General features: G+C 49.8%; 43 protein-coding genes, 3 tRNA genes and 1 pseudogene. 29 read left to right on the top strand and 18 right to left on the bottom strand.

The window, feature by feature from the left end; genetic code table 11:
• Positions 1-182 precede the first annotated feature (182 nt).
• Entirely contained in the window at positions 183-2,438 is a 2,256-nt protein-coding gene (locus ACY2VT_RS07840) for a DNA gyrase/topoisomerase IV subunit A (RefSeq protein WP_461879484.1), read from the top strand.
• 126 nt (positions 2,439-2,564) lie between these two features.
• Here ACY2VT_RS07840 and ACY2VT_RS07835 read toward each other — a convergent pair whose 3' ends face one another.
• Positions 2,565-3,965: a citrate/2-methylcitrate synthase gene (locus ACY2VT_RS07835; RefSeq protein ID WP_461879483.1), complete on the bottom strand. Its 1,401-nt coding sequence runs from the start codon at positions 3,963-3,965 to the stop codon at positions 2,565-2,567.
• Between the two features lie 311 nt (positions 3,966-4,276).
• Here ACY2VT_RS07835 and ACY2VT_RS07830 point away from each other — a divergent pair.
• Positions 4,277-4,349: transfer RNA gene (locus tag ACY2VT_RS07830), tRNA-Thr, on the top strand.
• A 191-nt stretch (positions 4,350-4,540) separates the two neighbouring features.
• Here the strand turns inward: ACY2VT_RS07830 and ACY2VT_RS07825 are convergent.
• On the bottom strand, positions 4,541-5,188 hold the full coding sequence (locus ACY2VT_RS07825; protein WP_117802455.1) for an epoxyqueuosine reductase QueH: 648 nt from the start codon (positions 5,186-5,188) through the stop codon (positions 4,541-4,543).
• 110 nt (positions 5,189-5,298) lie between these two features.
• Between ACY2VT_RS07825 and ACY2VT_RS07820 the strand changes: the two genes are divergently transcribed.
• The 7 genes from ACY2VT_RS07820 to asd all read left to right on the top strand — a co-directional run bounded on the left by ACY2VT_RS07820 (position 5,299) and on the right by asd (position 11,863).
• Entirely contained in the window at positions 5,299-6,069 is a 771-nt protein-coding gene (locus ACY2VT_RS07820; protein ID WP_022463010.1) for an ABC transporter ATP-binding protein, read from the top strand.
• A complete protein-coding gene (locus ACY2VT_RS07815) occupies positions 6,062-6,805 on the top strand; it encodes an ABC transporter permease (RefSeq protein WP_461878371.1) in 744 nt (247 codons plus the stop codon). Before ACY2VT_RS07820 ends, ACY2VT_RS07815 begins: the two co-directional genes overlap by 8 nt.
• Positions 6,802-7,218 carry a ribonuclease Z gene (locus ACY2VT_RS07810; RefSeq protein WP_461879482.1) on the top strand — a complete coding sequence of 139 codons (417 nt, stop codon included), beginning with the start codon at positions 6,802-6,804 and terminating at the stop codon, positions 7,216-7,218. Before ACY2VT_RS07815 ends, ACY2VT_RS07810 begins: the two co-directional genes overlap by 4 nt.
• Positions 7,215-8,153 carry a DNA/RNA non-specific endonuclease gene (locus ACY2VT_RS07805; protein ID WP_461878374.1) on the top strand — a complete coding sequence of 313 codons (939 nt, stop codon included), beginning with the start codon at positions 7,215-7,217 and terminating at the stop codon, positions 8,151-8,153. The genes ACY2VT_RS07810 and ACY2VT_RS07805 overlap by 4 nt, the downstream gene beginning before the upstream one ends.
• An 82-nt stretch (positions 8,154-8,235) precedes the next feature.
• Positions 8,236-9,117, top strand: coding sequence for a recombinase family protein (locus ACY2VT_RS07800; protein WP_461879481.1), 882 nt, complete (start codon positions 8,236-8,238; stop codon positions 9,115-9,117).
• A gap of 193 nt (positions 9,118-9,310) precedes the next feature.
• A complete protein-coding gene (gene argH / locus ACY2VT_RS07795; RefSeq protein ID WP_461879480.1) occupies positions 9,311-10,690 on the top strand; it encodes an argininosuccinate lyase in 1,380 nt (459 codons plus the stop codon).
• A gap of 87 nt (positions 10,691-10,777) precedes the next feature.
• Positions 10,778-11,863 carry an aspartate-semialdehyde dehydrogenase gene (gene asd / locus ACY2VT_RS07790; RefSeq protein ID WP_461874252.1) on the top strand — a complete coding sequence of 362 codons (1,086 nt, stop codon included), beginning with the start codon at positions 10,778-10,780 and terminating at the stop codon, positions 11,861-11,863.
• 244 nt (positions 11,864-12,107) lie between these two features.
• Here the strand turns inward: asd and ACY2VT_RS07785 are convergent, their stop codons facing one another.
• The 5 genes from ACY2VT_RS07785 to ACY2VT_RS07765 form a co-directional block, all read right to left on the bottom strand.
• Complete coding sequence (locus tag ACY2VT_RS07785; protein ID WP_055217706.1) at positions 12,108-13,118, bottom strand: GGGtGRT protein; 1,011 nt, start codon at positions 13,116-13,118, stop codon at positions 12,108-12,110.
• Positions 13,119-13,143: 25 nt separating this feature from the next.
• Entirely contained in the window at positions 13,144-13,836 is a 693-nt protein-coding gene (locus tag ACY2VT_RS07780) for an iron-sulfur cluster assembly scaffold protein (RefSeq protein ID WP_461879479.1), read from the bottom strand.
• Between the two features lie 224 nt (positions 13,837-14,060).
• Entirely contained in the window at positions 14,061-14,726 is a 666-nt protein-coding gene (locus ACY2VT_RS07775) for an acyltransferase (RefSeq protein WP_461879478.1), read from the bottom strand.
• Positions 14,727-14,774: 48 nt separating this feature from the next.
• Positions 14,775-16,874, bottom strand: coding sequence for a DNA topoisomerase (locus ACY2VT_RS07770; protein ID WP_461879477.1), 2,100 nt, complete (start codon positions 16,872-16,874; stop codon positions 14,775-14,777).
• Positions 16,871-17,629: a formate/nitrite transporter family protein gene (locus tag ACY2VT_RS07765; RefSeq protein ID WP_461879475.1), complete on the bottom strand. Its 759-nt coding sequence runs from the start codon at positions 17,627-17,629 to the stop codon at positions 16,871-16,873. Before ACY2VT_RS07765 ends, ACY2VT_RS07770 begins: the two co-directional genes overlap by 4 nt.
• A 191-nt stretch (positions 17,630-17,820) precedes the next feature.
• Here ACY2VT_RS07765 and ACY2VT_RS07760 point away from each other — a divergent pair, with 191 nt between their 5' ends.
• The 10 genes from ACY2VT_RS07760 to ACY2VT_RS07715 all read left to right on the top strand — a co-directional run bounded on the left by ACY2VT_RS07760 (position 17,821) and on the right by ACY2VT_RS07715 (position 27,807).
• Positions 17,821-18,219, top strand: coding sequence for a hypothetical protein (locus ACY2VT_RS07760; RefSeq protein ID WP_461879474.1), 399 nt, complete (start codon positions 17,821-17,823; stop codon positions 18,217-18,219).
• Positions 18,220-18,332: 113 nt separating this feature from the next.
• Positions 18,333-18,405: transfer RNA gene (locus ACY2VT_RS07755), tRNA-Val, on the top strand.
• 21 nt (positions 18,406-18,426) lie between these two features.
• Positions 18,427-18,500, top strand: a tRNA-Met gene (locus ACY2VT_RS07750).
• Between the two features lie 131 nt (positions 18,501-18,631).
• Complete coding sequence (locus ACY2VT_RS07745; RefSeq protein ID WP_461879473.1) at positions 18,632-19,765, top strand: exonuclease SbcCD subunit D; 1,134 nt, start codon at positions 18,632-18,634, stop codon at positions 19,763-19,765.
• Complete coding sequence (locus tag ACY2VT_RS07740) at positions 19,762-23,133, top strand: AAA family ATPase (protein WP_461879472.1); 3,372 nt, start codon at positions 19,762-19,764, stop codon at positions 23,131-23,133. The genes ACY2VT_RS07745 and ACY2VT_RS07740 overlap by 4 nt, the downstream gene beginning before the upstream one ends.
• A 167-nt stretch (positions 23,134-23,300) precedes the next feature.
• Positions 23,301-24,326 carry a tRNA preQ1(34) S-adenosylmethionine ribosyltransferase-isomerase QueA gene (gene queA / locus ACY2VT_RS07735; RefSeq protein ID WP_461877849.1) on the top strand — a complete coding sequence of 342 codons (1,026 nt, stop codon included), beginning with the start codon at positions 23,301-23,303 and terminating at the stop codon, positions 24,324-24,326.
• Positions 24,327-24,554: 228 nt separating this feature from the next.
• Positions 24,555-25,229, top strand: coding sequence for a phosphatase PAP2 family protein (locus ACY2VT_RS07730; RefSeq protein ID WP_461879471.1), 675 nt, complete (start codon positions 24,555-24,557; stop codon positions 25,227-25,229).
• Entirely contained in the window at positions 25,219-26,280 is a 1,062-nt protein-coding gene (locus tag ACY2VT_RS07725) for a lysylphosphatidylglycerol synthase transmembrane domain-containing protein (protein WP_461877847.1), read from the top strand. The genes ACY2VT_RS07730 and ACY2VT_RS07725 overlap by 11 nt, the downstream gene beginning before the upstream one ends.
• Positions 26,264-26,899, top strand: a complete 636-nt coding sequence (locus ACY2VT_RS07720; protein ID WP_461879470.1) for a CDP-alcohol phosphatidyltransferase family protein — start codon at positions 26,264-26,266, stop codon at positions 26,897-26,899. The genes ACY2VT_RS07725 and ACY2VT_RS07720 overlap by 17 nt, the downstream gene beginning before the upstream one ends.
• Entirely contained in the window at positions 26,896-27,807 is a 912-nt protein-coding gene (locus tag ACY2VT_RS07715) for a phosphatidylserine decarboxylase (RefSeq protein WP_461877845.1), read from the top strand. The genes ACY2VT_RS07720 and ACY2VT_RS07715 overlap by 4 nt, the downstream gene beginning before the upstream one ends.
• A 61-nt stretch (positions 27,808-27,868) precedes the next feature.
• Here the strand turns inward: ACY2VT_RS07715 and aroA are convergent, their stop codons facing one another.
• Together aroA and ACY2VT_RS07705 are read right to left on the bottom strand one after the other, a co-directional pair.
• Complete coding sequence (aroA, locus tag ACY2VT_RS07710) at positions 27,869-29,152, bottom strand: 3-phosphoshikimate 1-carboxyvinyltransferase (protein WP_461879469.1); 1,284 nt, start codon at positions 29,150-29,152, stop codon at positions 27,869-27,871.
• A gap of 34 nt (positions 29,153-29,186) precedes the next feature.
• Positions 29,187-30,299, bottom strand: coding sequence for a prephenate dehydrogenase/arogenate dehydrogenase family protein (locus ACY2VT_RS07705; protein ID WP_461874241.1), 1,113 nt, complete (start codon positions 30,297-30,299; stop codon positions 29,187-29,189).
• 398 nt (positions 30,300-30,697) lie between these two features.
• On the opposite strand from ACY2VT_RS07705, the gene ACY2VT_RS07700 reads away from it, so the two are divergent.
• From ACY2VT_RS07700 to ACY2VT_RS07690, 3 genes are all read left to right on the top strand, one after another.
• Entirely contained in the window at positions 30,698-32,788 is a 2,091-nt protein-coding gene (locus ACY2VT_RS07700; RefSeq protein ID WP_461879468.1) for an elongation factor G, read from the top strand.
• Positions 32,789-33,021: 233 nt separating this feature from the next.
• On the top strand, positions 33,022-35,427 hold the full coding sequence (gene leuS / locus ACY2VT_RS07695) for a leucine--tRNA ligase (protein WP_461877843.1): 2,406 nt from the start codon (positions 33,022-33,024) through the stop codon (positions 35,425-35,427).
• 94 nt (positions 35,428-35,521) lie between these two features.
• A complete protein-coding gene (locus ACY2VT_RS07690; protein ID WP_022461419.1) occupies positions 35,522-36,085 on the top strand; it encodes a TIGR01440 family protein in 564 nt (187 codons plus the stop codon).
• 90 nt (positions 36,086-36,175) lie between these two features.
• Here the strand turns inward: ACY2VT_RS07690 and ACY2VT_RS07685 are convergent, their stop codons facing one another.
• Both ACY2VT_RS07685 and ACY2VT_RS07680 read right to left on the bottom strand, forming a co-directional pair.
• The gene (locus ACY2VT_RS07685) at positions 36,176-38,644 is read right to left on the bottom strand and encodes a cation-translocating P-type ATPase (protein WP_461877842.1); all 2,469 of its coding nucleotides are present in this window, start codon (positions 38,642-38,644) and stop codon (positions 36,176-36,178) included.
• A gap of 215 nt (positions 38,645-38,859) precedes the next feature.
• Positions 38,860-40,602, bottom strand: coding sequence for an Rqc2 family fibronectin-binding protein (locus ACY2VT_RS07680; RefSeq protein WP_461877841.1), 1,743 nt, complete (start codon positions 40,600-40,602; stop codon positions 38,860-38,862).
• 150 nt (positions 40,603-40,752) lie between these two features.
• Between ACY2VT_RS07680 and ACY2VT_RS07675 the strand changes: the two genes are divergently transcribed.
• The 5 genes from ACY2VT_RS07675 to pgsA are packed head-to-tail and all read left to right on the top strand — an operon-like array spanning position 40,753 to position 43,792.
• A complete protein-coding gene (locus ACY2VT_RS07675; protein ID WP_055218332.1) occupies positions 40,753-41,031 on the top strand; it encodes a DUF370 domain-containing protein in 279 nt (92 codons plus the stop codon).
• Entirely contained in the window at positions 41,024-41,638 is a 615-nt protein-coding gene (gene gmk, locus ACY2VT_RS07670; protein WP_022461423.1) for a guanylate kinase, read from the top strand. Before ACY2VT_RS07675 ends, gmk begins: the two co-directional genes overlap by 8 nt.
• A 15-nt stretch (positions 41,639-41,653) precedes the next feature.
• Entirely contained in the window at positions 41,654-41,932 is a 279-nt protein-coding gene (gene rpoZ, locus ACY2VT_RS07665) for a DNA-directed RNA polymerase subunit omega (protein ID WP_022461424.1), read from the top strand.
• Position 41,933: 1 nt separating this feature from the next.
• Positions 41,934-43,259, top strand: a complete 1,326-nt coding sequence (rimO, locus tag ACY2VT_RS07660) for a 30S ribosomal protein S12 methylthiotransferase RimO (RefSeq protein WP_461879485.1) — start codon at positions 41,934-41,936, stop codon at positions 43,257-43,259.
• Entirely contained in the window at positions 43,256-43,792 is a 537-nt protein-coding gene (gene pgsA, locus ACY2VT_RS07655) for a CDP-diacylglycerol--glycerol-3-phosphate 3-phosphatidyltransferase (protein ID WP_055228244.1), read from the top strand. The genes rimO and pgsA overlap by 4 nt, the downstream gene beginning before the upstream one ends.
• A gap of 68 nt (positions 43,793-43,860) precedes the next feature.
• Here the strand turns inward: pgsA and ACY2VT_RS07650 are convergent, their stop codons facing one another.
• The 7 genes from ACY2VT_RS07650 to purF form a co-directional block, all read right to left on the bottom strand.
• Complete coding sequence (locus tag ACY2VT_RS07650) at positions 43,861-44,160, bottom strand: hypothetical protein (RefSeq protein WP_022461427.1); 300 nt, start codon at positions 44,158-44,160, stop codon at positions 43,861-43,863.
• On the bottom strand, positions 44,157-44,519 hold the full coding sequence (locus ACY2VT_RS07645; RefSeq protein ID WP_173816484.1) for a hypothetical protein: 363 nt from the start codon (positions 44,517-44,519) through the stop codon (positions 44,157-44,159). Before ACY2VT_RS07645 ends, ACY2VT_RS07650 begins: the two co-directional genes overlap by 4 nt.
• A 54-nt stretch (positions 44,520-44,573) precedes the next feature.
• Positions 44,574-44,936: a hypothetical protein gene (locus ACY2VT_RS07640; RefSeq protein WP_461879467.1), complete on the bottom strand. Its 363-nt coding sequence runs from the start codon at positions 44,934-44,936 to the stop codon at positions 44,574-44,576.
• Positions 44,896-45,180, bottom strand: a complete 285-nt coding sequence (locus tag ACY2VT_RS07635) for a hypothetical protein (protein WP_055228247.1) — start codon at positions 45,178-45,180, stop codon at positions 44,896-44,898. Before ACY2VT_RS07635 ends, ACY2VT_RS07640 begins: the two co-directional genes overlap by 41 nt.
• 90 nt (positions 45,181-45,270) lie before the next feature.
• Positions 45,271-45,513, bottom strand: coding sequence for a helix-turn-helix transcriptional regulator (locus tag ACY2VT_RS07630; RefSeq protein WP_022462361.1), 243 nt, complete (start codon positions 45,511-45,513; stop codon positions 45,271-45,273).
• A gap of 146 nt (positions 45,514-45,659) precedes the next feature.
• Positions 45,660-47,360, bottom strand: coding sequence for a S8 family peptidase (locus ACY2VT_RS07625; RefSeq protein ID WP_461879466.1), 1,701 nt, complete (start codon positions 47,358-47,360; stop codon positions 45,660-45,662).
• Between the two features lie 119 nt (positions 47,361-47,479).
• The gene (purF, locus tag ACY2VT_RS07620; RefSeq protein WP_022462359.1) at positions 47,480-48,916 is read right to left on the bottom strand and encodes an amidophosphoribosyltransferase; all 1,437 of its coding nucleotides are present in this window, start codon (positions 48,914-48,916) and stop codon (positions 47,480-47,482) included.
• A 464-nt stretch (positions 48,917-49,380) separates the two neighbouring features.
• Here purF and ACY2VT_RS07615 point away from each other — a divergent pair, with 464 nt between their 5' ends.
• The gene (locus tag ACY2VT_RS07615; RefSeq protein WP_461879465.1) at positions 49,381-50,991 is read left to right on the top strand and encodes a CTP synthase; all 1,611 of its coding nucleotides are present in this window, start codon (positions 49,381-49,383) and stop codon (positions 50,989-50,991) included.
• A 229-nt stretch (positions 50,992-51,220) separates the two neighbouring features.
• Positions 51,221-52,271 (top strand): annotated as a pseudogene (locus ACY2VT_RS07610) (glutamate synthase subunit alpha); the annotation flags it as partial.

The following is a 52,271-nucleotide window of genomic DNA, read 5'->3' as shown; positions in this document are numbered from 1 at the left end:
GAAGTCCCCCGCTTCTAAAGCGGTGGGATGAATTGTTAAAAGAAACATAACGGCAGTGGCGGGCGGAGAGAAATCGGTATCCTCCACTGGCATGAGGCAAGTCACAGTCGAACTATTTTCGACATGTCAGACTCCGTGAAAATACCGACTGTGAGTTGAAACAACAGGAAGGATAAAGGAAGATGAGAGAAAAATCAGAAGATCAGATTATACGGACCGAATATTCTGAGGTCATGCAGAAATCTTACATTGATTATGCGATGAGCGTCATCATTTCCAGAGCGCTTCCTGACGTCAGAGACGGATTAAAGCCGGTACAGCGCCGTACGCTGTATGATATGTATGAACTCGGCATCCAGTACGACAAGCCGTTCCGAAAATGCGCCCGTATCGTCGGCGATACGATGGGTAAATACCATCCGCACGGCGACAGTTCCATTTACGACGCGCTTGTCGTAATGGCACAGGATTTCAAGAAAGGCCAGCCGCTCGTGGAAGGCCACGGAAACTTCGGGTCGATTGAGGGTGACGGTGCCGCTGCAATGCGATACACCGAGGCGAGACTGCAGAAAATTACACAGGAGGTCTATTTAAAGGATCTCGACAAAGACGTTGTCGATTTCGTACCGAACTTCGATGAGACGGAAAAAGAACCGTCCGTTCTGCCGGTGCGTGTGCCGAACCTTCTGCTGAATGGCGCAGACGGTATTGCTGTCGGTATGGCAACAAGCATTCCGCCGCACAACCTGTGTGAGATCGTGGATGCGGTCAAGGCTTACATGAAAAACAACGACATCACCGTCAAAGGCCTGATGAAATACATCAAAGGACCGGATTTCCCGACCGGCGGTATTGTCGTCAACCAGGATGACCTGCTGTCGATCTATGAAAAAGGTGTCGGAAAGATTAAAATCCGCGGAAAAGTGGAAGTGGAGAAAGGCAAAAACGGAAAGCAGTATCTTGTGATCACCGAAATTCCGTACCCGATGATCGGTGCGAACATCGGAAAGTTCCTGAACGATGTGGCGGGGCTTGTGGAGAGCAAGAAAGCGCCGGAAATCGTCGACATTTCCAACCAGTCCTCGAAAGAAGGAACACGCATCGTGCTCGAACTGAAAAAAGGCGCGGATGTGGAGCGGATCACGAATCTGCTGTACAAGAAAACACGTCTGGAAGATACGTTCGGTGTCAACATGCTCGCCGTGGCAGATGGAAGACCGGAGACGTTAAGCCTTAAACAGGTGATCGAGCATCACGTTGATTTCCAGTTTGAAGTGGCAACCCGCAAATACCAGAACCTTCTCCGCAAAGAGATGGAGCGCCGCGAGGTGCAGGAAGGTCTGATCAAGGCATGCGATGTGATCGATCTGATCATTGAGATCCTGCGCGGAAGCAAGACACAGAAGCAGGTCAAAGAGTGTCTGATTATGGGTGTGACCGATGGTATCCGCTTCAAATCAAAAGCCAGTGAGCGTATGGCGGCACAGCTCTGCTTTACGGAACGCCAGGCGACGGCGATTCTGGAGATGCGTCTGCAGAAGCTGATCGGACTGGAAGTGGAAGCACTCTTAAAAGATCATGAGGCGACGGTAGCGAAGATCACAAAGTATGAGGATATCTTAAATAACTACGACTCGATGTCGGAAGTTATTATGGAAGATCTGACGCAGATTAAAAAAGAGTACGGCCACAAGCGGAAAACGGCGATTGAGAATGCTGAGGCGATTGTTCTTGAGGAGCCGAAGGTCGAGGAGATGGATGTTGTCTTCCTGATGGACCGCTTCGGTTATGCGAAGACGATCGATACGTCTGCTTACGAGCGGAACAAAGAGGCTGTGCACAACGAGAACAAATATGTGTTCCAGTGCAAAAACACCGATAAGATCTGCGTCTTTACGGATCTTGGCATGATGCACAGCATCAAAGTAATGGACATCCCGTATGGAAGATTCCGTGACAAGGGAACGCCGATCGACAACCTTGGAAATTACAGCAGCCAGAAGGAGCAGATGATTTACGTTGATGCACTGGAAAATATCAAGAACAATAAGCTGCTGTTCGTCAGCGCGGCCGGTATGGTAAAACTTGTCGATGGATCCGAGTTTGATGTCGTAAAACGAACGATCGCGGCGACGAAGCTTTCATCCGAGGAGGACCGTCTGATTCTTGCCGAGGTCTGCCAGGAGCAGGAGTATGTGGTTCTGCAGACGAAAAACGGTGTCTTCCTGCGCTTCCTTACGAGTGAAGTGCCGGAGAAGAAAAAAGCTGCCATCGGTGTGCGCGGTATCCGCATGGCAGAGGACGACGCGGTAGAGCATGCGTATCTGCTGGCAAGCCGGATGGATTACACGATCACGTATCACGACAAAGAGATTTCTCTGACAGCGAAGATTAAGCTGGCAAAACGAGACACCAAGGGAACAAAGATCCGGGTATAACGCAGAGTTTTGTTTATAACCATGAGAAGCACGCTCCGCGGGTTTTTCGAGAGATCACTTGGCAATAAAAGGACACCTGCCCGATACCAGAACGGTACGGGGCAGGTGTCCTTTTCGCATAATTTTTTAGTTATTTGAAAAACTGTGGGAAGTCTTTCTTGGGGTTCTTCTTTCAATGGCAACGTACGGACGATGATGACCGACATATTTATAAGCCGGACGGATGATCTTTCCTTCGTTGACAAGCTCTTCGATCCGGTGTGCGGACCAGCCGGAGATACGGGAGATAGCAAAGATCGGGGTGTAGAGCTCTTTTGGAAGGCCAAGCATTGTGTAAACGAAACCGCTGTAGAAATCGACATTTGCACAGACTGGTTTGAGCAGACGGCGCTTTTTGGCGATACACTCGCCGCCAATGCGTTCTACAGACTCGTAGAGAGCAAATTCTTTCTCGCGGTGCTTCTCAGCGGAAAGCTTCTTTGCATATTCTTTCAGAATCACACAACGTGGGTCGGACAGGGTATAAACAGCATGGCCCATACCATAGATAAGGCCAGTTCCATCGAATGCTTCACGATCAAGCATTTTGGTCAGGTAGGTGCGCAGTTCGTTTTCGTCTTCCCAGTTTGTAACATTCTCTTTAATATTTTCAAACATCTCCATAACCTTCAGGTTGGCACCGCCGTGGCGCGGTCCTTTTAAGGAACTTAAAGAAGCCGCAACAGCAGAGTAGGTGTCGGTTCCGGAGGAGGAGACAACGTGTGTCGTAAATGTTGAGTTATTTCCGCCGCCGTGGTCTGCGTGAAGAATCAGCGCAACATCGAGAACCTTGGCCTCCAGTTCGGTGTATTCTCCGTCCGGGTGAAGCATCTGCAGAATGTTTTCAGCCATCGACAGCTCCGGTTTCGGATTTCGGATGATCAGGTTCTGGTTTTCGTGATAGTGGCGGTATGCATGGTAGCCGTAAACGGCGATCAGCGGCATTTTTGCGATCAGACTCAAAGCCTGACGGAGGACGTTCGGAATGGAAATGTCATCCGGCTTTTCGTCGTAGGAATACAGGGTCAGCACACAGCGCTGCAGAGTATTCATCATGTTTTTGCTGGTTGCCTTCATGACAACGTCGCGGACAAAAGTGTCCGGCAGTTCGCGGTAGATACTTAAAATTTCATTGAAATCATTTAACTGCGGTTCTGTCGGAAGAGAACCGAACAGAAGAAGATAGGTAATCTCTTCAAAACCGAAGCGTCGTCCTTCCATACCTTTGATCAGATCTGCGACGTTATAGCCCTGAAAATAGAGACGGCCATCGGTCGGAACTTTTTCGCCGGTCCGTTCATCAACATCAAAACCGATAACATCGGAGATTTCAGTCAGACCGGTGAGGACACCTTTACCGGTGGAATCACGCAGTCCACGTTTTACATCGTATTCAGTATATAAAGCTAAATCAATTTTTCCGGAATCCTTTGTATATTCTACAAGCTGATTGAGCTTGTCTTCCAGATTGTCGTATTGCATGGTCATGACAACAGCCCCTTTCTTCCTTTAGTTAAAAACTATACTTACTTTTTTGGCGGTTGTCAATGCTTTTCTTTCAAAATACATTAATTTTTATAAGGAAAATGGAGAGTTTTCCTTAATTTTTGAAAGTAAGGACAAGGTTTATGCATAAAATTTGCGTTGGAATGGGGAAAACAGGATGGATGAAAACGGTGGAAAATCAGGTGTTCGGAAGAAATTTTAGAAAAAGATTCATAAATTTCAAAAAAATGCTTGCAATTTCAAAAAAATACGGTATAATAATGATTGTGTCATTCAGGAAATGAATTTCACAGGCCGAAATAGCTCAGCCGGTAGAGCACTTCACTCGTAATGAAGGGGTCGTCAGTTCGAATCTGATTTTCGGCTTATTCTTTAGAAACCCGCAGGACGTAAGGTTCTGCGGGTTTTCTGTATCATGAGAAATATGACAGAAATACGAACGCCCTTTGCAGGAAAAAGATCTGCTGCAAAGGGCGTTTGCTGTTACAAGTTTCAGGAAGATCAGTTCGTACAGCATATCCTGACGGAGCTTTTGGCCAGGCACTTCAAAGAGCACATCAGCTGTTGCCATTTTCCTGTGCTGCCACCCGTGCGTCGCGTTCCCGGCGGGAAAAGACGCAGCCGCAGTAGTCCTGACGGTAGAGGCCGTATTCGTGGGAAAGTTCGATGGAACGCTGGTAGCCGCCCCGTTTCTTGAAATCTGAATTGAGATATGGGATCCCGTATTCGGCGGCAAGCCGTTCTCCGATTTCATTCAGCTTTTCCGCATTTTTCAGCGGGCTGATGGAGAGGGTTGTTGTAAAATAGTCGAGTTTGAGCTGCTTTGCCATTTCGGCCGCTTCGCGGAGCCGCATTTCATAGCAGACAAAACAGCGCTCGCCGCCCTCCGGCACATTTTCCATCCCGCGTGTCAGCTCATAGAACCGGTCAGAATCGTACGGGCCGGGGCAGAAGGAAATCGGATGCACGGCGGGAAGAGAGCGGATCAGCCGCTGCTGTTCCTCCACGCGGTGCTCGTACTCCGTCGGCGGATAGATGTTGGGATTATAGTAAAAGAGCGTAATGGAAAAATACTGCGACAGATATTCCAGCACGTAACTGCTGCACGGCGCACAGCAGCTGTGCAGCAGCAAGGTCGGAACTTCACCGTGAAGTCCTGCAATCTTCGCATCCAGCTCCTTCTGGTAATTTCTTTTATTTGCCATAATGTATCTTCAAACCTCCTGGTATCTTTCAATCCTTTCTATTATAGCCTCAGCGCGGCTGGGATGCAAGCTGCATATGATATCTTATAGATAGAGGAGGATGCAAAAAAATGGATGATCAAATCCTGTCATTAGAGCATATATCACTGTCCTATCACACCATGGAAGGAGAAACACCGGCGCTGTGCGATCTGACCTTTTCGGTAAAACCGGGGGAATTTGTTGCTCTTGTCGGACCGAGCGGCTGCGGAAAGAGCACGATCCTGAACTTGATTTCCGGTCTTTTAAAGCCTGAGGCGGGAACTCTGCTGAGCCGTGGAAGGCCGATCACGGAGGCGGATCTCCATATCGGCTACATGCTGCAGAGAGACCACCTGTTTGAATGGCGGACCATCTACAGCAACGTTCTGCTGGGCCTTGAGATTTCGCGCACGCTGACACCCGAGCGGAAAGAAAAAGTCGGGGAGATGATGGAGACATACGGCCTGAAATCCTTTTCCAATGCCCGCCCGTCCGAGCTTTCCGGCGGTATGAGGCAGAGAGCGGCACTGATCCGTACACTGGCGATGGAGCCGGATCTTCTGCTGCTTGACGAGCCGTTCTCCGCTCTCGACTACCAGACGAGGCTGAACGTCTGTGATGATATCGGAAAGATCATCAAAAAAGAGGGAAAGACAGCAATTCTTGTGACACACGATATTTCGGAGGCCATCAGCATGGCGGACCGTGTGATTGTTCTGGCGGCACGGCCGACGTATGTGAAAAAAGAGATTCCGATCCAGTTTGCGATGGAGGAGCGCACGCCGATGAAAGCGCGCAGTGCGCCGGAATTTAAAACGTATTTCAATGCCATCTGGAAGGAGCTGAATGAAAATGCGTGAGCAGGCAAAAACGCCGGAGAGCAGCTTTCAGAGGGCGTATCTCCGGCAGAAAAAAAGAGAACGGGAGCAGGTGCGGGTGTTTCGGGCTTTGCTTCTCGTCAGTTTTCTGGTATTATGGGAGGTGGCGGCGGATCTGAGATGGATCGATCCGTTTATCTTTTCCAGCCCTGTGCGGGTGGGAAAAACGTTCGTGACCCTGTTGACGGAGCAGAACCTTCTGCGCCATATCGGGATCACGGTGTATGAGACGGGAATCAGCTTTCTGCTCGTCTCGGCAATTGGCATGGCGTTCGCTGTGCTTTTGTGGCTTTTTCCGCGCTTTTCTGCGGTGATGGAGCCGTACCTGGTAGTCCTGAACAGCCTGCCGAAATCGGCGCTCGCCCCGCTTCTCATTGTGTGGATGGGGGCAAACGTGAAAACGATCATCACGGCCGGCATTTCCGTTGCGATATTCGGCTCGGTGATCAGCATTTACAGCAGCTTTCAGAGTGTGGAGCCGGATATGCTCCGCCTGATTGCAACACTCGGCGGAACGAAAAAGGATATGCTGTTCCGCGTCGTGCTGCCGTGGTCGTTTCCGGGGCTGCTCGCCGTGTGGAAGGTTAACATCGGGCTGTGTCTCGTCGGTGTTGTCATTGGAGAATTTATCGGGGCAAGGGAAGGGCTTGGCTATCTGATCATCTACGGCAGTCAGGTGTTCAGATATGCACACGTAAGAAGGGAGGATACCAGATGATAGCAATTGTATGTCTGGAAGAACGAAAAGGAATGCAGTTCGGCGGAAGACGCGTTTCGCGGGACCGCGTGGTGACGGAGAAAATCTGTGAGTTGTGTGAGGGAAAAACGCTCTGGATGGATCCTGCATCGGAAAAGCTGTTTGCGGAGCAGGAGGAGCGCGGAAACGTAACGATTCAGGCGGCAGAAGATTTTCTGAAGCAGGCAGGCGAAGGAGAGTACTGCTTTGTGGAAAATACAGGTCTGCAGGCGGTGGAAGAAAAGATGGAACAAATCGTTGTGTTCTGGTGGAACCGGCATTATCCGTCGGACCGGAAACTGGATCTGGAGCTCTCCAAATGGAACAAGGTGTCTGAGGAGGAGTTTGCAGGCTATTCCCATGAGAAAATAACAAAAGAGGTATATGAGAAATGAAAAAGATAAAAAAACAGCTTCTATTGCTGGCGGTGCTTCTTGTTCTGGCGCTGACCGGCTGTGAGGCGCAGGATCTGCTCTCGACAGAGAGCGCGGATTCCGGTTCGGAGGCCGCAGCTGCCTATACGATGACGGAATCCCAGATTGCCGGGCAGGCGCCGACAGCCGTTTCGGTTCTTGACATCCCGGAGTTTTCCGGAGAACCGTACGTTGTCATCAACAACAATCAGCCGGATTTTACGAATGAGGAGAAGACGACTGAATCATACGAGAATTACAGTGATCTGGACAGCCTGGGACGGTGCGGTGTGGCAGAAGCGAATATCGGACAGGATCTGATGCCGACGGAAAAACGCGGAGCCATCGGTCAGGTAAAACCGACGGGCTGGCATACGGTCAAATATGACCAGGTGGAAGGAAAGTATCTGTACAACCGCTGCCACCTGATCGGATATCAGCTGACCGGCGAGAACGCAAATGAGAAGAATCTGATCACTGGAACACGTTATCTGAATGTCGAGGGCATGCTGCCGTTTGAAAACATGGTTGCCGACTACGTCAAAGAGACCGGAAACCATGTGCTGTACCGCGTTACACCAATTTTTACCGGGGACAACCTTGTAGCGGATGGTGTGGAGATGGAGGCGCTCTCCATGGAAGATGACGGCGAGGGCATTTCGTTCCATATCTTCGCATACAACGATCAGCCGGGCATCTCGATTAATTATGCAACGGGGGACAGTACCTTAAGCGAGAGCAGCGGAACGATGACGGATCAGCAGGAATATGTCATGAACACATCGAGCATGAAATTCCATCTGCCGTCGTGCTCGAGTGTCAGCTCGATTAAGGATGAAAACAAGGCAACGTATCAGGGACCGAGAGAGGATCTGATCGCAGAAGGCTATGAGCCGTGCGGACGGTGCAATCCATAACAGAAATTACAGAAAAAGGATCGGAACTTTCCGGTCCTTTTTTCTATATAGTAAAGAAAAGTATCGGAAAAGTGAGACAGGGATGGAAGAAGAGAGGCTGCGCGCGGTTTATTATGCAAGATGCAGCACGGAGGAGGAAAATCAGAAGGATGCGCTGATAAGGCAGGCGGCAGAAGCGGAGGAGACCATTCGGGCTAAGGGCTGGCTGCTCGTCGATGCATACGTGGAGAGCCGCTCCGGTACGAGCCGGAAAGGCAGACGGGAGTACAACCGCCTGTATGAGGATCTCGACCGGAACCGGTTTGACGTTGTTGTGATCAAGTCGCAGGACCGCCTGATGCGGAACACGCGGGACTGGTATCTGTTCGCAGACCGGTTAAACCGTGCCGGAAAGCGGCTGTATTTTTATCTGGAGAACACATTCTATTCGCCGGAAGACGCGCTTCTGACCGGCATTAAGGCGATTCTGGCGGAGGAGTACAGCCGGGAGCTGAGCAAGAAGATGAATCTGGCGCACCAGAAACGGCAGCAGAATAATGGAAAGCCGGTGCTGACCTCAAAAAGTTATGGTTACCGGCGGACGGCAGACGGAGTGATCGAGCTCATCCCGGAGGAGGCCGCAGTGAAGCGCCGTATGTACGAACTCTGTGCAGACGGTCTCGGCGGACGGAAAATTGCGGCGGTTCTGGCAGCGGAGGGCGTCCGCAGCCGCGCCGGAAAACCATTCTCTGGAACAGATATTATCCGCATGGTGCGGAATCCCATGAATAAAGGCACCGTAGTCATGAACAGGAAGCATTACGATTTTAACACCGGAAAAACGCTCCCTACGCCGCCGGGCGGGCAGTACGTCTATGCGGGGAAAATTCCTGCTATCGTCTCTGAAGAGCTCTGGATAGCGGCAAATCGGGCGGCTGACGAGCGTCTCTGCCGCAAAAAGGTGGGCAAATCTGTTCAGACTTGACTGGGTAATCCTGTCCATCCTGATCCTCTGCCTCGTTGCGGCAGGATTGTACGGCATCTTGGGCTGGCTGGAAAAAAACTACACAAAACGCCGAAATTCGGGAAAGTAGGTGATTTGACTTGCAAAGGAAGGTTGGATGCTTGTATAATAATGCATGATGATTTAAAAAACTTACAGGAAAAGAGGAATGAAAATGGCACAGTTATGGGGCGGACGGTTCACAAAAGAGACCGACAAGTTAGTGTATAATTTTAATGCATCCATCAGCTTTGATCAGAAATTCTATAAACAGGACATCAAAGGCAGCATGGCACATGTAAAGATGCTGGCAAAACAGGGCATCCTGACAGAAGAGGAGAGAGACCAGATTCTTGCAGGACTGGAGGGGATTCTTGCCGATGTAGAGAGCGGAAAACTGGAAATCACCAGCGAATATGAGGATATCCACAGCTTCGTGGAGGCAAACCTGATCGATCGCATCGGAGACGCCGGAAAGAAGCTGCACACCGGAAGAAGCCGCAATGACCAGGTAGCTCTCGATATGAAACTTTATGTCCGCGATGAGATCACCGAGATTGATGCACTCGTCAAAGAGGTGCTGGTAACACTCGAAAAAATCATGGAAGAGAACATTCACACCTATATGCCGGGATTCACCCATCTGCAGAAAGCACAGCCGATCACACTGGCACATCACATGGGCGCATATTTTGAAATGTTCCGCCGCGACAGAGGCCGCCTTGCAGATATCTACAAGAGAATGAATTACTGTCCGCTCGGTTCCGGTGCGCTGGCTGGAACGACGTATCCGCTGGACCGCGCTTACACCGCAGAGCTGCTTGACTTTGACGGCCCGACCTTAAACAGCATGGATTCCGTATCCGACCGTGACTATGTCATTGAGCTCCTCAGTGCTCTTTCTACGATTATGATGCATCTTTCCCGTTTCTCCGAGGAGATCATTATCTGGAATACCAATGAGTACCAGTTTGTGGACATCGACGACGCATACAGCACCGGAAGCAGTATCATGCCGCAGAAAAAGAATCCGGATATCGCAGAGCTTGTCAGAGGAAAAACAGGCCGCGTTTACGCAGCACTGATGTCGATGCTCACCACCATGAAGGGAATCCCGCTGGCGTACAACAAAGATATGCAGGAGGATAAAGAGCTGACCTTCGATGCCATCGACACCGTAAAAGGATGCCTGGCTCTGTTCAATGGCATGCTTTCTACCATGCACTTCAAAAAAGACCGCATGGAGAACAGTGCAAAGAACGGTTTCACGAATGCAACGGACGCAGCCGATTACCTTGTTGGAAAAGGCGTTCCGTTCCGCGATGCACACGGCATTGTCGGCCGTCTCGTTCTGTACTGCATTGACAAAGGAATCTCCCTTGATGATATGAAACTCGAAGAGTACAAAGCGATCAGCCCGGTCTTCGAGGATGATATTTATGATGCCATCAGCATGAAGAACTGCGTAGAACGACGCAACACGATCGGTGCGCCGGGAGCAGATGCGATGCTGGCTGTCATCGAGCAGAATAAAAAATATTTACAGGAAAATTGAAAAAACAGTTGCAATTTTGAAAAAATTGGTATAGTATGACATGAGACGCACAAATGTACGCCACAGAAGAACAAGGAGATGAAACCAATGGAGCAGAAATTGAGAGTAGGAATTTTAGGAGCAACCGGTATGGTAGGTCAGAGATTTATTTCTCTGCTGGAGAACCATCCGTGGTTTGAAGTTGTGACCCTGGCAGCAAGTCCGAGAAGTGCCGGAAAAACATACGAGGAAGCAGTCGGCGGACGCTGGAAAATGGATACTCCAATGCCGGAAGCAGTGAAAAAGCTCGTTGTGATGAATGTAAATGATGTAGAGCATGTGGCATCTACTGTAGATTTTGTATTTTCCGCAGTTGATATGTCGAAAGATGAGATCAAAGCGATTGAAGAAGCATATGCAAAGACCGAGACACCGGTTGTTTCCAACAACAGCGCACACCGCTGGACACCGGATGTGCCGATGGTAGTGCCGGAAATCAACCCGGAACATTTCGATGTCATCGAGTTCCAGAAAAAACGTCTGGGCACCAAGAGAGGATTTATTGCGGTAAAACCGAACTGCTCCATCCAGAGTTATGCGCCGGTTTTAACTGCATGGAAAGAGTTTGAGCCGTATGAGGTTGTTGCAACCACATATCAGGCAATTTCCGGAGCAGGAAAAACCTTCAAAGACTGGCCGGAGATGGAAGGCAACATCATCCCGTTCATCGGCGGCGAGGAAGAGAAGAGCGAGCAGGAGCCGCTTCGTATCTGGGGTAAAATTGAAAACGGCGTGATCGTAAAAGCAACCGAGCCGAAGATCACCTGCCAGTGCATCCGTGTACCGGTATTAAACGGACACACCGCAGCCGTTTTCGTGAAATTCCGCAAGAAACCGACGAAAGAGCAGCTCATCGAGAAACTGGAGAACTTCAAAGGCCTTCCGCAGGAACTGAACCTCCCAAGCGCACCGAAACAGTTCATCCGCTACATGACCGAGGATAACCGCCCGCAGGTAACCCTGGATGTCAACTACGAGAACGGAATGGGAATCAACGTAGGCCGCTTAAGAGAAGACACCATCTACGACTGGAAATTCGTAGGCCTCTCCCACAACACCGTCCGCGGCGCAGCCGGCGGAGCTGTACTGTGTGCGGAGACACTCGTTGCTAAGAAATATATCGCTGCAAAATAATTTTTCCTGAGCAATCTTAAAAATAAAGACCTTATAGCTCTAATAATGCGGCTATAAGGTCTTTATTTTTGCGTCAAATTCTAAAATTTAAAAGTGATCGTTTTTCTTTTTAATACGGCTGTATTCTTGAAATTTTGCTATAAATACATTTTCAGAAATATACGGAAAAGAAGCGCCATACGGAAAATCCCGCGGCGCTTCTTTTCTGCTCAAATAATTCTATTTACGCAAGTATTGGCTAATCTTAGAATTTGCCAGCTTTTGCTGCCTCTTCAACAGCAACAGCGACAGCAACAGTCATACCAACCATCGGGTTGTTTCCTGCGCCGATCAGACCCATCATTTCTACGTGAGCCGGTACAGAAGAAGAACCTGCAAACTGAGCGTCAGAATGCATACGTCCCATTGTATCGGTCATACCGTAGGAAGCAGGACCTGCTGCCATGTTGTCCGGATGAAGAGTACGTCCTGTACCACCGCCGGAAGCAACGGAGAAGTATTTCTTGCCAGCTTCGATACGCTCTTTTTTGTAGGTACCTGCAACTGGATGCTGGAAACGAGTCGGGTTGGTGGAGTTTCCGGTGATGGAAACGTCAACGTTCTCTTTCCACATGATAGCAACACCTTCGCGAACATCGTTAGCGCCGTAGCAGTTAACTTTCGCACGCGGGCCGTTGGAATATGCTTTTCTGTATACTTCTTTCAGCTCGCCGGTGTAGTAGTCATACTCGGTCTCTACATAAGTAAAGCCGTTGATACGTGCGATGATCTGAGCAGCGTCTTTTCCAAGACCGTTCAGGATAACACGCAGAGGTTTCTGACGTACTTTGTTTGCTTTCTCAGCGATACCGATAGCACCCTCAGCAGCTGCGAAGGACTCATGTCCAGCCAGGAATGCGAAGCACTCGGTGTCCTCTTCCAGAAGCATTTTGCCAAGGTTACCATGGCCAAGACCAACTTTACGCTGATCTGCTACAGAACCCGGGATACAGAAGGACTGAAGTCCCTCACCGATAGCTGCTGCAGCTTCAGAAGCTTTACGACATCCTTTTTTGATTGCGATAGCTGCGCCTACCGTGTAAGCCCATTTTGCATTCTCGAAGCAGATTGGCTGAATGCCTTCGATCATTTTGTATACATCGAGGCCAGCGGCTTTTGTAACTTCTGCTGCTTCTTCGATCGAGTTGATTCCGTACTCAGCGAGCTTAGCCAGAATCTGTTTCTCTCTTCTTTCATATGATTCAAATAAAGCCATTTTCCTATCCTCCTAAATTATCTGATTACTCTTTTCTCGGGTCAACGATCTTAACAGCATCAGCAACACGTCCGTACTGTCCGCTTGCTTTCTCGAATGCTGTGTTTGCATCATCGCCGGCTTTGATGAAGTCCATCATCTTTCCGAAGTTGATGAATTTGTAACCGATAATCTCGTCATCCTCATCCAGTGCGATACCTGTTACATAACCGTCGGTCATTTCAAGGTAACGAGGTCCTTTTGCAAGGGTTCCGTACATAGTACCAACCTGGGAACGAAGTCCTTTACCAAGGTCTTCCAGTCCGGCACCTACAACCAGTCCGTCCTCGGAGAATGCACTCTGGCTTCTTTCGTAAACGATCTGAAGGAAGAGTTCTCTCATTGCAGTATTGATAGCATCACACACAAGGTCAGTATTCAGAGCCTCAAGGATGGTAAGTCCCGGAAGAATCTCAGATGCCATAGCTGCAGAATGAGTCATTCCTGAACATCCGATAGTCTCAACGAGAGCTTCCTGGATAACGCCCTCTTTTACGTTCAGAGTCAGTTTGCAGGTACCCTGCTGCGGTGCGCACCAGCCAATACCGTGAGTGAATCCGGAAATGTCTTTGATCTCTTTTGCTTTTACCCATTTTGCTTCCTCCGGAATCGGAGCTGCACCGTGATGCACGCCCTGGGTAACCGGACACATCATTTCTACTTCGTGTGAATAAGTCATTGTTAAACTCCTTTCAAATATGTACTTATTTGAGCTTTTGTCTTTCGAACGGACCGTTTCCAGCCTGTTCACAGACCTATGGTTATTGTCTCACAAAATTGGCCATTCGTCCAGCCTATTTTGATAAAAAATTGCAAAGACCGCCGAAAAACGATAAAATTTCCGGCGGTCTTTGCAAACGATCTGTTTGATTTTCTTGCGATAAAACAAGATATTTTTAATTATCAGATTTTTTTGACAATTTCCTTCGCGTTTTTAAAGATATGACCCGACGGGATCACACCACGGACGCAGGAGAGCGGGTAAATGTTGGAATTTCTTCCGACAACGGTTCCCGGATTCAGCACGCTGTTGCAGCCGACCTCAACCTCATCGCCGAGCATCGCACCGAATTTTTTCAGTCCGGTTTCGATCTGTTCGTCGGCGCCTTTGACAACGACAAGCTTCTTGTCGGATTTTACATTGGAAGTAATGGAACCGGCACCCATGTGCGCTTTGTGGCCAAGAACAGAGTCACCGACGTAATTGTAGTGCGGAACCTGTACTTTATTAAAGAGAATAACATTTTTCAGCTCGGTGGAGTTTCCAACGACAGCGCCTTCGCCGACGATGGCGTTTCCGCGGATAAAAGCACACTGGCGGATCTCCGCGCCTTTTCCGATAATGCATGGGCCGTTGATGGAAGCGGTCGGTGCGATACTGGCATCTTTTGCGATCCAGATATTTTTGCCGCGTTTTTCGTATTCTGCCGGATCAAGCGTCTCGCCGAGTTCAAGAATAAAGTCCTTGATGAGCGGAAGCACTTCCCATGGATACGTTTTGCCTTCAAAGATTTTTGCGGCAATGGTCTGGGTTAAATCATAAAGTTCAGAAATGGTTGCATCTTTCATGAGTGATTCATCCTTTCTTTTTTCTGTTCCTGTTTATCTTACCACATTTCAGGTGTTCTGTGCGGTCTTTTTTCTGTTCGAAGAAGACTTTGCAGAAGAGCTTCTTGAAGACGTGCTTTTTCCGGCACCGGAACGTGTGGAAGAGGCTTTTTTATAGTACGGCGCGGACGCATCAAAACTGCTCTTTAACTGGAACTGGTTCCGCATCTGCTTTACATTCACGGTGTGGCGTGTTACAAAGTTTTCCAGTTTTCCCATATATTCCTCAGAGGTAATGGATCCCTCCGCCACATAGGTGAGTCCCTTTTCCCAGCTTGCTGTCAGCTCCGGGTTCAGAAGCGGACGGATGGACTGGTGGACAACATCGTAGATCATTTCGCCGAGCTGCGTCGGTGTGATGACCTGCGTCTTTTTGTTCAACGCGAGGTACTTGATAAAGACAAGCTTTTTTAAGATCTCCGCACGCGTCGCACTCGTTCCGATGCCGCTTCCTCTGATCTGCTCACGGAGCTCCTCATCCTCGATGAGCTGTCCGGCATTCTCCATCGCAAGGATCATGGAACCGGAAGTATAGCGCTTCGGCGGGGAGGTTTCGCCCTCTTTGATCGAGAGACCGAGCAGGTTCAGTTCACTGCCTTTTTTTAACTGGGACAGTGCGGCAAGGAATGCGGGATCGCACGTTGTTTCCTCATCTTTTTTACGGTCGTCGTCCTCATCCTTTTTACGGAAGAAGGAGTAGTGCATCGCTTTTAAGTAGCCCTCCTCCACGAGAACACGGAAGTTGGAAAAGAACTGTTCGCCGCCGATTTCCGTCACAAGCGCAACCTTCTGATAGACGGCCGGCGGATAGAAGATACCGAGAAAACGGCGGACAATCGTTTCGTATACTTTGGCGGAAAGCTCCGAAAGATTCCGCAGATTGCCAAGGCCCTGTCCGGTCGGAATGATTGCGTAGTGGTCAGTGATCTGTTTATCATTCGTATAACGGGTGGAACCGATCTTTTTCCAGCTCTCGCCCTGTAAAATTTCATCCGCAAGACCGCGGCAGATGTTGTACTGCTGCAGGCCGCGCAGGTTCTTGCTGATTTCCTTTGCAACGGCAGAAGAAAGCACACGGGCGTCGGTACGCGGATAGGTAACCAGCTTTTTCTCGTAAAGCTCCTGGACGACTTTCAGTGTTTCATCCGGGCTGATTTTGAAGAAGCGGGCACAGTCGTTCTGCAGCTCCGCGAGGTTGTAGAGCAGCGGCGCATTTTTATTCTCTTTTTTCCGCTCCATTTTCAGAACGCGCGGGATCAGAGGATTCTGTGCTTTTAATTCGTCAATCAGCTTCTGTGCGTCTTCTTTTTTCTGGAATCCATTCTCCTTATAGAGAAGCGGTGAGTTAAAATAGCGGCTTCCTTTAACGGCACGCCATTCGCCTTCGAAATTCCGCCCGTTAAAAGAAAGACCGGCGATGACACGGTAGAACGGTGTTTTTACGAAACTGCGGATTTCGCGTTCGCGGCGCACGACCATGCCGAGCACGCACGTCATGACACGGCCGACGGAGATGGACTGGTATTTGGTGCCGAGATACGATGCGACGGCGTTTCCGTATTTTAACGAGAGAAGACGGGAAAAGTTAATGCCCATCAGGTAATCTTCTTTGGCACGGAGATAAGCGGAAGCTGAGAGATTGTTGTATTCGCTTTCATCCTTCGCTTCGCGGATGCCGCGCAGGATTTCTTCTTCTGTCTGTGAATCAATCCAGACACGTTTCTGCTTCTTGTCTTTGATACCGGCCATCTGTGCGACGAGGCGGTAGATATATTCTCCCTCGCGCCCGGAGTCGGTACAGACATAAATGGTCTCGATATCTTCCCGGTGGAGCAGGCCGCTCACGATGTTGAACTGCTTTTTTACTTCCGGGATTACTTCATATTTAAAATTTTCAGGCAAAAAAGGCAGGGTCTCAAGACTCCACCTTTTTAACGCAGGATCGTATTTTTCCGGGTAGCTCATCGTAACCAGGTGGCCGACGCACCAGGTTACGACGGAAGTTTCCGACTCCAGATACCCGTCCCTGCGCTGCATATTCTGTTTTAATGCTTTTGCGAATTCCTGAGCGACGCTCGGTTTCTCCGCAATGTATAAGGATTTTGTCATTTATCTGCACTCATCATTCGAAGCGGCCAGGCAAGGAGCAGTCCGCCTCCGATCATATTTCCGATAGTTACAATTACCATACTTTTCAGCGCGGCGGTAAGAGAGATACCGCCCGGAACGAGAAGTGCGGCGGTAACGAAGGTTGCCATATTGGCAATGCAGTGTTCGAAACCGGCAACAACGAATCCGGAGATACAAAGTATGATCATGAAAAATTTCGCAACTTCATTTTTGCATTTCATGCCGCAGGCAACGGCAAGGCAGACGAAGAAGTTGCAGAGAATGGCGCGGAAGAACATTTCTCCTACAGGAATGGAAAGTTTGTTCCCAATAAAGCCCGCATAGTAATCAGCGGTGCCGGAAGCGCCTGCCAGTACGAAAATCACGGAGAGGATCAGACATCCGACGAAATTTCCGATGTAGCTGACGAGCCATACTTTTCCAACCTGCGTCCACGATACTTTTTTATCGAAGGCACCAAGCGCCATGACAAGATTGTTTCCGGTAAAAAGCTCTGCGCCGATGAACACGATCAGAAGAACCGCGATAGCAAACACGATACCGCCAAGCAGTTTGCCCCACGCAGGATCGGAACCCTGGAAGACATTGCCGACTACGTTGGAGAAAATCATGGCAACGACGATAAAAAAGCCTGCCATGACCGAGCGGAGAAAGTATTTTCCAGGCTGTTCTTTCAGCAGCTTCGCCTTGTTTACCGCTGCCTCTGAAAATTTTTGTACGTCATCATAAGGCATATGTTACTCCTTTCTTATGTCCCGCATGCAGCAGGGGACATATCCCCGTTTTTTGTGTCCTGGGGATGGCCATTATTCCCGGGACACTTTGTGGAACGGTCACCGGGTTCGCTCTTTCGACTTTGGCTATTATATCATCCCCGGGGAAAATTCGCAATGAAGGAACGCGAAAAAACTGCATTTCCGCAGAAATGTCAGAAAATGGAAGAGAAAGTAACACATTGTATGAGAATGAGAATGGAAGATGGAAAGGCGCGCAGGATGTCGTAAAACGAAGCTATGCACCGCAGGGCGCTTATGTGGAAGCGGACGAGTGGGGAAAAGCAGAGCTCTATGTTTACAGTGAAGCGCTGAAGCCGGAAAAACTGACGTACCGTCTTGCATTGAGGGAACGGGAAGTACGGCGATTATGGGGAGGAAGGAATGTGCATCGGTATGTGTGTGGGATGTGCGCGTGGCAGTGCCCTGAATGGAAATGCCGGACTTGGACTGTCGATTGGAATGCTGATCGGGCTGGTGATTGGAATGTGTATTCCAAAAAGAAAATAGCAGAAAATGCAGGAAGTGGAATGAAATCGACGCTATTGTAGGAATAAAAGAAAAAATTTGAAAAATTTTAAAAATTACCGTTGACAAATCGAGAGAACAGTGCTAGAATCTATAAATGTCAGCGGGACATAAACGTTGATAAAAAACAAGAGATGGGATCTTAGCTCAGCTGGGAGAGCATCTGCCTTACAAGCAGAGGGTCATAGGTTCGAGCCCTATAGGTCCCATATTTATCAAAAATTACATATGGCGAGATAGCTCAGTTGGCTAGAGCACGCGGTTCATACCCGCGGTGTCGAGGGTTCGAATCCCCCTCTCGCTACGTCAGAAACTCCTGTGTGAACGGGAGTTTTTTTGCGTCCTGAAATACTTACAAAAATCGAACAGATGATTTCTTTTTAAGGGTGGATATTGTATAATGAGAAAAGAATATAAGTACAGAGGAGGTTTTTCGTGAAACTATTTCATTTATCCGATCTTCACATTGGAAAGCGTGTGAATGAGTTTTCCATGATCGAGGATCAGAAATATATTTTAACGCAGATTCTGTATGCAGCAGATCAGGAAAAGCCGGATGGGATTCTGATTTCCGGGGATGTGTATGACCGGACGATTCCGACGGCAGAGGCGGTGCAGGTGTTTGATGCGTTTCTGACCCGGCTTTCGGAGCAGAAAATTCCGGTTTTTATCATCAGCGGTAATCACGACTCGGCGGAGCGTCTGGCGTTTGGATCGAGTCTGATGGGGAAAAGCGGCATTTATTTTTCAAAGGTATATGATGGAACCGTAGAAAAGATTCCGATGCAGGATGCACATGGAACGGTCTGGATTTACCTTCTTCCATTTTTACGGCCGTCGACGATACGTCATGCTCTTCCGGAGCGTGCGGAGGAGGTGCAGTCTGCGGCGGACGCTGTGCGGATTGCGCTGGAGCAGACCAAGATCGATGAGAAGGAGCGGAATGTGCTTCTTGCGCACCAGTTTGTGACAGGGGCGAAGCGGTGCGATGCCGAAGAACTGCAGGTCGGTGATGTGGATCAGATACCGGCAGAACTCTTTGCTTCGTTTGACTATGTGGCGCTCGGCCATATCCATAGTCCGCAGAAAGTCGGCCGCGAGACGGTGCGCTACTGCGGTGCACCACTTAAATATTCGTTTTCCGAGGCGGGTCAGGAGAAGTCGATTACCGTCGTGGAATTAAAAGAAAAAGGCTGCGTGGACCTTCGTACGATTCCGCTGAAGCCGCTCCATGATCTCCGGAAAATCCGCGGAACGTATCTGGAAGTGACGGCGAAATCATTTTATGAGAACAGAGACTGCGAAGATTACCTGCAGGTGACCCTGACGGATGAAGAGGATGTGCCGGACGGCATGGCAAAGCTTCGGACCATTTATCCCAATCTGATGCGTCTCGAATATGATAATAAACGAACGCGGTCGAATGCAGAAGTCCGTGCGGCTGAACGTGTGGAGGAGAAGTCAGAGCTGGAGCTGTTTCAGGAGTTTTATGAGCTGCAGAATAACCAGCCGATGACAGAGGTGCAGGAGCAGTTTGTAGAAGAACTATTGCGGGGGATGAAGGAATGAAGCCAAAGAAATTGACCATCAGCGCATTCGGCCCGTACGCGGACCGGATGGATCTGGATTTTACACAGCTGGGCGGCGGTGGATTATATCTGATCACAGGAGATACCGGCGCGGGAAAAACGACAATTTTTGATGCGATCACGTTTGCACTCTACGGCGAGGCGAGCGGTGAAATCCGGAAAGGGGAGATGTTCCGCAGCAAATATGCGAAACCGGAAGTACGCACCTTTGTAGAACTCACCTTCACATACCGCGGAAAAGATTACACCGTAAAACGGAATCCGGAGTATCTGCGCCCGAAAGACCGCGGCCAGGGGATGACAACAGAGAAGGCGAATGCAGAGCTGATTTTCCCGGACGAGCGGCAGCCGGTCACAAAAAGTACGGAAGTGACCAAGGCGGTAACGCAGCTTCTTGGATTGGATCAGCGTCAGTTCCGGCAGATTGCCATGATTGCGCAGGGCGATTTTCAGAAACTTCTCCTCGCGGGGACGGCAGACAGGAGCGAAATTTTCCGAAAAATGTTCCATACGGAAATTTATCAGGAACTGCAGAATCGGCTGCGGGATGCGGCGAAAGTGCGGTGGAAAACGTATGATGAGAAAAAACGGAGCATCAGCCAGTATCTTACGGGGATTGTCTGCCCGGAGGATGCGGTGTTTCAGAAAGAACTTGCAAAGCTGAAAAAAGAAAAATTTGACGGAGAGGTAATGCGCGGCATGGAGCTGCTGGCGCTCTGCATCGAGATGGATCAGGAGCGCCTTTCCAGGCTGGAAGAGGAGCGCAGTGCACTGGGAACGCAGATGGAACAGCAGAACCGGCTGCTTGGAAAGGTAAAAGAGAGCCGGAAGCGGCAGGAGGAAAAAGCCCAGAAAGAAAAAGAACTGGAGGAGCTGATCCCGGAAGAGGCGGAGAAACGGCAGAAGAGCGAACAGGCAGACCGGGAGGCCTCTGTCTGCAAAGAACTGGAAATACAGATCCGCACAGGGCAGGAAAGCCTGGAACTGCTGCGGAAGATGAAACAGGAAAAAGAGGAACTTCTGGAACGGCGAAAGGAACTGCAGACGGCAGCGGAAGAAAAAGAAGGGCTGCGAATGGAGCAGGAACAGGCAAAAGCGCAGATTACAGAACAAAAAGAACAGGAAGAAGCACTTTCCGGAACGGAGACGCTTCTGGCGCGGGCGGAGCAGAAAGAGACACAGGTACGGGAACGGCTTGAAACGATGACATCCTACCATGAGGCGGTTCTTGCGGCGAATCAAAAGGCCGCAGTTCTGACCGAAGAGTTAAAGCATCTGCAGGAGCAGGAAAATGCGCTTTCGGTTCAGATGGAAACGACGGCGGTGCGGCTGGCAGAAAGACAGGATGCTGCCTTGCAGGAGGAAAAATGGCGGCAGGCAGGAAAAGAATTTTCACAGCTGCTGAGAAACTGGACGGCAGCGGAGAGAGAGTGGAAGGAGAAGCAGGAGGCGTATCGAAAAAGTCTGGAAATCAGAAATGATGTGCGGGAAACATATCAGGAGATGGAAAGGCTGTTTCTGGATGCGCAGGCGGGGATTCTGGCAGAAAATCTGACAGAGGGAACCCCGTGCCCGGTCTGTGGATCTGTGCATCATCCGGCACTGGCAAAAAAGGCGGAGCATGCACCGGATAAGGAAGCGCTGGATCAGAAAAAAGAAGAACTGCAGAAGCAGAACGAAGTGACCGCGGCATTAAGCGAAGCGGCGGGAAACTTCGGAAGACAGACGAAAGCGGCAAGGGAAGAACTGGCACGGCGGATTGCCTGGCGAGCTGCTGTTCCGGCAAGGACAGAAGAAGTACCAGCGGATCAGAAATGCCAAAAAGAACAGGAACGTCTGGCACAGCTATCAGAAGAGCAGTTTGCACAGGCTGCCAAGGAAACAGAAAAACAGCTTGCATCAGAAGAAAAGCGTCAGAAAACGCGCCGGGAAGAATATGCGGCATATGAAAAACAGCAGCAGCAGGAACAGAAGCAGCGGGAAAAACGGAAACAGGTAATGGCAGAAAAACAGGCAGAACTTGGCCGGCTGGAAGGAGAAAAACAGACGTTTTCTGTACAGCTGGAACGGAGAATCGAAGAGATCTTAAAAACTGCGGCGGAAGATCAGAAGGCCGCTGCAGGACAGCTGCAGACAGCTAAAAACAGATGGGATACTTTTCAACAGGAACCGGAAAAAGAAGAGAGGCTTCAGCAGCTGCTGCTGGCGGCATTGGAATGTGAAAAAGCTCTGGAGCAGGAGAAAAATCAGGTTTCGATACGTAAAAAAGAGCTTCTTGCGAAACAAAAAGAATGGAAAGCTCTGAAACGGATCATTCAGACAGGGACAGAGCAGATGGAACAGCGGGAAAAAGCGATTCACGAAAAAGAACTGTTGGAAACAAAAGTAAGGGAAATGGAAAAAACGCTGCTGGAAAAGATCGGGGAAAAAGAAGCACAGCTTGCTGGAAAAGATGAAGCACAGCTGCGGACCAACATTTCCGAATGGGGCGCGAAAAAAGCGCAGCTGGAGCTGGCACAGCAAGAGGCCCGAAAAGCGTTCGATGAAGTAAAGAACCGTCTGACCGAAGTGCGTGCAGCCATTGCAGCAATCCGTTCCCTCGAAGAAACTGCAGAAACAGAAGATACCCTTCCTTCCGAAACAGAACTGCAGGAAAAAATTGCAGAACTGACAGAGCAGAAACAAAAAGCTGATCAGAAGCACAGCGAACAGTACCATGCGGCGAATACGAACCGGTCCACATATCAGGCCGTGCAGAATCAGCAGAGCCAGATGCAGGCAGTGGAAGAGGAGTACAAATGGGTACGCGCACTCGCTGATACGGCAGGCGGCACTCTTGGCGGAAAGCGGAAAATCGAACTCGAGACGTACGTTCAGATGGCCTATTTTGACCGGATTCTGCGAAAAGCCAATCTCCGTTTCCTGACCATGAGCGGCGGGCAGTATGAACTGAAACGACAGGAGGACGGTGCAAATAAAAAAGAAAAAGCCGGTCTGGATCTGAATGTCATCGATCACTATAACGGAACAGAGCGCAGTGTCCGCACACTCTCCGGCGGTGAGTCTTTCCAGGCATCGCTTTCACTGGCACTTGGCCTTTCCGATGAAATCCAGTCGTACGCGGGAGGAATCCAGCTCGATGCGATGTTTGTGGATGAGGGCTTTGGTTCGCTCGACGAGGAGTCTCTGAATCAGGCAGTCAAGGCACTGGAGGGACTTGCCGGCGGAAACTGTATGGTCGGCATTATCTCCCATGTGCCGGAATTAAAAGAACGGATCGAGAAAAAGATCGTTGTGACGAAAAACAGAAGCCGTGAAGGTGTGGGAAGCACAGCGGTGATTGAATAAAAGAAAAATCGCAGAAATGGTTTCCTAAATTTCTTGTCAGATGGCAGATGCAATGGTATAATAAGGGGCGTTGGACTTAAAAAGAAAGCGTGCAGCGAGTTACAGAACTCAATATTTTGTAGACCACCGGCCTTATGCGCCGGCTTGCAATAGAATGGAGGAAACCAATGAAAACTTCAGATTTTTACTATGATCTGCCAAAAGAACTGATTGCGCAGGATCCGCTCGAAGACCGCAGCGCCTCCCGCCTGATGCATCTGAATAAAGAAACCGGTGAATATGAGCATGGCCATTTCCGTGATATTCTGAAATACTTAAAACCGGGCGACTGCCTTGTGATCAACGATACCAAAGTAATTCCGGCGCGTCTCTACGGTTCGAAAGTCGGCACCGATGCAGCAATCGAAATCCTTCTGTTAAAAAGAAGAGAAAATGATATCTGGGAGACCCTCGTAAAACCGGGCAAAAAATGTAAGGTCGGCACGGTGATCTCCTTCGGCGACGGCATTCTGACCGGAGAGGTTGTGGATATTGTCGATGAGGGAAACCGTCTGATCCAGTTCCATTACGACGGCATTTTCGAGGAGATCCTCGACCAGCTTGGCGAGATGCCGCTGCCGCCGTATATCACACACAAACTGCAGGATAAGAACCGCTACCAGACGGTATACGCGAAACATGAGGGAAGCGCAGCCGCTCCGACCGCAGGACTGCACTTTACAAAAGAGCTTCTGCAGCAGGTGCGGGATGCCGGCGTAAAGATTGCACATGTAACCCTGCATGTCGGCCTTGGCACCTTCCGTCCGGTGAAAGTGGAGGATGTCACCCAGCATCACATGCATTCTGAGTTCTATGTGGTAGAAGAAGATCAGGCAAAACTGATCAACGATACGAAAGCAGCAGGCGGCCGTGTCATCGCAGTCGGAACAACGAGCTGCCGTACCCTGGAATCGGCAACCGGCGAGGACGGCATTTTAAAAGCCGGAAGCGGCTGGACCGAGATCTTTATCTATCCGGGCTACAGATTCAAGATGATCGACGGGCTGATCACCAATTTCCATCTGCCGGAGTCCACACTTGTGATGCTGGTATCGGCACTGGCTGGAAAAGAGCATATTATGGCAGCTTATGAAGAGGCTGTAAGAGAAAAATACCGCTTTTTCTCCTTCGGCGATGCCATGATGATTGAATAAAAAATTCGTTTATGACAAAAATACGATGCTGAAAGAAAACGACCATATAGGAACACCCGCGAAGCCCTATATGGTCGTTTTTTGTCCAGCGAATCTTCTAAATCTTTCTTTTTCCCTGCCGAAAAACAGAAGATTTTATTAAGGTTTCTGAAAACGAGCGGAACTGGGTTGTGTCAGGGAATGTTTTTGCGTATACTGATACGTGTTTGAGACAAGGGAGGACGGATTTTGAAGAGAGACGAGAGAAGAAAGTTTTCATACTATGGTATCCTGCCGCTGGTTCTGACTCTGACAGCGAATTTTATCGCTTATTTCGGAACGCGGCCGTTTACCAGTTCGTGGAAACATTACAATATAGAAACGGTGCTGGACCAGCAGATCCCGGTGATCCCGTGGACGATCGTGATTTATTTTGGCTGTTATCTGGTCTGGATTGTAAATTATCTGATTGCCGCAAGCAGAGAGAAAGAATTTGTCTGGCGGTTCTTTGCAGCAGATGTTCTGGCGCGGCTTGTCTGTATGGCATTTTATCTGCTGCTGCCGACAACGAACGTAAGGCCGTCGATCCCGGAACAGGGATTCTGGAATCAGATGCTTGCCTTGCTCTACCAGATGGATGCGGCGGACAATTTGTTCCCATCGATTCACTGCCTGAACAGCTGGTTCTGCTATATCGCAGTCCGCGGCAGAAGGGAGATTCCGCGCTGGTATCAGCGGTTCTCTTTCTGGGCGGCACTTGCCGTGTTTGTTTCTACGCTGACAACAAAGCAGCATGTGATTGCAGATGTGATTGGCGGAGCGCTTCTGGCAGAAGTGACGTGGCAGATCGCGGGACGCACGCATCTTGGTGCATGGTATGGAATGATATTGGAACGAAGGAGGTGGAAACGCCGTGCAGAGTAAGAAAAAAATGATCGTGAATACTGTTTTTCTCGTTGTGATTTTTGCGTTGACGATATACGGTGTTTTCCACGGCGAAGACCTTGGGGCAATGATGGAAGCAATGCGGCGCGCAGACGTGCGGTGGCTGCTGCCGGGACTGTTCTGTGTCGTGTTTTTTATCTGGGGAGAATCGATCATCATCTGGTACATGATGCATTCCTTTCAGATTCCGGTGAAGAAGCGGACATGTTTTCTGTTTTCTTCCGTCGGATTCTTTTTCAGCTGTATCACACCGTCCGCAAGCGGCGGCCAGCCGATGCAGCTCTACTATATGAAAAAAGAGAAAATATCACTTCCGGTATCAACGGTGATTCTGATGATCGTCACGATCACCTACAAAGCGGTACTGGTCGTGGTGGGACTTGGGCTTGTTCTGTTCGGACAGGGCTTCCTGCACCGGTATCTGACGGAAATCCTTCCGGTTTTCTATCTGGGAATCGGTCTGAATGTCTTCTGTATCACAGCCATGCTTATTCTGGTTTTTCATCCGGCGCTTGCGCGGACGATTCTGGTTTTTGGACTGAAAATCGTGGAAAAACTGCATTTGACGAAACGAAAAGAAAGCCGCCTGAAAAAACTGGAAGCTTCCATGGAAGTCTACCAGAATACGGCAGCGTATCTTGGCACCCACAAAATGGTGCTGGTCAATGTCCTTGCGATTACCTTTGCACAGAGGTTTGCTTTATTTGCAGCAACATGGTTTGTATACCGCGCCTTCCATCTATCAGGCATTTCCTTTATCACCATTGTGCTGCTGCAGGCGGTTATTTCCGTATCGGTTGACATGCTGCCGCTTCCGGGAGGAATGGGAATCAGCGAGACACTGTTCCTGAAAATTTTTCCGCCGGTCTTTGGAAGCACGCTGCTTCTTCCGGCAATGGTGCTTTCCAGAGGGCTCGGCTACTACGGGGAGCTGCTGGTGAGTGCAGTCTTTACCATCGTCGCACAGCTTACGATCGGGAATACAAAAAGAGAAAAAAGAGGGGGAACTACATATGATAGGGTTCTATGATTATACCGTAATATTAACATATATCAGCTTTGCATCGTCCATCAGCGGCATTTTTCTTGCAACGCGGGGACACTTTAACTGGGCGATTTTTTGTCTTGCTTTTTCCGGACTATGCGATATGTTCGATGGAAAAATTGCGCGGACGAAGAAAAACAGGACCGAAGATGAAAAGCGGTTCGGCATTCAGATCGATTCGCTCTGCGATGTGGTCTGTTTCGGCGTCTTTCCGATCGTGCTCTGCTATGAGCTTGGCATGACACATTTTTACAGCATTCCGATTCTTATTTTCTACGGTCTTGCGGGCGTGATCCGTCTGGGATATTTTAACGTGATGGAAGAGAAGCGTCAGAATGAAACTTCGGAGAACCGGAAATATTACCAGGGACTGCCGATTACCTCGATGTCAGTAGCTCTGCCGCTGCTGTTCGTCTTTGCGCCGCTCTGCCGCGGATACTTTCTGATCTGGCTGCATCTGCTGGTGCTGGCGGTCGGCGTTCTGTTTATCACAGATTTCCGCTTCCGCAAGCCGACGAATAAAGAGCTTGCTGTGCTGGTAGCGGTCGTTGGAGCGGCTGTGCTCCGCGGACTTCTGATCTGGAAGGGAGGAAGAGCGATTTGAGACTCTGCGCTTGTCCTTACCGAAAACAGGGGAAAAATCATCCAAAGCTTGATCTGATCCGCGAGGAAAATGATCTGCAGGACCGTTTTCTGCACATGATGTACAGCCATGCCGCCGGAAGAGCCGCGATGCAGCCGCTGGTTCAGCCGATTGTATCACGTGCGGCAGGCCGCTTTCTGGACAGCCGCTGGTCGGTGCCGCTGATTGCACCGTTTGTAAAGAAAAATCGTATTTCGATGAAGGAATGCACCGCAAAGCAGTTTATCTCGTTCAATGATTTCTTTGTGCGGAAGCTGAAAATGGATGCACGTCCGTTTTCCAATGCGCCGCAGGATTTTATCAGCCCGTGTGATGCGCGGCTTACGGTTTATCCGATTCATGAGAACGGGAAGTTTGAGATCAAGAACACAGAATATACGCTGGAACAGCTTCTGCGCGACCGGAAGCTGGCAAAACGGTATGAGGGCGGAACGTTATTTCTGTTCCGGCTTTCCGTGGACGATTATCACCGGTATCTCTTTGTGGATGACGGCGTCTGCTCGACGGAACGGCGGATTGAGGGTGTGCTCCACACGGTCAATCCGGCGGCGAATGATTTCTGCCCGATCTATAAAGAAAATACGAGAACCTACACGCTGCTGCAGTCCGCAAATTTCGGCACACTGCTGCAGATGGAGGTCGGTGCGATGATGGTCGGAAAGATTGTCAATGAAAATGCCGGAGCGGCGAGACGTGTACAGCGCGGCGAAGAGAAAGGCTATTTTGCCTTCGGTGGTTCGACAGTGATCGTTCTGGCACAGAAGGGAAGCGCAGTGCCGGAAAAACGGATCTGGAATTATTCGCGGCTTGGAATCGAGACGCGGGTACGGCAGGGAGAAACGGTTGGAATGGCCGGAAGAACAGGATAAAAGCAAAAAAATGGATTGTGAGGAAATGATCTTCACAATCCATTTTTTGTTTAAACGTTTTTTATGCCTGCAGCCGTGCCAGATCCTGGTAGAACGTCGGATACGAGATATCCACACAGCCGGCGCGCAGGATTTCCGTCGGTGTCTCGGCGGAAAGCGATGCGATTGCAAACGACATCGCAATGCGGTGGTCGAGGCGGCTGTCGATCTGGGCGCCGTGGAACGGTTTTCCGCCCTCAATGATCATGCCGTCGTCCGTGCCTTCCAGGGAAACACCCATCTCGGTGAGTTCGTTTACCATGATATCAAGACGGTTCGATTCTTTGACTTTCAGTTCCTCTGCATTCCGGATCACGGTTGTGCCGTTCGCTGTGGCGGCAAGAACCGCGATGATCGGGATTTCGTCGATCAGGGTCGGGATCAGTTCGCCCTCGATGACAGTGCCGGAAAGAGACGGCGTATAGCGCACGAGAAGGTCTGCAACCGGTTCTCCGCCGGAGTTCTGCTCATTCAGAAGTGTGATGTCAGCACCCATGGCGCGGCAGACGCGGAGCATACCGTCGCGGGTCGGGTTGATGCCGACATTTTTCAGAAGCACCTCAGAGCCTGGAACTATCAGCGCGGCGGCGATGAAGTAGGCGGCGGAGGAAATATCTCCCGGCACACGGACGAGATTTCCATGGAGATCCGGGTCCGGCAGAACCGATGCGGTCAGCCCTTCGGAGGCAACGTCGGCGCCGAAGAATTTCAGCATCAGCTCCGTATGGTTTCTGGAAAGAGCCGGTTCGGTAACGCTTGTTTTTCCGTCAGCATACAGTCCGGCAAGCAGGATACACGATTTGACCTGTGCGGATGCGACCGGCGAAAGATAGGAGATGGCGTGGAGCGGATGGCCGTTGATCGCAAGCGGCGCACAGCCGTTTTCCGGAATACTGCGGATGGAAGCGCCCATCTGGGTCAGCGGATTGATGATGCGTCCCATCGGCCGTTTCTGAATGGAAGCGTCACCGGTCAGTGTACTGGAAAAGTTCTGGCCGGCAAGAATGCCGGAGATCAGGCGTGTCGTTGTTCCGCTGTTTCCGCAGTCGAGAACGGCAGACGGAGCCGAAAGCCCGTGCAGGCCTTTTCCATGAACGAGGATGCGCTCCGGCGTGTTCTCGATCTCGATGCCCATACTGCGGAAGCAGGAGATGGTGGAGAGACAGTCGGCACCCTGTAAAAAGTTTGTGACTTCTGTGGTTCCCTCTGAAATGGCACCGAACATGACGGCGCGGTGGGAAATGGATTTATCGCCCGGCACGGAGATTTCTCCGCGCAGAGGGCGTACTGCTTTCTGGAACTGCATAACGTAACTTCCTCCTGTCAAAATATACGCACTTTTAATTGCGGATATGGATGGTATAACCATGGTCTTTTAAGACCTTCCGGGCAAGAATGCCTGCCTGCTCTTCATAAAATTCAATGCGGAGAGCGCCCTCTTCGAACTCGCGGTTATGCGTAATGCCGATATTTTTAATACTGATCTGGTTGATGGCAAGAATCGTTGTAACGGCTGCAATTCCGCCAGCTTCATCGAGCAGGTCACAGTAAACGACGTATTCTTTCTTCGTTGGTCCATAGGAAGAATCTTCCATGGAATTCCGGTATTCGCGGGAACTCTCAAACATATTGTAGAGCTCGTGGCCTTTTTTGTTGTCAACCAGGTATTTTGCCTGGACGAGAAGGCGGATATAGGAATCCAGCACATTCGAGAGCTGCTTCTGGTTTGAGAGACAGATCTGCTGCCATACCTCCGGGGAGGAAGAAGCGATGCGGGTGATGTCCTTGAAGCCGCCTGCAGCAACGGTTTTCATCTGCTCTTCCGGTGTGTCCAGGGATGCGAGTGCATTGACCAGGGTAGCGGCAACGATATGCGGCAGATGGCTGACACCTGCGGTGATGTAGTCGTGCTCTTCGTATGTTAAAACCATCGGGATCGCCTTTAAGGACTGGACAAGATCAACGAAAGCGGAAACTGCCGCGATCTCAACGTCTGGTCCAGGTGTAATCATATAGTATGCATTTTCCAGCAGGTAATCGGTGGCACTGGAATATCCTGTCTTTTCGGAGCCTGCCATCGGATGGCCGCCGATAAACTGGTGCGTCATGCCGAGGGTCTCAACCGCCTGATGGATTTCTCCTTTTACACTTCCGACGTCTGTGATGATACAGCCCGGTTTTGCGATGCCTTTCACGAACGGAAGATAGGAGATGTTGGTGCTGACAGGAGCACATAAGAAGATATAGTCACAGTCGGCAAAGCGGTCGTCCCGTTCTTCCAGCGCGATATCAATCACGCCCTCCTGAATTGCCTCTTCGATCGTCGCTTTGGTGCGGCAGTAGGCCATCAGTTTATACTCCGGGTGAACCTTTCTGAGGGTTTTTGCAATGGAGCCGCCGATGAGGCCAAGGCCGATAAAGCCGATGCAGATTTTTTCGGATGTATCACACATAATTCAAGTAGTCCTTTCTGACATTTTTCGTAGGTAAATCGTATAAAAGACATTGTAAAGCATCTGAAATCAAATGTCAAAGATTTCTTGCTTTAAAGTGACAAAGCATTTTTGGAAGGCAGCAATTTTGCTTGTTTTGCAAAATCCGGCAGATTCCACAGAAAAGCCAGACAGAAAAGCGGAAGAAAGGCAGAATAACCAGCTAAAATACATATAAAATTTAAAAATTCAGAAATATATTGTGAAATATGAATAATATACTTGCAAAAAAGAAAAAACTTTAGTAGAATAGTGACTATGATAAGAGGAACGGAAGACGTGAATCTTGATAAAAAGCAGAAAGGCGAACAGGAGCGGCCTTACAATCTGCAAATTTACTTACATGGGAGGTATTACATATGGACGTTTTTAGAACTGACCGAATCAGAAATGTGGTGCTGCTGGGACACAGCGGTTCCGGAAAGACAAGTCTGACCGAAGCTATGGCTTATCTTTCCGGTATGACAAGCCGTCTCGGAAAAGTGACAGACGGAAATACCGTCAGCGATTTTGACAAAGAAGAAATCAAGCGCAAATGCTCGATTTCCACAACGCTTGTCCCGGTCGTATGGGGAAAGAATAAGATCAATGTTCTGGATACTCCTGGAATGTTTGATTTCGTAGGAGAAGCACAGGAAGCCGCTTCCGCAGCAGATGCCGCTGTAATCGTAGTATCCGGAAAAGCCGGCGTGCAGGTCGGAACCCAGAAAGCATGGGAACTCTGCGAGAAATACAATCTTCCGCGTATGATCTTCGTAACGGAAATGGATCAGGACGATGTCAGCTACCGTCAGGTAGTGGAGCAGCTCACCGAACTGTACGGAAAACGAATCGCACCGCTTCATATGCCTCTGCGTGAGGATGGTAAATTTGTAGGATATATCAACATCGTAAAGAACAAAGGCCGCCGATATATCGAAAAAGATAAAAAAGAAGAATGCCCGATTCCGGATTACTCCGTAGAATATCTGGAGAAGTACCGTGAAACCCTGATGGAATCCGTGGCAGAAACAAGTGAAGAGTTTATGGACCGCTACTTTGGCGGAGAAGAGTTCTCGGTAACAGAGATTTCCGCAGCGCTTGCCATGAACGTAGGAGACGGCACTATCGTTCCGGTATGCATGGGCTCCCCGGTCAATCTGCAGGGCGTATCGAACCTTCTCGACGATATCTGCGGATACTTCCCGGATCCGTCCACCCGTCCGTGTGCCGGCATCAATCTCGATACGAACGAAATCTTCGAGGCAAATTACGACTTCGCAAAACCGAAGAGCGCGACCATTTTCAAGACGATCGTGGATCCGTTCCTTGGAAAATATTCGATGATCAAGGTTTGCTCCGGTGTCATCAAGAGCGACGATGTACTCTATAATGTAGATCAGGAATCCGAAGAAAAACTGAATAAACTGTATGTCCTCGAAGGCTCCAAACCGATCGAAGTACCGGAGCTGCACGCAGGAGATATCGGTGCTATCGCAAAACTCGGCGATGCAAAAACCGGTGATTCCCTTGCGACAAAGAACAATCAGGTCCGCTACGGAAAACCGGATGTTTCCACTCCGTACACCGCAAAACGATATAAACCGAAGAACAAAGCCGATGTAGATAAGATTTCCCAGGCATTTGCAAAGATGATGCAGGAAGACCTGACGATGAAAGCAGTCAACGATTCTGCAAACCATCAGACGCTGCTGTACGGCATGGGCGACCAGCACATCGATATTATCGTAAGCAAACTGCTGGAACGCTACAAAGTAGAAGTAGAGCTGTCACGTCCGAAGGTAGCCTTCCGCGAGACGATCCGCAAGAATTCGGATGTAGAAGCAAAATACAAAAAACAGTCCGGCGGCCACGGTCAGTACGGTCATGTAAAGATGCGCTTCTCCGCTTCCGGTGATCTCGAAAAACCATACGTTTTCGAGCAGGAAGTTGTCGGCGGCGCTGTTCCGAAGAACTACTTCCCGGCTGTTGAAAAAGGTATCCAGGAAGCTGTACAGAAAGGCCCTCTGGCTGCTTATCCGGTAGTCGGCGTGAAAGCCGTTCTGTATGATGGTTCTTATCATCCGGTAGACTCCTCCGAGATGGCATTCAAGACCGCAGCGATCCAGGCATTCAAGAAAGGCTTTATGGAAGCATCTCCGGTTCTCCTTGAGCCGATCGTTTCGATGAAGATCACCGTAGACGATAAATACACCGGCGATATCATGGGCGACCTCAACAAACGCCGCGGCCGTGTACTCGGCATGAACCCGGATCACAAGGGCCATACCATTATTGAGGCCGATGTTCCGGAGCTTGAGATCTACGGATACGGCACAACGCTCCGCTCCATGACAGGCGGAAGCGGTGATTTCTCCTATGAGTTTGCAAGATATGAGCAGGCTCCGTCCGATATCCAGGCAAAAGAGATTGAGGAAAGAGCTTCGAAGGTTGAAAAAGCAGAAGAATAAAGTTTTATAAAATAGTGTGATAAAACAGAGAAAATCCGGTTTCGGGAGCAGAATTCGCCCGTAAACCGGATTTTTCTGCGGTTTTTGAAGAAAAACGGAGGATATAGGAAAAAATAAATTGTAAAAACAGGGAAAGAGTGATAGAATACAGCTATATGTTCAAATGTGCATGCTGTCCCACTCGGCAGTGTGAGAAAAAAGAACTTTGAACTTGAACATGCAGGAGGTTACCCATGAGTAAAAGATATGAGCCACAGAACATTGAGAAAAAGTGGCAGAAGATCTGGCAGGACGAGAAAGCCTTTGCCGCCACAGATGATTATACAAAGCCAAAATACTATGCACTCGTTGAGTTTCCGTATCCGTCAGGACAGGGACTTCACGTGGGCCATCCGCGTCCGTACACCGCACTGGATATCGTAGCCAGAAAGCGCAGAATGCAGGGCTACAACGTACTGTATCCGATGGGATGGGATGCATTTGGTCTTCCGACTGAGAACTATGCGATCAAGAACCACATCCATCCGAAGATCGTTACCAAAAACAACGTACATCACTTCAAAGATCAGCTTCAGTCCCTTGGATATTCCTTTGACTGGGACAGAGAGATCAACACCACCGATCCGGAGTACTATCACTGGACCCAGTGGATCTTCCTCAAACTCTTCAAAGCAGGTCTTGCTTACAAGAAAGAAATGCCGATCAACTGGTGTACTTCCTGTAAGGTAGGTCTTGCAAACGAGGAAGTTGTAAACGGCGTGTGCGAGCGCTGCGGAAGCCCGGTTGTCCGCAAAGTAAAGAGCGAGTGGATGCTGAAGATCACCGAGTATGCAGACAAGCTGATCGATGGTCTGGACGGCGTTGACTATATTGAGCGTGTCAAAACTTCCCAGAAAAACTGGATCGGACGTTCCCACGGAGCAGAGGTTGATTTCTCCCTGAAAGATAAACCGGAGAAGCTGACCATCTACACCACACGCCCGGATACCCTGTTCGGTGTTACGTACATGGTACTCTCCCCGGAGCATCCGTACATCGACCAGTACAAAGATGAGATCAAGAACTGGGATGAGGTCTGCGCATACCGTGAGATGGCAGCCAGAAAATCTGACTTTGAGCGTTCCGAGCTTGCAAAAGACAAGACCGGTGTCATGATCGACGGACTTTCCGCAGTCAACCCGGTTAATGGAAAAGAGATCCCGATCTGGATTTCCGATTATGTACTGATGAGCTACGGCACCGGCGCCATCATGGCAGTGCCGGCACACGATGAGCGTGACTGGGAGTTCGCAAAGAAATTCAACATGCCGATCATCGAGGTTGTTGCAGGCGGCGACGTACAGAACGAAGTTTACACCGACGTTGCAGAGGGAACTCTTGTCAACTCCGGTTTCCTGAACGGACTTTCCGTTGCGGAAGCAAAAAAGAAAATTCTTGAGTGGCTCGAAGAGAACCACGTTGGAAAAGCAAAAACAAACTATAAGCTGCGTGACTGGGTATTCTCCCGTCAGCGTTACTGGGGTGAGCCGATTCCGATCGTACACTGCGACAAATGCGGTTACGTTCCGGTTCCGGAAGAATCTCTTCCGCTGGAGCTGCCGGATGTAGAGAGCTACATGCCGACCGATAACGGTGAGTCTCCGCTGGCTGCCATGACAGACTGGGTCAACACCACCTGCCCGTGCTGCGGCGGACCTGCAAAACGTGAGACCGATACCATGCCGCAGTGGGCTGGTTCTTCCTGGTATTACATCCGTTATACCGATCCGAAGAACAAAGAAGCTCTGGCAAGCAAAGAAGCCATGAAATACTGGCTGCCGGTTGACTGGTACAACGGAGGAATGGAGCACACAACCCTTCACCTTCTGTATTCCCGTTTCTGGCATAAATTCCTGTACGATCAGGGCGTAGTTACCTGCCCGGAACCGTATCAGAAACGTACTTCCCACGGAATGATCCTCGGCGAGAACGGTGAGAAGATGAGTAAATCCCGCGGAAACGTTGTCAACCCGGATGATATCGTAGCTGAGTTCGGTGCAGATACCCTGCGTACGTATGAGATGTTCATCGGTGCCTTCGACTTAAGTGCATCCTGGTCTCAGGAAGGCGTAAAAGGATGCCGTCGTTTCCTCGAGCGTGTATGGAAACTGCAGGACAGCCTGGTAGACGGAGATTCCTACTCCAAAGAGCTGGAGTCCAAAATGCACCAGACCATCAAGAAAGTATCCAGCGACTATGAGTCCCTGAAATACAACACAGCGATCGCAGCCATGATGACCCTGGTCAACGAGTTCTACAAAGCCGGAAAAGTAACGAGAAAAGAGTTCGAAACCCTTCTGATCCTGCTGAATCCGGTTGCACCGCATATGACCGAGGAACTGTGGGCAGACCTTGGATACGAAGGCCGTCTGTACCAGACCGCATGGCCGGAGTTTAACGAGGAGAAGACCGTAGAGGCAGTAGCCGAGATCGCTGTTCAGATCAACGGCAAAATGCGCGGAACGATCAAAATCGCCAAAGATGCAGATAAAGAGACCGCAATCGCCGCTGCAAAAGAGGCAGTTGCAGACAAACTGACCGGAAACATCGTAAAAGAAATTTACGTACCGGGAAGAATTGTGAATATCGTTCAGAAATAATAATTATATAAGCTGAAGAAAGGAGGCTGATTCTTGGAAAAAGAGTCAGTCTCCTTTTGCATAAATATTGCTGTTTAGCAAGGAGGGATACAAAATGGATCTTGAAACAATCAGACAGGAAGCGCGTGCCGTTGCAGAGGAGCTGATTACGACGGCGCAGATGAAACCGGGACAGATTCTGGTAGTGGGATGTTCTTCGAGTGAAATTCACAACAGTAAGCTCGGAACGGATTCCAGCCAGGAGATCGGGCAGGCGGTGTTTGAGGCGCTGTATGCGTGTACGAAGGAGCACGGGCTGTATCTGGCGGCGCAGTGCTGTGAGCATCTGAACCGCGCGGTTGTTCTGGAGCGTGCGGCGGCAGAAAAATACGGTTACGAGCCGGTCTGCGCGGTACCGTGGCTGCATGGCGGCGGATCGTTTGCGATGGCGGCATACTATGGATTGGAGGACGCTGTCACCGTAGAGCGTGTGCAGGCGCATGCAGGTATTGATATCGGTGATGTGCTGATCGGCATGCAGCTGAAGGCAGTAGCCGTTCCGGTCCGGGTATCACAGAAAACCATCGGAGATGCGCATGTTGTCTGCGCGCGGACAAGACCGAAATACATCGGCGGCGAGCGGACGCATTACGCGGAAGACCCCGAGATGAGAAAGTAAGAAACTGTGATTGGTAAATCAAAAAATGCCGTACAGGCGGAGAAAAAACTTCCAACGCTGTACGGCATTTTTGATGTTCGGTTTTACATTTTATTTCGCTTTTCTCGCTTCCCGTTTCCGCAGGAAGAAAATTTTCTGCTTCCGGTAAAAAGAGGAAATGGAATCCACGAGGATGCTCAAATATCGCAGAACCGGCTCTGTTGCGACAGAGAATACGACCAGCAGCATGATACATTTTCTGGACATATCCGAGATGGCAAACAGCTGATTTAGATAGGTGCTGCAGAAGATAAAGGCGACGATCGAGCCGATCAGGATCGTCCAGCGCATCCAGTTGAGCGGCTTGCTGATCCGGTAGAGAATCATAAAACCGACAATGGCGAGCAGCACGGTGGCGGCGGTCGAAATATCTTCCGAGCCGACCGCAAATTCCTGGCCGAAGACGACGAGTGTTGCGACCATCAGAAAGTCGGTCAGCGCCGCAGGCAGGGCCCGTGTCAGAATGTTCGTGATAAAGTGGCCCTCGATCCGGTTTTTGTTCGGCATCAGCGAGAGCAGGAAGCCTGGAATACCGATCGTAAACATACTGATCAGCGAGATCTGGGACGGCTCCAGCGGATACGTCACCATCGAGATCAGTGAGAAGATGGACAGCAGGAACGAGAAAATGTTCTTTACCAGGAACAGCGTTCCCGAGCGCTGCAGGTTGTTGACAACGCGGCGGCCTTCCAGTACGACAGAAGGCATCTTCGAAAAGTCGTTGTCCAGCAGAACGAGCTGTGCAGCCTGTGCGGCAGCGTCACTTCCGGATGCCATCGCAACGGAGCAGTCGGCATCCTTTAATGCGAGCACATCGTTGACACCATCGCCGGTCATCGCAACGGTCTTGCCGTTTTTCTTTAAAGCCTGGACAAACTGGCGTTTCTGGTCTGGTGTGACACGGCCGAACACGGTGTATTTCAGGATTGCTTCTTCGAGCTCTTCCGGTGTCTTTAGAGTGGAAGCATCAATATAATCCTCTGCGTGTGCAATCCCTGCCTGGCGGGCAACCTCAGATACCGTTACCGGAGTATCACCGGAGATGACCTTGACATGGACACCCTGATCTTCGAAGTAGCGGAACGTTTCCGGTGCTTCTTTTCGGATCGGATTGGAGAGAAGCACGTAGCCAAGCGGTGTGACACGGCCGGAGAGTGCTTTTCCATCCGGTACAGTTTCGGATGTGCCGAAGACGAGGAGACGGAATCCCTTTGAGGTATACGCTTCAATTTCACTCTGATAGCGTGCAAAATCATCGCGGAGAACGAACTCCGGGGCACCGAGCACGTAGGAGACATCCGAAAATGTCACACTGGAATACTTGAATTCCGAGGAGAACGAAGTCATCGAAACGGCAGTTCTGCCGTTGTTGTCTTTAAAATATTCTTTCAGTGCCGCCATAGTAATGTTGTCGTTTGACATGGCAGATGCGAAATCACCGACCGCAAGGGAAAGCTCTTCTTTCTGCGGTGCGGGAGCATTTTCGCCGGATTCTGTATCAGGGACTGAACTGGAGCCGACCAGAATCAGATCATGTACTTTCATATTTGTCTCGGTGATGGTTCCCGTCTTATCGACACAGAGCACGTTGACGCGAGCCAGCGTCTCGATACATTTCATATCATGCACGAGAACCTTCTGCGAAGCCAGCCGCATAACGCTGACGGCAAGGGCAACGCTCGCAAGCAGGTAAAGACCTTCTGGGATCATGCCGAGTACGGCGGCCACCATCGAGGTAATGCTCTCACGGAACGTTTCGTGGGAGACGAAAAACTGCTGGCCGAAGAGCAGAAGACCGATCGGAATGATCAGAATGCCGACAAACTTTACCAGCTTGTTGAGGGAGCGGATCATCTCGGACTGTTCGCCCTCTTTCATGGCCTTTGCCTCGAGGGTCAGACGGGAAATGTAGGAATCTTCACCGACCTGGGTCAGACGGCTCTTGCAGCTTCCGGAGACGATAAAACTTCCGGACATCAGCTCGTCGCCCGGGCGCTTGGTAATCTCATCGGATTCACCGGTAAGCAGCGATTCGTTGACCTGTACCTCACCTTCAAGCACGACGGCATCAGCGCAGATCTGTTTTCCTGCGGTAAATACAACAATATCATCGAGTACGAGATCCTCCGCGGCGAGTGTTACCTCAGCCCCGTCACGGATCGCAGCAGCCTTCGGCGCGTTTAAAACAGACAGCTTTTCCAGCGTCTTTTTCGCCTTGATCTCCTGTACAATACCGATCAGCGTGTTCGCGATGATGACCGGCAGAAACGTAAGATCCCGGAACGAACCGGCAAGGATCAGAAAGATGGCAATAATCAGAAAAATCAGGTTGAAATACGTACAGACATTGCTCTTTACGATCTCGGCCGTTGTCTTGGACGGAGGTTCCACCGCGCGGTTGGTCCAGCCGTTCTCGCGGTACTCGGCAACCTGCTCGGCGGAAAGACCTTCGGAAGGGTCTGCCTCATAGCGCGTCGTTGGAACACGGCGGTGAATGATTTCGGGAATTGTTTTGTTCATAACAGTTATATTCCTCTCCGGCTGTCCTGATAAAGAAGAGACAGCCTCACTGTGGGTTGTTTGAAAAAGATCACGTCTGGAATCTTTTTCCATACTAAGAAGTATACCATAGAGCATCGAAAAAGAAATGAAGGAAGTATTAAATTTTACGAAAAAAAGACTTTTCGCAAAGAGGAACAGATAGGAATGTGCGAAAAGTCTTTTGTAGTCTGAATTTAGTCCTGTACTTCCTGAAGATTGCGGATGTTCGGTTCCGCCATCATGGAGTAATTGGTGTAATAAACAACGAAGCCCGGTTTGCTTCCGTTCGGTTTGCGCAGGTTTTTCTTTAAGGTGTAGTCGATTTCCACCTTCGGTGCCTGTCTGCCTTTCGAGTAATAGGCGGCGAGAGCAGCGGCCTCTTCGTAGACGGAATCCGGCAGCTCTTTACCGTTCGTCTTTACGATGACATGGCTGCCCGGCTGGCCTTTCGCGTGGAACCACCAGTCGTTGCCGGAGGCGAATTTAAACGAAAGTTCCTCGTTCTGGAAGTTGTTCTTGCCGACATAAATGTCAAAGCCCTCGGAGGAGCGGTAGTGGAACGGATGGGAGGTGATTTTCTGCTTTTTCCCTGCCGGTCCCTTGCGGCGGATGTAGCCGTACTCGATCAGCTCTTCTTTTAACTGCACCAGATCCGCCTCATCGAGCGCAATATCAAGCGCCGTGCTGATGGATTCGAGATGGTCGATTTCCTCTTTCGTCTCGACAAGAAGTTCCTCGAGTGCCTCACGGGTCCGCTTCAGCTTTCCGTAGCGGTCGAAGTATTTTTTCGCATTTTCGCCGGCAGAGAGCGTTCCGTCGAGCGGAATCGTGATTTCCTCGCCGTTATAGTAATTGACGGCTTTCAGCGAAGTATCGCCCGGCTGGCAGCTGTAGCCGTACGTATTTAAAAGCTCACCGTAAATCCGGTATTTTTCCCGCTTGTCGGTGTCTTTTAACTGTTTCTGCTGCAGGTCGTATTTTTTGACATTCCGTTCGAGTGCGGTATTGACGACACGGCGCAGATCGGAAGATTTCTGACGGATGCGGGTGATGCGGTTTTTCATGGCATAGTATGTTTCCAGTACACCGGAGATCGAATCGTATGTTTCCTCCCGCAAATCCTGATACTGCGTCAGTTTCAGTGCGGAAAATTCTTTCGGCTCATCGCCCTGGTATACGATGTTCGGCGTAAATGCGCCGTTTTTGATATCTTCAATCAGATAAGAGAAGGTGCGGAACAGATGAAGCTTCGCATTTTCTTCGAGTGCATTGACCGCAAATCCGCCGTCGATGCCGGCGCGGCAGCAGACTTCCTCCGCCATCAGCGGGCTGAAGCCGGTAAGGGAAGTGTAGATTGCCTTTGCGGCAGCCATCGGTTTCGTGCAGACGAAATCGAAAAATTCTTCTTCTGTGATCGTGAGCGGATCTTTCTTATCCTGCGTGTGCGGAATGAACCAGGTGCGGCCCGGAAGAACCTCACGGACAGAACTCATGTTGGCGGAAATATGTTTGATACTGTCAAGGATCGTATTGTCCTCCTGACAGAAGATCAGGTTGCTGTGTTTTCCCATGATCTCCACAATCAGCTTCTTGCGGCAGATATCGCCGAGTTCGTTCAAATGCTCGAGCTCAAAAACAAGAATACGCTCGAGTCCCGGCTGGGTAACGGAGAGAATGCGGGCGCTGCCGATGTGTTTGCGGAGCAGCATACAGAAATTCGGTGCGGTCATCGGACCGGGCTTATTGTTGTCCGTCAGGTAGATCAGCGGAAGCGATGCACTTGCCGAGAGGAGAAGACGGTAAACGGTACGGTTGTTTTTTATTGTAATCATCAGCTCGTCGTTTTCCGGCTGTGCGATCTTGTTGATCTTTCCGCCGACGATGGTCTGATTCAGTTCCTGTGCAATATTTGCAATGGTAATTCCATCAAAAGCCATAGAAAAATCTCCTTTGTTTGAAATTCTAGTATTTTCATTATAATACAGAAAAAAAGATTTGACTAGGCTTTCTGAATGAATTATAATAAATCCGTATGGGTAGATGTATTTTCTGAAAAAGACTTCAGAAGGTACAGGAAAGGACGGATTGTGGCAAAACTGATCAACATCGGATTCGGCAATGTCGTAAATTCGGATAAAATAATAGCAGTGGTGAGTCCCGAGGCGGCGCCCGTCAAGCGTATGGTGCAGCGTGCAAAGGAAAGCAACCGCATCATCGATGCGACGCAGGGAAGACGCACGAAAGCAGTGCTCATCACCGGAGAAGAATTTATCATCCTTTCGGCTTTGCAGCCGGAAACGATCAGCCGCAGATTCAACGGCGGCTGGGAAACAGAAAAAGAGCGAGGGGAATCTGAAAATGAGTAGAGGAATACTTACTGTAGTATCCGGTTTTTCCGGAGCAGGAAAAGGAACACTGATGAAACGCCTGATGGAGGAGTACGACAACTATGCGCTGTCAATCTCCGTCACCACAAGAGACCCGCGTCCGGGCGAGGAAGACGGCGTATCGTACTTTTTCCGTACAGAAGAAGAGTTTGACCGCATGGTAGAAGAGGATGCCTTCCTCGAGTATGCGCGTTACGTAAAACATTCCTACGGAACGCCGAAGGCATACGTAGAGGAACAGCTGGATGCCGGAAAAGATGTTCTGCTTGAGATTGAAATCCAGGGAGCACTTCAGGTCAAGGAAAAACGTCCGGACACCCTTCTTGTGTTCATCACACCGCCGACTGCCGAGGAGCTGGAACGACGCCTCCGGGGACGCGGAACGGAAACAGAAGAAGTCATCAAAGGCAGAATGGAGCGTGCAAAAGAGGAAGCACAGGGCATGGACCAGTACGATTATGTCCTGATCAACGACGACCTCGAAACCTGCGTAAAACAGATGCATGAGACCATTCAGAGCCAGCATTTCATGAGCAGCAACCAGAAAGACTTTATCGAACAGATGAAAAAAAGTCTGGAAAAATAGAAAGGAGCATTTATTATGATTCATCCATCTTATCAGGAACTGATTGCAACTATTAACGAGGGCCAGGATCTGGATGAGGCACCGGTTGTCAGCAGCCGTTACTCTCTGGTACTTGCAACAAGCAAACGTGCAAGACAGATCATCGGCGGAGCTGAACCGCTTGTAAAAGTGAAAAAAGGCATGAAACCGCTCTCCATCGCCGTAGAGGAGATGTACAAAGGAGAGGTTACAATCCTTCCGGAATCTGAAGTTGAAGCGGAAGAGGAAACAAAAGAGGAGCCAGTAATTGAATAATATGAAAATTCTGTTTATTTCCCTTGGATGCGATAAAAACCTGGTAGATTCCGAGCATATGCTGGGTCTTCTGGTAGAGCATGGCTTCGAGATCACCGATTCCGAGGAAGATGCAGAGGTTATCGTGATAAACACATGCTGCTTTATCCACGACGCCAAAGAAGAAAGCATTCAAAATATTCTTGAAATGGCGAAGTACCGTACAGCGGGAAGCTGTAAGGTTCTTCTGGTAACGGGCTGTATGGCAGAGCGCTACCGCGATGAAATCATTGAGGAGATTCCGGAGGTTGACGCCGTACTTGGAACGAACAGCTATGACAAAATCCTGGATGCCATTCAGGATGTCCTCGGCGGCGACCGCTTCCAGGAGTATGCCGATCTGAAAGGACTGCCGAAAATCGATGCACAGCGCGTTGTAACGACAGGAGGCCATTACGAATATCTGAAAATTGCAGAGGGCTGTGACAAGCACTGTACCTACTGCATCATTCCGAAGCTGCGCGGACCGTACCGCTCTGTTCCGATGGAGGAGCTGGTGGCAGAAGCGAAGACGATGGCAGAACAGGGTGTCAAAGAGCTCGTTCTCGTTGCGCAGGAGACAACCATGTATGGTATCGATCTGTACGGAAAGCCGTCTCTCCACCTTCTGTTAAAAGAGCTCTGCAAAATTCCGGAGCTCTACTGGATCAGGATTCTGTACTGTTATCCGGAGGACATCTATCCGGAACTTGTTCAGACGATGAAGGAAGAGCCGAAAGTCTGTCACTACCTGGATCTGCCGATTCAGCATGCCAACGATGAGATCCTGCGCCGCATGGGCCGCAGAACCTCCAAACAGGAGCTGATCGACAAAATTGATTTCCTGAGAAGCGAGATACCGGATATCACACTGCGCACCACGCTGATCACAGGATTCCCGGGAGAGACAAAAGAGCAGCACAAAGAACTCCTCGAGTTTATCAACGACATGGAGTTCGACCGTCTCGGTGTATTTACCTACTCCCCGGAGGAGGGAACACCGGCTGCCGCGATGGAGCATCAGATCGATGAGGAGGTAAAACTGGACCGTCAGGCAGAACTGATGGAACTGCAGCAGGATATCTCTGCAGAACTCGGCGAGCGCAGGATCGGCCAGGAGCTTCTTGTCATGATCGAGGGCAAAGTGGCGGATGAGGATGCCTATGTGGGCAGAAGCCAGGCGGACGCACCGGGTGTAGACGGCTATGTATTTGTCAATACACCGGAAACACTCGTATCCGGCGATTTCGTAAGAGTGAAAATTACCGGCGCGCTGGAATATGATCTGATAGGAGAGATAAGCCAATGAATTTACCAAACAAATTAACGATTCTGCGGGTAATTATGATTCCGTTTTTCGTGTTCTTCCTGCTGTCTGGCGTGGGCGGAAGCGCGTCCAAATGGATTGCGCTGGTAATCTTTGCCGCTGCCAGCATCACGGATACTCTGGACGGCTACATTGCAAGACGTGACAATCTGATTACCGATTTCGGAAAGTTTATGGATCCGCTGGCAGATAAGCTGCTGGTATGCTCTGCACTGATCTGCTTTGTAGAGCTGGACAAGCTTCCGGCGTGGATGGTTATTATTATCATCGCAAGAGAATTTATCATCAGCGGTTTCCGCCTGGTTGCTTCGGACAATGGAATTGTCATCGCAGCAAGCTGGTGGGGAAAATCGAAAACAATCAGCCAGATGATTATGATCATTCTTCTGATCGCCGACATTCCGGCACTTTCCGTGCTGAATACCGTGCTGATCTGGGTTGCACTGATTCTGACCGTTGTTTCTCTGATTGATTACCTGGTAAAAAATAAAAACGTGCTTTCCATGCAGAACTAAACGGGAAAAGGCACAGAAAAAACGCTGACCGATTTGGAATTCCAGACCGGCAGCGTTTTTTGTGGTTTTCAGCGTTTTTTCCCGGAAGCAGCGGAGCGGAAGAGGCGGACCATCTGGTCAATTTTTGCCGCTTCCTGTTTGGATTTTCCGGCTTTGATGGCAGAGATGATCAGGTCCGCCTCGGAGGCGGAAAACTGTGCGCCGCCCTGATTTCCCTGCATCAGGGAGAGAAGAAACGGCATCATTTCCGCCTGGGATTTTCCGCGGCTCTGGGAGGCCATCTGCTGCAGTGCCTGAAGCCGGGCGAAGTCAATTCCGGAAAGAGAGGGGTCCTGCGACCAGTCGTTTTGCTTATCATCCGAACTCATAGCAGATCCTCCTCATTTCCGGGATTTATATTCTGAAGCATCTGGACCATCTGCATGGTCTGAAACATTTGGGAGAGAAGATCCCGCTGCGGACCGGCGGCAAAACGGGAAATATCCTGCAGCATCTCAAGTGGAGAGACGTGCGGGGTATCCACAGACATCATGGAAAGGTCGGCCGGACGGGAAAAAAGCTGAATGGTCCGCTGGAGCTCGAGCCATTTGCTCAAAATCGCAAGGGAGGGCTGCAGGCCGAAGGAGGCGTAGGGAATGGCAGCCTTCAGCATCTGAAGCTGATCCTGTGCGATCATCTGGTCCAGCGGTGTCATCTGTTCCACATTTTGTTCCTGTTCCTGATTCAAATTAAGATCCTTCCTGGCAGCATTCCTGCATTTGTCTTTTTATTTCTCTTTATCTTATGTTCCAGGCCGGAAAAAATGACAGAAGGCGGGAAAAAACATATGATAAGAGGAAGAAAGAAAAAGGAGACCGCCGGAAAATGGATGGAAAAGAAACAGCAAAAAGAAAACAGGTACTCGAAGGGAATGCCTTTTATGAAATAGATCTGGAATGTATGAGGAAAAAAGAAAAAAGAGAAGAGATGGAAAAGCGGGAAAGAGAAGCACGGAAACCGAAACGGTTTCGCTGAAAGAGAATTCTGGTGAAAAAAAGCCCCGGGGCGGTTGATCCGCACCCGGGGTTTTTTCTGCCCGAACATCTGGGAGGACTGAAAAAAGGTCAGCAGCCGCATCCACAGTTATTGCTGTTGCCGCATCCACAGCCGTTGTTGTTCCATCCGCCGCAGCAGAACAGAAGAATCAGAACGAGCCAGCAGTCGGAATTGCAGCCATTGTTGTTGTTTCCGCATCCACATCCGCCGCAGCAGGAGAGGAGAAGCAGAATCCAGATAATACTGCAGCCATTGTTTCCGAACAGGTTGTTGTTGGAAACACCGCATCCATTATCGCAGCCACAGCCATTGTCACATCCGCATCCACAGTTTGTAGCAGCTAAATCACTCATGTTTGTTCCTCCAAAGGAATCATTTTGCTTACAATTCATGATATGAAAAGCTGCAGCTTCGGGTTACTGTTAAAATGAAAAAATCAAAGACTAAAGACTGCGTCCCTGAAAATCAAACAATTCTTTGACCGGAATATCGAGTGCCTCGGCGATATCAAACAGAAGATTCAACGAAATAGAGGTTTTTGTGTTTGGCGCTTCGATATTGCTCATATGGGTACGGCTGATATGTACCGCCTCGGCAAGTTCTGCCTGCGTCATTCCCTTTGCTCTTCGGTAGTAGGCAATCGTAAGTCCAAGAAGGCGAAGATCGTTCAAGCGTTCGTAATTCATAGTCAGGAATCCCCCTTTTAGTTTTATAATTATAATGATAATACGTAATGATACAACGGAAAACAATCAAAAACAAGGCAGTTGCACATTGAGAATTTGCAACAACAAACGGATATACCATAGAAGCAAACCTGTGAGCGGGAAAATCAGTTTGTCATAAGGCTTGTGAAGCTCTGATATAATTGCAGTCTGCCGTATCCCCATTCTCTGCTCGGGTAAGTAATGGTATCAGTTCGGTCTGCGCCGCGGATCAGATAGTTTTTCAACTCCTGTGCCGTAAAATAGCGGGAAGGTGTGCGCTGAACGCCCCATTGAAGAAAAAGAGCGGCAGCGCCGGATGTAATGGCAGCGGACGCACTGGAACCGCTGAAATTTACATAGGATCCGGCCGGCCCAGGTCCGGTAACGGAAACGCCGGGAGCAGCAAAGTCTGGTTTGATTTCGCCAAGCCGCGTAAAGCCGCGCCCGGATTCCGGCGAAAAGCTGTTGTTGGAGGCCTGATACGTGGAAGGGGACAGAACAGGGACCGTGGAGGATGGTGTTGTCAAGGTTGTGTACGGGTCCGGTTCCAGAAACGTTACATCGGACGTGGAAAAGCCGGTGACAGGAAGCCAGATATGAAAATCCGGCGGGGACGGAAAGGCGCGGTAAACCTGAAGCGTCCAGATGCCGGGTGTCGGATCCATCATGCGGATCAGGATGAGCTGGCTGCCGGTTGTGGTCTGGACAACCTCGTAGTTGACGTAGATTACGGTGCGCGCCAGGACGAAAGTGATCCGCTGTTCCTGATTTAAAGAGACGGGAATCCGCGGAATTGTCTCACCGCCGGGAGAGCGGAATCCGACAGAAAAAAGCTGCGGAGCCTGTCCCCAGAGTTCCAGAACAAAACCGCGGTTTCCCTCGGAAACAAGAAACTCTACATTTTTCGGGGTGTAAGTTTCAGACACAAAGCCATAATAATGATGTGCAGCGTTTCCTTCATTGCCGGTTGCGCAGACGGGAATCACACCCGGTGTATTGCCGTAGCGCGCCAGGGTCAAAGAGACGGGAAGCGTACCGGAGTGACTGCCCTGATTCGTTCCGAGTGCCAGACACAGGACGAGCGGTTTTCCCTCCGCTGCAGCGATTTCGTTTAGAAAACGCATGGCGGCGAGAAGGTCATCTTCCTCAAAAACAGGAGCATCGGAGGAGAAAAGATAAAAATCTTTCAGGTTCTGTTTGGCAGGTTTCAATTTGACAACGGCAAAATCCGCATCCGGTGCCGCACCAAGAAATCCGGCGGAGGGATCTGGAGTGCCGCCGGCGACTCCTGCGATATATGTGCCGTGGCCGTCAGAATCGGTTACAGGGACAAGGGAGAGCGGATCACTGCTTTTCAGCGCAGCGTCAAGATCGGATTTTGTATAGAGACTGCCGTAAGGAAACTGCACCGGAGGTGTTCCTGTGCGGTCTGTCTGATCCCAGACGGCGAGAATCCGGCTTTGGCCGTTATGCTGCAGAAACGCAGGGTGGCGGTAATCGATGCCGGTGTCCAGAAATCCCAGGATCACATGTTTCCCCGTGTACCCGCCGTCATAGAGATTCTGTGTCTGTACAATGCCGGACACCTCCAGAGAAAGCGTGGAAAGCGGAGTGAAAAGTTTCGGGAGACCGGTAAAGGGAACTGCACCGAAGAGATTTTCCGGCAGCAGACTCCGCTCGAGAAAGAGGATCGAATATTGCGGATTGAGCGGAAGAAGGGCGCTTGACTCTGGAAACAGCATCTGGTACCGCTCAGACTGCGCCACGTAATTTTGAATCAGAATGTTGATGTAATCGTTGGAATAAATGATGTCTGTAAGATCCATAAAGAGATCCTTTGTTTTTGATGCTATTGTATGCAAACATTACGTCAAAGTATGCATGAAACAAAAAAAGCCCCCCTTACCTGACGCAGTGTCTGCGCGGTAAGGGGGACGAAATAGAATCAGCTTTCGAGAAGAGCGCTGATATCCTGCTTCGGTACTTCCATTGGGTAATGGCTGTCGAAGCATGCACGGCAGATCGGCAGATCGCCGACCATGTTCTGGAGTTCCTCGATCGGCATGTAGCCAAGAGAGTCGGCTCCGATCTGCTGGCGGATCTCCTCCGTGGAGTGAGAGCTTGCGATCAGCTGTTTGTTCGAAGGAACATCGGTGCCGAAATAGCACGGATACAGGAACGGCGGAGAGCTGATACGGACATGGACTTCGGTCGCGCCGGCTTTGCGAAGCATCGTGATCAGGTTGGAAATCGTTGTTCCACGGACAATGGAGTCGTCGACGAGCACGATCCGTTTTCCTTTTACAACAGATTCGAGAACGCTCAGCTTGATTTTGACGCTGGATTCCCGTTCCTTCTGGGTCGGCTTGATGAAGGTACGGCCGACATAGCTGTTTTTGTGGAACGCAAGACCGAACGGAATGCCGGATTCTTCGGAATAGCCCTTTGCGGAGGCAAGTCCGGAGTCCGGGACACCACAGACGAGGTCTGCATCAACCGGGTAGGTCTTTGCGAGAGTTGCACCGCCGCGGATTCTGGCTTCGTAGACACTGATATTGTCTATTTTGCTGTCGAGGCGGGCAAAATAAATATATTCAAAAATACAATGCGCTTTTTTTACGTCAACCGGCATAAATTCGGATTTCAGATTTCCGGTTTTGTCAAACGTTACAATTTCTCCCGGAGCGACATCGCGGACGAATTCGGCGCCGATCGAAGTGAGGGCGCAGCTTTCCGAGGCGAGAACCCAGGCGTTGTCCCGCTTTCCGATGCAGAGCGGTTTTAAGCCATATGGGTCGCGCACGCCGATGAGTTTTCTCGGGCTCATGATGACAAGGGCATAGGCGCCGCGGATTTCTTTTACCGTGCGCAGAATCGCTTCTTCTACCGTTTTGGAATGAACGCGTTCCCGCGCAATGCCGTAGGCGATGATTTCAGAGTCAATCGAAGTGTGAAAAATTGCGCCGGTGTTTTCCATCTGCTCGCGCAGTTCCATAGCGTTGACCAGATTTCCGTTGTGCGAAAGGGAAAGGGAGCCTTTCAGATAATTCAGAACGAGCGGCTGTGCATTCTCTACGGTAGTGGAACCGGTGGTAGAGTACCGGACATGGCCGATGCCGATATTGCCGGACAGTTCTTCTAATTTGGATTCTTTGAAAACTTCGTTGACAAGGCCAAGGCCTTTGTAGGATTTCACATGGCCCTTTGGACCGCTGGTGTCAGAGACGGCAATTCCGCAGGACTCCTGTCCTCTGTGCTGCAGGGCGGAAAGGCCATAGTAGATCGAAGGACTGACGTCGGCACCATCCAGATCGTAAATGCCGAAAACACCACATTCCTCCCGGAGACCGGTATCATAACAATTGTTTGACGATGGCTGCATAGGTATTCTCCTTTTTTCAGTTGTAGACCTGCATGTTTTAAAAACATTGATTATCATACTCATTTTTGCGGATGATGTCAAGAAAATCGTGATATGTATAAAATATGGTGCAGAAATTTAGGATTTCGTGGAAAATGTCGAAAATAATAAAAAATAGTAAAAAAAAGTTGCAGGAAATTCGAGATGTGTTATAATCGTTTTTGATTTTGAATGAAAGCCCCGGACAGCAGCTATGAATGAGCCATGCTTGCATGAGCGAATTCATAGATATTGGGCGGGCAAGACGACATGAGTAAGTAGGGCGATAGCCCGGATTACGAATGTTGTCAGCAGTTACGGGAGCGACGCAGGCGCGGAGTAACTGGCTTTCATCATAGAGATGTCGCCGGCAGGCGGCATTTCCTTTTAGAGAAACTTGTGACGGAAAAGAAAATATCAGAAGAGAAAAGCAGGAGGAAATCAATATGGCAGTAAAATATGTCTTTGTGACAGGCGGAGTAGTCTCCGGCCTTGGAAAGGGAATCACGGCGGCGTCCCTTGGACGGCTTTTAAAAGCCCGAGGATACAAAGTGACGATGCAGAAATTTGACCCGTACATTAACGTTGACCCGGGTACGATGAACCCGATTCAGCACGGCGAGGTTTTCGTTACCGATGACGGCACAGAGACAGACCTCGATCTCGGCCACTACGAGCGTTTCATCGACGAGAGCCTGGATAAAAATTCCAACGTGACGACCGGAAAAGTATACTGGTCTGTTCTGCAGAAAGAACGCCACGGTGATTTCGGCGGAGGCACCGTACAGGTCATTCCGCACATTACAAACGAAATCAAGAGCCGTTTCTACCGCGGAAAAGAAGTAGATGAGGAGCGTATTGCCATCATTGAGGTCGGCGGAACCGTCGGCGATATCGAGAGCCAGCCGTTTTTGGAGGCAATCCGCCAGTTCCAGCATGACGTCGGACACGAGAACGCCATTCTGATCCATGTTACCCTGATTCCATATCTGAAAGCTTCCGGTGAAATGAAAACAAAACCGACGCAGGCGAGCGTAAAAGAGCTGCAGGGAATCGGTATTCAGCCGGATGTCATCGTATGTCGGTCCGAGCATCCGCTGACCACCGAGATCAAAGATAAAATTGCTCTGTTCTGCAACGTTCCGTCAAGCCATGTTCTGCAGAACCTGGACGTGGAGTATCTATATGAAGCTCCGCTTGCCATGGAGAAAGAGAACCTGGCGCAGGTTGTCTGCGAGAGCCTTCACCTTCCATGCCCGGAACCGGATCTGTCCGACTGGACCCATATGGTAGAAGCACTCCGCCATCCGAACAAAGAGGTGACGATTGCGCTCGTCGGAAAGTATACCCAGCTGCATGATGCATACCTGAGCGTTGTTGAGGCATTAAAACACGGCGGAATTGCAAGCCATGCAAACGTACACCTGAAATGGGTGGATTCCGAGCTGGTAACCGAGGAGAACGTGGCAGAGTATCTGAGCGATGTGGACGGTGTTCTGGTACCGGGCGGATTCGGAAACCGCGGTATCGAAGGCATGATCACAGCGATTCGATATGCAAGAGAGAACAAGATTCCGTTCCTCGGCCTCTGCCTCGGCATGCAGCTGACGATTGTTGAATATGCAAGAAACGTTCTCGGTTACCACGACGCACACAGTATCGAGATGAACCCGAACACCATGCACCCGGTGATCGCACTGATGCCGGATCAGGATGGAATCGAGGATATCGGCGGTACGTTACGTCTCGGCGCATATCCATGCGTCCTGGCAGACGGATCGAAAGCACAGGAGCTGTACGGTGAGAAAGAGATTTCCGAGCGTCACCGCCACCGCTATGAAGTAAACAACGATTTCCGGAAAGCACTGACCGAAAACGGCATGGTTCTCTCCGGTGTTTCTCCGGACGGAAGAATCGTTGAGATGGTAGAGCTTTCAGATCATCCGTTCTACATCGCAACGCAGGCACATCCGGGGTTCAAATCCCGTCCGAACCGTCCGCATCCGCTGTTCCGCGGCCTGATCGCAGCAGCAGCCGAGTACCATGCGGCAAAATAATCGATAAATGGTATGAAAAATTAGGTAAAATGCAGTAATAACCTAAGAAAGTTAAGAAAAAATATAAAAAATTATATAAAAATTAAATTTGCTCTTTACAGGACGAAAAAAATAGAGTATAGTAAGGGCAATCCAGAAAGAACGGCGGGGAACAAAAGATTCCCCTCCATTCTTTTCAGAAAAGACAAAGGATAACCGAAAATAAGGAAAGTAAAGGAAGGGAAGCCGTATGACACAGAGCAAAGAGCGTGTCATGGGAGAAGAAGGGCTGTACCGTTCTTCCTTTGAACACGACAACTGCGGTATCGGAGCCGTCGTGAATATCAAAGGTGAAAAATCCCATGCGACCGTAGAAAACGCATTAAAAATCGTAGAAAATCTTGAACATAGAGCCGGCAAAGACGCCGAGGGTAAAACAGGAGACGGAGTAGGAATCTTGTTGCAGATATCGCACAAATTCTTTTCCAAAGCCTGTTCGACCCTCGGTTTTTCATTAGGCGGAGAACGGGAATACGGCGTCGGCGTATTCTTCTTCCCACAAAATGAGCTGAAACGGAACCAGGCAAAAAAGATGTTTGAGATCATCGTGGAAAAAGAGGGACTGGAACTCCTTGGATGGAGAACCGTGCCGACCGTTCCGGAAGTTCTCGGCCATAAGGCAAGAGAGTGTATGCCTTACATCATGCAGGCATTCATCAAAAAACCGGAGGATGTGGAAAAGGGAATCGCTTTCGACCGTCGTCTGTACGTCGTACGCCGTGTTTTCGAACAGAGCAACGACAACACCTACGTGCCATCCCTTTCCAGCCGTACCATCGTATACAAAGGTATGTTCCTCGTAGGACAGCTCCGCACCTTCTTCCGCGATCTGCAGGATGTCGATTATGAATCTGCAATCGCCATGGTGCATTCCCGGTTCAGCACGAACACGAACCCAAGCTGGGAGAGAGCACATCCGAACCGTTTCATCGTACATAACGGTGAGATCAACACTATTCGCGGTAACGCAGATAAAATGCTTGCCCGCGAGGAAAACATGGATTCTCCGTATCTGAAAGACGAACTCCACAAAGTTCTCCCTGTAGTCAACCGTAATGGTTCTGACTCTGCGATGCTTGACAATACCCTGGAGTTCCTGGTTATGAGTGGAATGGATCTTCCTCTTGCAGTGATGATCACCATTCCGGAGCCGTGGGCAAACAATGATACCATTTCCCAGGAAAAACGTGATTTTTATCAGTATTATGCAACCATGATGGAGCCGTGGGACGGACCTGCAT

Origin of the sequence: Fusicatenibacter sp. (assembly GCF_050872605.1) — a bacterium.
In the GTDB taxonomy this organism is placed as follows: domain Bacteria; phylum Bacillota; class Clostridia; order Lachnospirales; family Lachnospiraceae; genus Fusicatenibacter.
Note: the sequence above shows the minus strand (reverse complement) of the source record. Positions and strands in the feature narration are given on the sequence as shown.

Excerpts from the sequence above, each read along its gene's own strand:
- ACY2VT_RS07840 (WP_461879484.1), top strand. The coding sequence starts at position 183 with ATGAGAGAAAAATCAGAAGATCAGATTATACGGACCGAATATTCTGAG.
- ACY2VT_RS07835 (WP_461879483.1), bottom strand. The coding sequence starts at position 3,965 with ATGACCATGCAATACGACAATCTGGAAGACAAGCTCAATCAGCTTGTA.
- ACY2VT_RS07825 (WP_117802455.1), bottom strand. The coding sequence starts at position 5,188 with ATGGCAAATAAAAGAAATTACCAGAAGGAGCTGGATGCGAAGATTGCA.
- ACY2VT_RS07820 (WP_022463010.1), top strand. The coding sequence starts at position 5,299 with ATGGATGATCAAATCCTGTCATTAGAGCATATATCACTGTCCTATCAC.
- ACY2VT_RS07815 (WP_461878371.1), top strand. The coding sequence starts at position 6,062 with ATGCGTGAGCAGGCAAAAACGCCGGAGAGCAGCTTTCAGAGGGCGTAT.
- ACY2VT_RS07810 (WP_461879482.1), top strand. The coding sequence starts at position 6,802 with ATGATAGCAATTGTATGTCTGGAAGAACGAAAAGGAATGCAGTTCGGC.
- ACY2VT_RS07805 (WP_461878374.1), top strand. The coding sequence starts at position 7,215 with ATGAAAAAGATAAAAAAACAGCTTCTATTGCTGGCGGTGCTTCTTGTT.
- ACY2VT_RS07800 (WP_461879481.1), top strand. The coding sequence starts at position 8,236 with ATGGAAGAAGAGAGGCTGCGCGCGGTTTATTATGCAAGATGCAGCACG.
- argH (WP_461879480.1), top strand. The coding sequence starts at position 9,311 with ATGGCACAGTTATGGGGCGGACGGTTCACAAAAGAGACCGACAAGTTA.
- asd (WP_461874252.1), top strand. The coding sequence starts at position 10,778 with ATGGAGCAGAAATTGAGAGTAGGAATTTTAGGAGCAACCGGTATGGTA.
- ACY2VT_RS07785 (WP_055217706.1), bottom strand. The coding sequence starts at position 13,118 with ATGGCTTTATTTGAATCATATGAAAGAAGAGAGAAACAGATTCTGGCT.
- ACY2VT_RS07780 (WP_461879479.1), bottom strand. The coding sequence starts at position 13,836 with ATGACTTATTCACACGAAGTAGAAATGATGTGTCCGGTTACCCAGGGC.
- ACY2VT_RS07775 (WP_461879478.1), bottom strand. The coding sequence starts at position 14,726 with ATGAAAGATGCAACCATTTCTGAACTTTATGATTTAACCCAGACCATT.
- ACY2VT_RS07770 (WP_461879477.1), bottom strand. The coding sequence starts at position 16,874 with ATGACAAAATCCTTATACATTGCGGAGAAACCGAGCGTCGCTCAGGAA.
- ACY2VT_RS07765 (WP_461879475.1), bottom strand. The coding sequence starts at position 17,629 with ATGCCTTATGATGACGTACAAAAATTTTCAGAGGCAGCGGTAAACAAG.
- ACY2VT_RS07760 (WP_461879474.1), top strand. The coding sequence starts at position 17,821 with ATGTCAGAAAATGGAAGAGAAAGTAACACATTGTATGAGAATGAGAAT.
- ACY2VT_RS07740 (WP_461879472.1), top strand. The coding sequence starts at position 19,762 with ATGAAGCCAAAGAAATTGACCATCAGCGCATTCGGCCCGTACGCGGAC.
- queA (WP_461877849.1), top strand. The coding sequence starts at position 23,301 with ATGAAAACTTCAGATTTTTACTATGATCTGCCAAAAGAACTGATTGCG.
- ACY2VT_RS07720 (WP_461879470.1), top strand. The coding sequence starts at position 26,264 with ATGATAGGGTTCTATGATTATACCGTAATATTAACATATATCAGCTTT.
- aroA (WP_461879469.1), bottom strand. The coding sequence starts at position 29,152 with ATGCAGTTCCAGAAAGCAGTACGCCCTCTGCGCGGAGAAATCTCCGTG.
- ACY2VT_RS07705 (WP_461874241.1), bottom strand. The coding sequence starts at position 30,299 with ATGTGTGATACATCCGAAAAAATCTGCATCGGCTTTATCGGCCTTGGC.
- ACY2VT_RS07700 (WP_461879468.1), top strand. The coding sequence starts at position 30,698 with ATGGACGTTTTTAGAACTGACCGAATCAGAAATGTGGTGCTGCTGGGA.
- leuS (WP_461877843.1), top strand. The coding sequence starts at position 33,022 with ATGAGTAAAAGATATGAGCCACAGAACATTGAGAAAAAGTGGCAGAAG.
- ACY2VT_RS07690 (WP_022461419.1), top strand. The coding sequence starts at position 35,522 with ATGGATCTTGAAACAATCAGACAGGAAGCGCGTGCCGTTGCAGAGGAG.
- ACY2VT_RS07685 (WP_461877842.1), bottom strand. The coding sequence starts at position 38,644 with ATGAACAAAACAATTCCCGAAATCATTCACCGCCGTGTTCCAACGACG.
- ACY2VT_RS07680 (WP_461877841.1), bottom strand. The coding sequence starts at position 40,602 with ATGGCTTTTGATGGAATTACCATTGCAAATATTGCACAGGAACTGAAT.
- gmk (WP_022461423.1), top strand. The coding sequence starts at position 41,024 with ATGAGTAGAGGAATACTTACTGTAGTATCCGGTTTTTCCGGAGCAGGA.
- rpoZ (WP_022461424.1), top strand. The coding sequence starts at position 41,654 with ATGATTCATCCATCTTATCAGGAACTGATTGCAACTATTAACGAGGGC.
- rimO (WP_461879485.1), top strand. The coding sequence starts at position 41,934 with ATGAAAATTCTGTTTATTTCCCTTGGATGCGATAAAAACCTGGTAGAT.
- pgsA (WP_055228244.1), top strand. The coding sequence starts at position 43,256 with ATGAATTTACCAAACAAATTAACGATTCTGCGGGTAATTATGATTCCG.
- ACY2VT_RS07650 (WP_022461427.1), bottom strand. The coding sequence starts at position 44,160 with ATGAGTTCGGATGATAAGCAAAACGACTGGTCGCAGGACCCCTCTCTT.
- ACY2VT_RS07635 (WP_055228247.1), bottom strand. The coding sequence starts at position 45,180 with ATGAGTGATTTAGCTGCTACAAACTGTGGATGCGGATGTGACAATGGC.
- ACY2VT_RS07630 (WP_022462361.1), bottom strand. The coding sequence starts at position 45,513 with ATGAATTACGAACGCTTGAACGATCTTCGCCTTCTTGGACTTACGATT.
- ACY2VT_RS07625 (WP_461879466.1), bottom strand. The coding sequence starts at position 47,360 with ATGGATCTTACAGACATCATTTATTCCAACGATTACATCAACATTCTG.
- purF (WP_022462359.1), bottom strand. The coding sequence starts at position 48,916 with ATGCAGCCATCGTCAAACAATTGTTATGATACCGGTCTCCGGGAGGAA.
- ACY2VT_RS07615 (WP_461879465.1), top strand. The coding sequence starts at position 49,381 with ATGGCAGTAAAATATGTCTTTGTGACAGGCGGAGTAGTCTCCGGCCTT.